A 57671-nucleotide genomic window follows, 5' to 3' on the forward strand; every position below is an offset into this window, starting at 1 on the left:
ATATTGGGATGGTTCCGTAAATGCAAACGAAGCAAATCTTATGTCTGCGCGAGCGATAGGTTTAAACGAACCGAAATATCCGTTTCTATCATTAACTTCGTAAAATCTTTGACCATCGCAAGTTAATATGCGAATATTGCCGGATGGGTCATATTTTACTCTGCTGCGGTACTCAAGTAAATTGCGAGTCTGGGTATAGGACTCAGGAACAGAGTGATATTGGATAATTTGAGAATAGAGAATAACTGGGATTAAAAAAAAGAATGAGTATGTAAGCATCCTTTTAATCATGATCGCATACCTCGTTTATTTTGGTTTTTAATCCGCTTTAAATTTAATCAATTTCAATAAATTTTCTTTGTGAGCTACATCACAAATGAAATTCGCTAAGTTCCCAATGCTAAATGTTAAACAAACCCTTTAATCGCTTTACATCTTTTGAAATTAAAATTTGAAAAATCTATGTCAGTTTTTTAAATTTGAAAAAAATAAACTTCTCAACACAGTGGACTATATTGAACAAAATGAATGGGAAGATCTAGGTAGGAAGTTTATTGAGATAGCTGAAAAGAAAATAAATGACATGAAAAAAGCACTTAGCGAGAAAAACTTTTCTTTGATTCAAATTTACTCGCATCAGCTTAAGGGTAGTGGTTCTTCCTTTGGGTTTGATGAAATAACTGAGATTTCAGCGCAAATAGAGCAAAAATGCGTTAATAACTCGCCTGATGAGATAGAAAAATTGATTGATCAACTTTGTGTGATTGTTGAATTTTATAAATCAAAAATTCGTAGAGAATGATAATATTCGCTTTGCTTTCTGTTTTTTTCTCTCTTTTTTCTCAACCCCAAATTGAAAATGTCAAAAATTACGCTGTTTGTTATTCAAAAATTTCATTTGATGAGGCAAAAAACTTTGAACTTTTAATCCTTGATCCCGACCATTATACGATGGATGAAGTGGCGGAGTTGAGAAAATCTGGAGCAATTTTAATAGCATATCTTAACATAGCTGAGTTTGAAACTTACCGAAACTATTCTATCCCTGATTCTTTAATAATTGGTAGGAACCCAATTTGGGAAGATCATTTCTATGTGAACATTTCATCTGAGATATGGCAAAATTTAATTTTTAATGAAATCATTCCGAAAATTATATCAAAAGGATTTGATGGATTTTTTCTTGATATGATAGATATTGTCCAAATTTTCCCGCACTTTAAAGATGATGTAATAAGTATTGCTAAATTCATAAGAGCCCAGAATGAAGGGAAAATTATAATAGCAAATAATGGATGGGATTTGCTTGATACATTGAAAAGTTATGTAAATGGATTTTTGATAGAAGGACTTTTTACGAGATACGATTTCCAAAAGAAAAGATATTTCGTTCGGTTTGAAAAGGAATACAAGGACAAGGTTAAAATTTTGAAATCCTTAGGGAGAAAGGTTTTCACGCTTGATTTCTTGCCAGAAAAAGATAGTAGAAGAAAGTTCGTTAAGAACCTTTCACGACATTATGGATTTACACCATATGTGTCAACAATAGAACTAAATAAAATCTACAAATGAATCTGCAGATAAGGGAGAAATTAGGGGCCGAGAAAATTTCCGAGTTAAGAACGAGGTTAAAAAATTTTTTAATATCAAATGGGGTTGAATCTGAAATCGCTGATGATGTTGAGCTCGTGATAAGTGAAATGCTGACAAATGTTTATAAACATTCGTACAAAGAAAACGATGGTGATGTTATAATAAAGGTTTACCTTGATAGTGAAAAACTTGAAATTTCAATAAGGGATTTCGGTATAAAATTTTCACCAGAGAGCGTGAAAGAACCTGATCCAGATGCTCTTGCGGATCACGGTTATGGACTGTATATCGCAAGTTACATCATGGATAAAATTGAATATATTCTTTCTCATGAGGTTGGAACTGAGGTAATTTTAACAAAGTATCTAAAAAGAAATGCCTGATGTGTGTTTAATACTTGAAGGAACTTATCCATATGTTTCTGGTGGTGTCTCTAAATGGACGCATGCACTTATCAGTAATTTAAAACACATTGATTTTGCAATCGTTCATCTTTTCGCTGATGAGAGAAAAGAGGCGAAATTTAAAATACCAGACAATGTAAGTAGTATAGTTGAAATAGATATAAGAAATGGAGTTGGATATAAATTTAATTTTTACGATTTACTTGATATTGTGCCTGAAGCCAAGGTTTATCATAGCTTATCAACTGGGTTTGCTGGACTTTTAGGGTTACAGCTTAAGTCCGCGAGGAAAAAACCTCTGATCCTAACCGAACATGGTTTGTATTGGAAAGAGCTTGAATTTGGAGTTGATGAGGTTGAATGTGGTTTTAAAATTTTCAAAAATTCAACAGATAAGGAAAGAGCCTGCGTTGAAAGAAGAAGATATCTACAAATTTTCAAAAGCATAGCTAAAATGTGCTATCTTGAATCGGATGTAGTGACCACAGTTTGTAAATATAACCTTGAACAGCAAATAGAACTGCTCGGTGATAAATTGTCCGAAGATCTGCTTAAAAAATTTTTCATAATTGAAAACTTCGTTGAAGATGATTTTTTTGATGTTTCTGTTAAACCGGAAAAAAGAGATAGGGTCGTCAGCTTTATTGGTAGGGTTGTGTCAATTAAAGATGTGAAGACATTTATAAAAGCAATGCCATTGATCCTTGAAAATGTGTGTGATGTTAAGTTTTTAATCATTGGAGATTTAACGCAAGATGTTGAATATGTTAATGAATGTTTAGAACTTGTTGAAAAGCTTGATCTCGGTGGTAAGGTTTCTTTCATCGGTGAAGCACAAGTTATTGACTATCTTAAGATAAGCGATGTTCTCGTTTTGCCAAGCGTGAGTGAAGGACAACCATTTGTCGTTCTTGAAGCAATGGCTTCGGGAATCCCTGTAGTTGCAACTCCCGTTGGCGGAGTTCCTGAACTTATTTATGAAAGTGGTTTTGAATGTGGTCTTTTATTTAAAGTTGGTGACTATTATGATCTCGCACGAAGTGTAATTAGAATTTTAAACGACAAAATGTTATGGGGAAAACTATCCGAAAATGGGGTGAGAAAAGCTAAAAGATTTACATTGCAAAAATTTATTGAAAGATATGAAGAAATTTATACCATATTTTTGAAGCCCGAAAGCATTGGGATGAGCTAAAAAATATATTTTGTCAAAACATAAATTTTGTGAGCGAGGACGAATGAAACGACTCTCAATTCTCTTTGAAACCGAAGGAACTTATCCTTTTGTCGGCGGGGGGGTAAGCACCTGGGCTGATATATTGGTGAATAATTTGAGAGATTTTGATTTCTATATCTATGCTGTAACTGGAATGCCATATGTTGAGTATAAATATAAACTTCCGCAGAATGTGAAGCTTGTTCGTCAAATTCCGTTGTGGGGTTCTGAAGAGCCTTTTGAAGATATATTTTTTGAAATCCCATTCTCAAGTATTTATATAAGAAAAACCAAAGTCAACGAAAGGGTTGTTCTGCGCAAGTTTATCCCGATATTTGTTGAATTTCTTTCTTCGCTTATGAATCCTTTTTCCGATCCGGAAGAATGTGCGGGTTATATATGGTTAATGCACAGGTATTTTAGCGAATATGATTATAAGCAAACTTTTAGAAGTTTTGTCGTATGGCAGGAGTTTAAGAGGTTCGTTGTTTTAAGTTATTTTAAAGATAATCCATTTCTTCGGGAGGATGAAATACCAACAGTTTATGACTTAACTCTTACAATGAGGTGGCTTTATCATTATTTGATGCCTTTATATGTTGATGTTCCAGAGGTTGATTTAAGCCATGCGACAGCTGCTGGTTTCTGCGGGCTGCCGAGCATCGTTGCGAAGATGCGAGATGGAACTCCACTTGTTGTAACTGATCACGGTGTTTTCGCAAGGGAAAGATATATAGGGATCGGGAGCGAAAAAAATCTAAGTTTCTTTGCGAAAAAATTTTTGATAAACCTTTCTATACTCGTTTCAAAAATGCTCTATAAACTTGCCGATAAAGTTCTGCCTGTATCTAGGTTCAATATAACTTGGGAAAAAATTTTCGGAGTTGATGTTGAGAAGATAAATGTAATTTATAACGGTGTTGATCCTGAAGTTTTTAAACCGAAACCGAAACCAGAAAAAACAAAAAGGTTTCCAACCGTGGTTGCTGCTGCAAGAATTATGCCTCTTAAGGATATTGAGACAATGATAAAAGCCAGCGCTATCGTAAGAGAAAAAATTCCAGATGTTAAGTTTATTGTTTATGGTTCTACTGATGTTGATCCTGTTTATACGAGAAAATGTCAACTTTTGATAAGGGATCTAAAGCTTGAAAATACATTTATACTTGCAGGGCATCATCCTAAACCAAGTGAGGTTTATAACGAAGGTGATATTTCAGTCCTATCAAGCATATCTGAGGGATTTCCATACGCTGTGATTGAGTCAATGGCTTGTGCAAGGCCAGTGGTTGCAACTGATGTTGGTGGTGTAAGAGAAGCACTTGAAGGATTTGGCATAGTAGTAAAACCTCGCGATCCAAGAGCTTTAGCTGAAGGGATAATTAAACTTTTAACTGACCATGAGCTTCGGGAAACTCTCGGGAGAAGAGCAAGAGAAGAAGTGCTCGCAAAGTATAGAATTGATTTAAACATTGATTCATATAGAAGAGTTTATAATGAACTTGCGCAATCAAAAAGCCTACAGTATGAGAGAAAATCTGTTGCAGCATACTGAAAGAAAAGTTGGAGATATTAATTTTACGAAAAAAATTGAAAAGGTTGCAGATGAAGTTATTGAAAAAATCGGCAATCCTGTAGATGTCCTTCAAGTCGCAGCAGTGATTGAAAGTTTGGGTTATAGGCATGCGGATTGCATGGCTGAGTTTGGAAAGGAAAATATATTTGAGTTGAGCAAAGATGTTTATAAGATCTGTAAGTTGAAGCTAAGAACCGATAAAAAAGCGAAACTAAAAAGAGAATCTTTTTTATTTGTTAGGAAAATTTGGAGATTTGTAAAGTATTACTTTTCGGGACTTGCGTTGGGTTTCCCGATAGCAACACAAATTGGATTCATTGTTTTTACTGGTTATTCTCTTTGGGCTTGGGTAAGGTTTACAGAACTGCAAGCTACAATCGTTGCTTTCGGAACTATTTTAAGTTTTCTTACAACTGGTGGATTCACGCAAGTTATGGGTAGGGAGGTAACATATTATCTAAGTATGGAAAATAAAAGAACAGCGCGTGAAATAGCACTTCAACTTTTTAACTATGGATTTGTCTTTACCATCGCGGTTGCTTTTGTTGTATTTGTAGTAAATCTTATTTTTGAACTCTTCCCAAGTAAGTATATTTATCTAATTCTCGCGTATTATTTTTTGCTTTCTATTTTATGGCTTTCAACGAGCATGATTTATGCTGCAAAGCGAAAGGTTTCAATCACTGTTATTCTATCAATCGGGACAATTCTCGTTATTTGGCTTCATAAATTTAATGGTTTTTCAATACATTTTTCTCATCTTGTTGGTTTGATCGTCGCCGATGTTTTGATGTATCTATGGGCGAGATATATTTTCAGATTAAAAAAGGAAGAAAAAACGATTGAATATATTCCTTTGAAGGTGAAGCGTCCGTCTGTGCTAACATATGTCAATAGCCCATTTTTTAAGTTCGGATTTTTTTATTTCCTGTTGCTCTTTCTTGATAGAATTATCTCATGGACTGCCTATTCAAAAGGAAAATTTTACTTTTTCTGGTTCAGGACTCCTTATGAACTTGGTATGGATTGGGCTTTGCTTTCTTTTGGATTAACTCTTGCTGTACTTGAATATGCTGTAAATGATTTTTCTGAATCCTTGATCCCAGTTCAAAAGAAATTTCCGTCGTATAAAATTAGATCTCACAATTTATGGTATCTTGATTTTTACTTTATCAAACTTGCCTTTCTTATTTTGTTTGGAGTGGTAAGTATAATTGTTGTTTATCTTGTCGTAATGCGATTTGGTGAAATTTTTCAACATATAAAAGAGGTTCGTGAATTCTTTGCAAGTCCCGTAACATTCAAAGTTTACTACTTCGCTTCAGTTTCATATCTTCTTCTTGCCATTGGTTTAATGAATAATTTATTTTTCTTTACTTTATGGAAGCCAAATTTTGGACTTGATTCAATAAGAGTTGCAATCGTTATTGACCTTATCGTTGGCGTTTTAGCAAGTAGATTGATAAGCTGGGAATATGGAGTTCTTGGTTTTCTGGCTGGTTCTTTTACATTTGCAATGCTATCAACTTATAAGATGTTTAAATTTATTCGCACATTTGATTATCAATACTATTCAGCATTTTAGAAATGTTTGACGCTATAACCTACATACTTAAGCTTTACATCGGACTTGCTATTATCTCATATCTCACATTTAGATTAAGGTTTTGGAGCGAATGCGAAGGTCTAATGTGCTTAGGTAAATCTTTGTATCAATTTCTATCTATCTTGCTTGTAATTTTATTTGTTTCAGTTAATTTGAGAGCGTTTGATGTTTTTTTGGTGATCACGGTTTTCCTTTTAATTGTAGGTGTTGATTATTTGGTTGCGAGAAGAAAAAAAGAGGCAAGATTTAACTTTGCCAAGATCAAGATCAATCAAAAAATATATGATTTTGTTGATGGGGTTGTAAAACTTGAACTAAAGAGCAAAAGTTTGAGAATAAGTATATGGCATTTCGTCTATATTTTGGTTTTTCTCCTTGGTTTGTTCTTATGGGTGAGACCATCCGTTTATAATCAATCACTTTTCTCAATCGTTCAACATTCTCATCTAGTTAAAATCACATCAATTCTTACGAATGACTATAGGGCAGGATTAAGTGATTTTGGGATGAATTCTCTTTGTGCTTTTTTTTCTTCCATCTTCGGTGTGAATCAATATATGGTTTTACATTTGTTTGGGGCGTTTAATTTCGGCTTGTTGTTCTTGGGAATCTCTTTGTTGGCATACAAGTTAAGCAAAGATTTTATCTCCGTTGTCTTAAGTGTTTCTTTATTTGTTTTTCTTTTTCCAATTGTGAACTTTGTATCAAATCCTGTTGAGGGAAGTTCTTTTTTATTTGGTCTTGCTTGGTCGCTTATCGTGGTTGTTTTTTGGAGCGAAGTTAGCTTAGTTCAAAAATTTATAGGTTTGGGGGTTTCATTTCTAATTGATGTTTTTGTAGGTTTTGCGAGCGTGGTTTTAATTACTATGGCTGAGATCGTGAAGAAATCTTACGAAAATTTTAAAGCGAATAGAAAAAAGGGAATACAATTTGCTCTAATCGCAATTTTAATTCTCCTATCCTTCTTTTTGCTTGAAAATTATTTCAGTGTGAATCCGGAACTTGGCTTAAAAGTTTACTCTTTCCTTTCAAATTCAGAAGTAGTTGCATATCCATCGGGTTTTATAAACATTTTAATTTTTTTAGTTTTTCTTGCTTTGATCGTTGAATTTATTTCTAAAACAGGGGAAGGTCGCAGCACATTCAGTGTCTTTTATGGAATTTTTATCGGTCTTTTGTTAATTTTTACATTGATGATTGAGAAAGGTTTTTTGAATTTTGCTCCGTTTGAACTTTTTTATCCATTTGTTCTTGTAAACTCATTTATATGGATATCTTACATTATCAGTAGGTTTTTAGGGCGCCGAAGGATTTATTATAGCGTTGTTGTTTTATGTATAGTTGCACTTTTAATTTTAAATGGATTTCTTCACGGTGGATTTAAATTTAATGGTTCAATTGAACCAGAGGAGATCGTTGAGGTCGTTCGGGAGATTCAGAGCGAATCTGTTCCTTTTTCCTTTGCTGTGGTTTCGCATTATGGAACAAGGGCAATGATTGAAAATTATGCGTGGTTTATGGATTGGGATTATTTTTTGAAAAGTTATATTTTAATTAATGAACCGAAGAAAATTTATGATGTTGTCTATGTCATTGTGCCAAAGCAGGATTCAATCGGAAAAATTTCTCCGTTTTTCTTGCCAAGCGTTGAAAATTTAAGTGCGGTTCTTGATTCCGTTTGTTTAAATTACAGATACGCAACTGCGCAACTTTATTTTGACGGGCGTGATATTAAGGTTTATAAATTAACGAAATTAAAAGAGTGATAGAGCGAATAATAAAAACATATACCGAAAAATTCTCGCAATTTTCAAATTCGGAATTTGCTGTTGTTGACAGAAATGGAAAATTGATAGCAAAGACGAAAAATTATGAGCATTCTGAAAAAAGCATTTGCGTTGAGCTTAATTCAAACTATGGAACAATGTATCTTTACATAAAACCAAGTCCTGGGGTTGAAAATCAGATTGGACTTTTAAAATTTTTATATACTGAGCTTTTAAACTACGAGAGTTATATAGAGAATCTTGTTGAGGAGCTTGCGCAAAGGCAAGAGGAACTTGGTATTGTATATGATATAATAGCGAAGGCAAGTTTAGTTTTTGATGAAGCTGAGATCGCAAAAATAATCATGAATAGGATAAATTCATTGATCTCTCCGAGGACCTGTATTATTGGGATTTTTGAAGAAGATGTTTTAAATCAAAAGTATGTTAGCGGTGAAATTTCTAATGAGATAAAACATGAATCTGCCAGGATGATTGAAAGGGCGATTAAAAGTAGAAATTTTGTGATTTCAACGGTTCAGACCGAGGGAGCGATGCGTGGTTTGCTTTCCGTGCCGATATTTTCTGGAGATAATGCAATTGGCGGTATATTTGTGTGTGATAAAGGTAGAAATTTTGATACGACCGAGGCGAAACTTCTTCTCACGCTTGGAAATTATGCTGGTATAATTTTTTACAGAAATAGGCTCATTGAAGAAATAAAGCGAGCTGAAGCTTTAAAACAGGAAATTGAAATTGCAAAGAGAATACAGGAAAACTTGCTTCCAAAGCAAATTCCACATTTTGAAGGTCTTGAGGTTTCTACATTCATAAAGCCGAGCTCAAGCGTTGGTGGCGATTATTATGACTTTATTTTTAACAAAGATAGAAAAGCGTTTTTAATTGCGGATGTCTCAGGGCATGGAATTGGAGCTGCGCTTCTTCTCGCTAGTTTGAGAAGTGTGGTAAAGCTAATGTATGAGATAACACCTGATATATCTGAACTTTTGAAAGCAATAAACCGGGTAATTTATAGGGATACTTTTGAAATCGGTATGTATTCAACTCTTTTTATTTGTGAGTACAACGAAGATGCTTTCATATATGCAAATGCTGGACATATACCGCCGATCTTTTTCAAGCAGAGCACTGGCGAAATTTTTGAACTAAAAATACATGGCTCGCCTGTTGGGCTATTTGAGGATGAAGATTACAAATTTGATGAGATAAATCTTTCAAAAGGAGATATTCTTATTGTTTTTACCGATGGTGTGACGGATATGCGCGATTCAAATGGTGAATTTTTCGGGCTCGACAGGTTGAAGATGATTATTTTTGAAAATCGTAGTAAAAGTGCCCTTGAAATATGTAACTCAATAATTGATGAGTTAATGAAATTTAAGGGTGATGCCGAACAAAGAGATGATATAACTTTGCTTGTTGCAAAGAAAATTTAAAATTAAATATGGCGAAAAAAATTTTAATAGTTGATGATGATATAACAATTCAGCGTCTTATTGAGTTTGTTTTGAGAAAGTTTAATGTTGATGTTTTAATAGCCAGTGGCGGTGATGAGGCGATTGATATCGCAAGGAGTGAAAAACCAGATTTGATTTTTCTTGATGTCATGATGCCTGGGAAGAGTGGGATTGAGGTTTGTCGCGAAATAAGAAAAGATCCCGAACTAAAAAATTCTTACATTGTCATGCTTACCGCCAAAGGCGAGGAAGCTGAGATAAAAGATATGTTTGATTCTGGAGCTAATGAATATGTTCCAAAACCATTTAGTCCATCAGGTATAGCTGAAATAGTTAGAAAAGTAATTAACAAAGAGTGATGATCGAAAAAATAACTGGGAGAGTAAAAGGTCCGCAGCAGAAAATTTATCGCCTTGTTGTTGATACGAAAAATCTAATGGATGTATGGAGAGAATTTGGTGGATTTGAATTTTTTGAAAAGACATCTGAAGAAGGGTTTAAATTTATCTTTGATATTTTTGAGAGCGTGGTCAAGAGCCCAGCATATTATATTTATACCTTTTCCGAAGCAAGCAAGAGTTTAATCCTTGAAAACATGCGATTGAGGAAGGAAAGAATGGAACAGCTTGGTGAAGAGGTCATTGAATCCTTAGAAGAGCCGGAACTGAAAATGGTTTTCAGAGATGATTATAAAAACTTCGGTTTTGTGCTGATATGGGCTGGGAGATTTCTTAACATTCCACTTTGTCTTTCAGGAAAATACATAGGGAATCTGTTTAGTGGTCCACATGAACCAGAGCCAATAAGCAAGGAGGTTTCAATTTGGTTTAAAAACTTTTCGTCTGCATGTGCCGTTGCGCTTAAACAGATGAAATTCGGTGAAGAAACACGCTCAAGGATTCGCTTGCTTGAATCACAGGTTCAAGTAAGCAAGAGAATGCTCGGATCAACGCTTGAGATAAATAAATTCATTGAGCTTTTACTTGAGTTAGCTATAACTGCAACCGGAAGTGACGCTGGATTTATCGCTATGTGGGATGACAAAGTCAAAGAAATGAGGATAAGAGCAAGCAAAAATCTCTCTACCGAGTTTATTAATTCGCTTGATCTTACGCCAGGTGCAGGTCTTTTTGAATGGATTGGAAGCGGAGAGGAGATGATAGTTCGGGATTTTGAGTTTCTGTTGAAATTCAAAGTGAATTCAATTATTGGTGTTCCGCTCGTTGAAGATAATAAACTTCTGGGGATCTTTGCCCTCGTTAATTTCAAAAAAATGAAACAGTTTGAAGAATTTAGCATAAAAATTCTTTCAACTTTTGTTGAGCAGATAAAAGTTGTAATCCATAATGTTGATTTGTTTAATCAATTTACAGAGCGTTATCTCAAAACGCTCATTGCCCTTGCAGAAGCTTATGATATGAGGAGTGAATATACAGCTGGTCATTCAAATAGAGTCGCAAACCTTGCGGTAGAGATAGGTAAAAAACTTGGGCTTGATGCTGAAAAACTTCGTGATCTTAAAATTGCAGGTTTAATTCATGATGTCGGAATGTGTGGAGTTGTTGAAATAAGTGAAGGTTATCAAGCAGATTACAACCATCCGATAATCGGCGCAAGCATGGTTGAAGTTCTGCCGATTTCTTTGGACATAATTGAGGGGATAAGGACGCATCAGGAGTGGTATGATGGGTGGGGATTTCCCCAAGGTTTAAAAGGTGAAGAGATCCCACTTTTTGGCAGAATTTTAGGATTATGTGAATTTTTTGTTGAGATGTCTTCAAATTCAAAACTTCGCAGAGCGATGTCTTATAATCAAATTGAAAACGAAATTAAACAAAGATCGGGATCGCAGTTTGATCCGAAAATAGTTTTTGCTTTTCTTGATGTTATGAAGGAAAAAAGAGATAAAGCAGGCACAGGATGGATTGAGGAGTGTTGGAGGTTTAAAGGTGAACCTAAAGATGTATGTTCAAGATGCCCAGTTTATGAAAGCAATTTTAAACGATGCTGGCAATCACCTGAAATTATGTGTAGGTTCCATGGCGATTATTCGTGTGAAAACTGCTTTATTTTTCTTGAATGGATTGAAAGAATCAAAACAAAAAAAATGGATAGAAAAATGGAATACACAGTCAGCGATAAAAACAATTATGTTATTGTTAAGCTCAAAGGTGAACTTGATGTCGCAAGCTCAATTTATGTAAGAGAAGTTTTCAAAAATTTGCTTGATAAAGGAAAGGTGAACATAATCATTGATTTTTCTGATGTCACTTTTATTGATAGCTCTGGGCTTGGAATAATTGTGGTTGCGTATCGGAGCGTTAAGGAAAAAGGAGGAACGATAAAGTTTGCTAATGTAAGTCAGCGAATAAAGAAGTTGTTTGAAATCACAAAAACAGAAAAACATTTTGAATTTTATAACACGGTTGAAGATGCGGAAAGGTCTTTTTAAAGTGGCTTGCTTATTTCTTTTTTTTCTGTTTGCTTCATGTGGAAGTAAAAGGGAAAACTTTGTCTTTTCAATAGGTGAGCCTGAGAAAATTCTTCTTATTTATGATTCTTCTGACTCATATGCATATGATTGCACTGAAAATGCCAGATGGGCTTTTAGATATGCGAAGATAGCTTATGATGAATTTGATCTTTCAGATTATCCAAATACTAAAATTGAAAACTTACAGAATTACTATGCCATAGTTTCTGCAACTGAATTTATAAACAAGCTTTCAAAGGAAGATTGCGATAAAATAAAAAATTTTGTTGCTTTGGGTGGAGGACTTGCTGTTATATATCGTGGGTATAATGATTATTTATCAGATCTCTTTAGGGTTGAGCCACGCGATAGAAAAAGCTTATTCTTGAAATCCGGTAATTCGGGGTTTATCTTTAATGTGAATTTGTTGCCAATGCTTGAAAATACCATTATTCCTGATTCTATCATTATGAATCTTTCAATGTTTGACTTTGTTCATTATGGTTCAAAAAACATCATTGCCACAACTTCAGCGAAAATACCTGCGGTTTGGTTAGTAAGATATGGCCGAGGAAAGGTGATTTACTGGAATACCTCGCTTTTATCAAATAGATTGTTTCGTGGTTTTATAACTCAATCAATTGCTTCTGTTTCTGATAAATTTGTTCAACCATTTCCAAACTTTGCAATCATCTTCATTGATAATTTTCCGGCCGCTGTGCCAAATTCAAGAAAGAAGATTATATGGGAAGAGTTTAAAATGACAATGGCAGAATATCATTTTTTCGTTTTTTATCCAGATATGTTGAAACTTCAAGATGAGTTCGGTTTAAAATATACAGCAGGTCTCGTTTTCAATTATGGGGCTGATACTAAACCTCCATTTCATTTAACAGAGTGGAAAATTGGAAAAGTAGAGGTTTTAGGGAAAGAAATTGAAGTTTCAAAATCAATCGCGAGACAATTTAAATTGAAAAATGAACTTGGATTCCTTGGATATAATCATTTTTCGCTTTTGATAGAGGAGTGGAAAAGTATTGAAAATATGAAAAAGGCGCTGGAATTTGCTCAAAATAAATGGATTGAGGAAGGGTTAGGAGAGCTACCTGTGACATATATCCCTCCGACGAATTGGATTGACTCAATCGGTGTCCAAGCAATTGCACAGAGTTTTCCGTCAATAAAAGTTATAGCAGGACTATATTCTGGGTATTTTGATGTTGGACAATCCAGGGAATTTGGACCTGAACCTTGGAATGAGAAACTTTACTGTATTCCAAGGGTATCGGCTGGATTTTTCATTGATGATTATGTAAAGGCGCTTATTTTAAGCGAGATCGGGATGCTTGGCGTCTGGACTCATTTCGTTCATCCTGATGATATCATTTATACTCCTGATGAAGTTGAAAACCCAGAGCTTGTGAGAAATTGGTTTTATCTTCCGTGGCGTGGTAAGAATAACGAAGGGCTTTATTATAAGTTTAGAGATTGGCTGAAAAGTTTCACTAAAAATTATCCATACATTAGATTTATGACAAGCAAAGAAGCGTACTATGAAATGCGAAGATTTGACGATTTGAAGATTGAATATGAGTTTAATCCCAATGAAATAAAAATAAAGACAAATCAAAAAAACATTTTCATCAATGTCCAAATTAACAACTTTTACCAAAAGATTGAGGCAATAAACGCAGAGATCATTCATTCAACCAAAACTGCATTTACAAATTTGATAATTTTGAAAACATTAAGCGAAACGGTATCTTTGAAAATGCAGTGATAAATCTTTAACAAAAAATAAATGAAACAAAAAGATTCTGAAAATGAGGACCTTTTTTGAAGATTTGAAAAATCTACTTTTCCATCTTCGTTTCAAGGTTTCTTTTGCATTGTTACCTGTTTTTCTTTGGGGCTATGCACTGGCGGAAATGGAAATAACTAAAAGTTTTATCATCGGAGCCATTATATTACATTTGCTAATTTATCCGGCAAGCAATGGTATTTACGCATATTTTGACGAAAGAAAAGGTGTGATCTACGGATTGAGAAATATTAGTCCTGCATCAATTCTTACCCTTGTCGTTTCAATTATTTTACTTATCGTTGGGGTTTATTTTAGTTTAAAAGTCAATATCACATTTTTCTCAATCGTCGTTGCTTTTATAGCCCTTTTCCTACTCTTTTCGTTACCATTAACCGGGATAAAAAAGCGACCGTTATATGCTGTTCTTTTTCTTGGTTTAACATACGGTTTACTTGGATTTTTAGCTGGGTGGGTTTCTGCTAAAGATTTAAGCGAGTTATTAGAACCATTTTATCTAATCGGAGCAATTTCTTCAGCTGGGTTTGTCGCTGGATTTTATACACTTTCACTTGTATACAGAATTTCGGAGGATTCAAACCCAACGGGTAGATTTTTTATAGAAAAACTTGGATCAGCTGGTGTTTTCAAGTATGTTAAAGTAATTCTTCCAATTTCAGCGATTGCTGGGACAGTCGTAGTAGCTGGAAAATTTACGCTGTATGAGTTAATCGGAGCTATAGTTTACTTCCTCATTCTTTTTCTAGTGATAGACAGATTTGAGAAGAATTTCTATCTTCAAAAGGAAGCACAGAATTATAAGACGATAATAGGAATTAACTTAACAAATTCAACTATTCTTTCAGTTTATCTTCTCTTTAGAATACTTGCAACGCATTATTTTCTAATTGATTGAATTGCGGTGTTGACGACGAGCAAGAGTTCGTCAAGGTCAAATGGTTTAGTGATAATGTAGTCAGCTCCTCGTTTTTTAGCTTCATCTTCCGGAACATCAATTCCCCATCCAGTTAGTATAATCACAGGGATTTTGCTATTTTTTTGCTTTGTTGCCTTTGAGATTTCCCATCCGTTTACATCTGGAAGAGCAAGGTCAGTTATTACTAAATCAAAATTTTCCATACGAACATATTCCATAGCTTTTTTTCCGTTCTCAGCTGATAAAGTTTTATAGCCGAGGTTTGAGAAGACATCTTTTAGAAGGTAGAGCACGGATTCATCATCGTCAACTATAAGGACAGTTAATTTAAGAGAGTTCTCTTTTAGTTCGCTTTTTTGAATAATTTCGGATACTTTTTGCTTGCTTGCTGGAAGGACAATTGTAAATTTAGAGCCTTTCCCAAGCTCACTTTCAACAAAAATTTCTCCATTGTGACTTCTTATAATTTCATATGCGATTGAGAGGCCAAGCCCTGTTCCGTGTTCACCTTTTGTCGTATAAAATGGCTCAAAAATTTTCGTTACAGTTTCAGCATCCATTCCGATACCGGTGTCAGAAATATATATCGCTACTTTTTCTTCATTTATATTGTAAATTCCAAGGGTTAACTTTCCGCCGGAAGGCATTGCTTCAATTGCGTTTATAATTATGTTAACGAGGGCTTCTCTCAATTCCGAACCGTTGGTAATCGCCATTAATCTATCTTCTTGAAAATCTTTAATAATTTCATATTTTACTCCCTTTAGTTCCGCTTCATCTTTCCATTTGGATTTTGTTATTTCAAGGGCATCTTCAATTACATTTGCGACATCAAGAGGGACGAGCGTTACATGAGTTCTCGGTTTTGAAAACTCACGAAGTCGCGATATGATTTTACCAGCATCTTGTCCTGCTTTTTCAATAAACTCAATATCTCTCAAAAGTTCTTTATTTGTAACTTTAGTTTTGAGAAGTTGAGCTCTACCAAGAATCGCGCTTAAGAGATTGCTTAAATTATGAGCGATTCCCCCAGCAAGTTGTCCCAATGTTCTCATTTTTTCTGTTAAAATTAGCTGTTGGTGGACTTTCTTTAGCTCTTCATATGCTTGGCGCAATGATTTTTCTGACTCTTGAAGTTCTAAAAAATATCTCACTCTTTCAATTGCAACGGCAGATTGGTTTGCTATATGCTCAAGGAGTGGTATGTAGTTCTCAATTTCGCTTTGTTCCTTTATCTGAACGGTCATAACCCCGAAAATTTTGCCTCTGGAAAGCATCGGAGCGCTGAGTAGATATCCTTCCTGTTCGGATTCCCCAATGAAAAGATTAAAAGGTGGTGGGATATCTTTGCCAGAGTATTTTAAATATGTCGTCTTTTTTTCATAAATCAGGGTCTCCCAAATTGGGTGAGATCGGACATTAAATCTATAATTCGGATAAGAGATCATTACCTTTCGCCCGTGAATTGAATAAACATGAGCTAACCCTTTCAATTGTTCTGTCATTTCGTCATAGATATCAATAAAAAATCCTTCAACTGGGATCAATTGTATGATATGATCATATATTGCTTTGGCGATCTCATCAATTGTTAAGGCAGAAGAAAGTTCGGAACTAAAGCTATGAAGAATTTTAAATTCATTTAAACTCCTTTGAAGTTTTTCTTCGGTTAATTTTTTATCCGTTATATCGTGCATCACTCCTTGAATATACTTCACTTCCCCCTTCTCATCTTTTACAGCCGTCCAATAAATGCTTACCCATCTTATAGTTCCATCTTTTTTAATTATTCTGAACTCTGAAACTCTTGGTGGTTCGCCTGTTTTGAAGGCCTGATAATTTGTTTTAAGAAGACGCCAATAATCAGATGGGTAAACGAGGTTTTTTGCTCTAACTTGACCATTTAGAAATTCTTCAACTGTGTAGCCAGTGATGTGATAGCAAGAGGGAGTTATGTAAATGAAGTTATAATCAGAATCAACCGCGAAAACAACATCACTCAAAGCTTCAAGAATTGATTGCCCGAAGGATGTTAACTTTTCATTGCTCATAGTGTTGCGGGTTTTAATTTTACAGCTTCAATTTACAAAATTATCGCTGAGTTATCAAGTTTTGTTTGTAATAATGCATTTTTGCGCTCACTGGGATATCTTTCAAATTTTCGGTTGTTAAAAGCTTAATGGAATCAATATATTTGAAAAACTGCTTAATTTTTCGTATTTTTTAATACAAAAATTGAACCTCAAAGTCAATTCTGGTTGCTTGGAGGTGAGATCATATGGCAGGTAGAGAACTGACACCTCGTGAGAAAACTATTTTGAATTATGTGGTTCGTGAGTTCATAATGACCGCAAATCCAGTTGGCTCAAGGTATCTTGTAAAAAAATATAATCTTGATATTAGTCCTGCAACCGTTAGAAATGTCATGGCTGACCTTGAAGAGCTTGGATATCTGTGGCATCCACATGCGTCTGCTGGAAGAATACCGACCGATAAAGGATATAGGTTTTATGTTGACAATCTTCTTGAGGTAAAGGATTTAAATCCTGATGAAAAGGAAGCAATAAAGAGTGTGGTAAAGGATAAAAGTGAACTTGAAGAAATCTTGAGAGATATTTCAAAGCTGATAGGGAAAATCTCAAAACAATTAAGCATCGCATCAACACCTCAGATAAATGATGCGATTTTAACAAAACTTGACATTATCAGTGTATCTGAAATGAAATTGCTCGTAGTTATAACAATACAATCTGGACTTGTGCGAACTATAATCCTTGAAGTTTCAAGCGAGGTATCAAGAGATAAACTTGATTTCGTTAAAGCTGTTTTGAATGAACGTCTTTCTGGTCTGACATTAAAACAAGTAAGAGAAACATTTGCAGAGAGAGTTCAAGATATTGAGGAATCCTATAAGGGTATCATAAATGTCTTCATTCGTTCAGCCGAGAAGTTGTTTTATGATTTTTATGATGTTGATAAAATTCACATTGGTGGTGTTCCAGATATACTTGAGCATCCGGAGTTCAGCGATCCTGAAAAAGTTCGTAACATAATGGAGCTTGTTGAAAACGAGGATGAGATAATTCAAATTTTCCAGGTTTTAAAAGCACAGGCGGGTGAGAAGCTTGAAACGGATAAAGTTGTTATTTCAATCGGTGAAGAGAATCCAGAAAGTAGGTTGAAAGATTACACTTTAATTGCATCGGAATATAAAACCGCTGGAGTTTCTGGTGTAATTGGTTTGATTGGTCCAAAACGAATGAATTATGGTAGAATGATCTCAATTGTCAACTATACTCGTGAGGTTTTATCAGAAGTTTTGCATTAATTAAAAACAAAATTTTCTATTTAGAAATGACTGAGAACGAAAAAGTTAGGAATACAAGTGCTGACGAAGAGATGAAATCTGTTGAACAATCTGCTTCGGAAGCAAAGACGGACGAAAGTTCAAACTCCACTGTTGGAACTGAAACTTTAGATGAATTAACCTTGCTTAAAATTGAAAACGAAAACCTGAGAAAAGAGATTGATGAATATAAAGATAGGCTTTTAAGAAGAGTAGCCGAGTTTGAGAACTATAAAAAACGGCTTGAGGCTGATTTTGCAAATTCTGTAAAGTATGCAAACGAAAAACTCCTGCTTGAGATTTTACCTATCGTTGATGATCTTGAGCGATCACTTTCAAGCGGAAAAGAGAAACCAGATTTTGACTCATTTTATCAAGGTGTTAAGATGATTTATACAAAATTGTTGAAAGTGCTTGAGCTTCATGGGGTTAAACCATTTGAATCCATTGGAAAACCTTTTGATGTTTATTATCACGAGGCATTGTTAAGAATCCCGAGAAATGATGTGCCCCCAAATACAGTGATTGATGAAGTTGAACGTGGTTATATGTATTACGATAAAGTGTTGCGCCATGCGAAAGTTATTGTTTCAAGCCCTGTAGAAGATTCGGAGAAGAAAGAAGGAAACGAAAAAGATAGTGGACTTAAAACCGATTTCAGCGACGATCACAGAGAAATTTAAAATTTGTAATTTATCATAGATGCCAAAGAAAGATTATTATGAAATACTTGGGGTTTCCAGGAACGCAACTCAAGAGGAGATAAAGCGAGCTTATAGAAAGCTCGCAATGGAATATCATCCAGACCGAAATCCAGGAAATAAAGAAGCCGAAGAGAAGTTTAAGGAAATAACAGAAGCTTATCAAATTTTGAGCGATCCTGAGAAACGCAAAAGATATGATATGTATGGTCATTCTGGAATAAGTGAAAGCGATTATATACATTTTACAGATGTTCACGATATATTTGATGTTTTTAGAGATATTTTTGATTCGTTTAGTGGTGGATTTTTTGATGATTTTTGGGGAACGAGGACTCGCACGCAAAGAACTCAAAGGGGAATCCCTGGGTCTGATAGGAAATTGAAGTTAAAGTTAACACTTGATGAAATTGCTACAGGCACTAAGAAGAAGATAAAAATTAAACATTTCAAAACATGTGAAGCTTGCGGTGGAACTGGCGCAAAATCAAGGAGTGGATATACTACATGTCCCGTTTGTAACGGTTCTGGTGAGGTGAAACAAGTTCGCCGTTCATTTTTCGGACAGATGGTTACGATTACGACATGTTCAAATTGTGGAGGAGAGGGGAAAGTAATAAAAGAGCCTTGCAATGTTTGCGGCGGTGAAGGAAGAGTTTACGGTGAAAGTGTGATTGATATTGATATACCAGCTGGGGTAAGAGAAAAAAATTATTTAACACTTCGTGGTTATGGAGATGCTGGAATAAGAGGTGGAACACCAGGCGATTTGATAATTATAATTGAAGAAGAACCACATCCGCTTTTCACAAGGAAAGGTAATGATATTTATTACACGCTTTTGATAAGTTTCCCAGAGGCAGTGCTTGGAACCGAGGTTGATATACCATATATAAATGGAAGTTTGAAAGTTAAAATTGAACCTGGAACACCTTCAGGGAAAGAGATAAGACTGAAGGGCAAAGGGTTGCCATCTGTTGATGGAAATTCAAGAGGCGACTTTGTTGTTAGAATTGAAATATGGGTGCCTAATAAGGTCACCGCATCTGAAAAAGAACTTTTGCAAAAACTTTTGAAAGAAGGACAAAATATAAAACCGAATGTTGAAAAGAAAGTAAGTTGATCGCTGGATTTAAATCGTATTAGGGGGTATTATTTTAATTCGCTGAGTAGAGAAATAAATTTGTGGGAATTTTTAAAATCACCTTGAAATTTTAAAAAAACGCTTGACAAACAATTTTGGATTTATTATATTTTGGTTGAGGCTTAATCATCCCCCGTTTCCTTTCCCGCCGGGATCGCTGGCGTGTGTCCCCGAGCGCCAGCGGTCTTTTTTATTTTAAGCTAAAATTTGTGAAGTTTAGAATTTTCCTACCTTTGATAGCAAGTTGAAAAGAATGGGGAATTTTGCTATTTTTAAATTGCAAAAAAATTCACCTCGGAGACCGGAATGACTGAAAAGTTTGAAATTTGGGACGCTCATGTGCATTTTTTTTCGTTTAATTTTTTTAAAACCTTGATAAAAATTAAAGGTGGGGAAGCAAGATTAAATGATGAATTTGCTATTCTCAAAGAAAGATACGGCATTGAAACGCCACCTGTAAGCCCAGTTCAACTTGCAAGAAGATGGATTGAAGAGATGGGAAAGTATGGTATCTCAAAAATTGTTCTCTTTGCAAGCATCCCAGAAGATGCACTTTCGGTATCTACTGCCTTAGCTGCTTTTCCAGATAAGTTTATCGGTTTTTTTACTTTAAATCCGCTATCAGAGAATGTTGATTTAGAGATAAAACGCGCCGTTGAAAACATGGGTATGAAAGGAATTCTACTATTTCCCGCACTTTACCATATCCATGTTAATGATGAATTACTTGAAAGAGTTTACATCATCGCGGAGGAATATCGTTTGGTTATTTTCACACATTTTGGAATTTTAAAAATGCCAGTTCGTGAAGCTATAGGTTTACGAGATCAAATAGATATATCTTATGCTAATCCAACGGATCTTCACAGAGTGGCGGTAAGACATCCAGATATTAGCTTTATAATTCCTCACTTTGGTGCTGGCTATTTTCAGGAACTTCTAATGCTTGGTGTGCAATGTAAAAATGTTTATGTTGATACATCAGGTTCAAATTCATGGATAAGAATTCTACCATATAAAATTGATCTCAAAACTGTATTCGCAAAGACCATTGATATCTTTGGAGTTGATAGAATTATATTCGGGACGGATAGTGGAGTTTTCCCACGAGGTTATAGGGTTGACATATTGAATCAGCAGTTGGAGATACTCAATGATCTTGGTTTATCAGATTCAGAAACTCAAAAAATTTTATCTGGAAATCTCAAGCGTTTACTTGGCTTCGTTGAAGAAAAGTTTGATTCGGTGAAAACGGAACAAAATTTTTAATCTCATTGTTACTTAATTGTGAAAAATAAGCAATTGATTTAAAGATTGAGGCAACGGAAGTTATACATACTGTTAACTTTGTTGATTTATCTTGTTGGAATTGTATACGCTGGTTTTAATTTTCATCTGCATTTTAATCCAGAAGCAAAGCAGATAAACGAGCACAACTGCTCAAACCATGAATATCACCATGATTTAAGTGCTGAGTTTGCTTGTTTCGTTTCACATTCAAATTCATTTTATATTTTCGTAAGCGAGCATAAATTAACTTTATTAACTTCGCTATCGCAATCATTTATTCTTGAGGATTTAGTTCTACTCAAGTCGTTGTCGTTTCTTACCATATCAAAACGTGCCCCGCCCATTTTCTAATTTCCTGCGCTAATTTTTGAGTTTTTTACCTTATCTTTGTTTTTAAAATTTTTTTAAAACTAAAGCATAATAGTGCCATGAGAACGATTTTCGTCTTTCTGTTAATTTTTGGGTTTTATACCGATCTATTTACACAAGGAAAAATAAGCGGAAAAGTTGTGGATAAATCAAGTGGCGAACCATTGCCAGCAGCGGACATTCATTTAGTAGAATTGAAAAGAGGAACAATTACGAAAAGCGATGGAACCTTTATCATTGATAATGTCCCCGAGGGTAGATATACAATTGAGGTAAGCTACATTGGCTATAAAAAGTTTCGTCAAATTATTGACATTAAAAATGGAAAAGATGTTGAATTTAAAATTGAGCTTGAGCAAACAGTTATATCGCTTCCAAGTGTTGTTGTGACGGGGACTATGTATGAAAAAAGTGTCTTTGAGATACATCAACCTGTTGCAGTGCTTGATGAAGATAAGATTGGTTTGAGATTAAGTGATAACATAGCGAAAACGCTTTCATATGAGCCTGGGGTAAATCTTGAATATAATGGTTTCGTCGGTAGACCAGTGATCCGTGGATTAACTGGAACGAGAATTCTCATACTTGACAATGGAATTAGAATTGGTGATGCTTCTGATTTAACACCTGATCATGCGATTTCCTTTGAGCCAAGTGGAATAGAAAGAATAGAAATAATTCGCGGTCCGGTGAGTTTGTTTTACGGTGTTAATTCTGTTGGTGGGGTAATAAATATAATCTCTGAGGATATCCCAAGGACGGTGCATGATAAGTTAAGAGGTTCATTGAGATTATTTGGTTCAAGTGTGAATACAGCTTTAGCTGGATCAGGGGCATTTGATTATGGGATTAAAAATTTTTCGTTAAGAGGTGAATTTGGATATAGAAAAAGTGGAGAGATAAAAACTCCGAAAATGAAACTTGAAAATACGAATGCAAACAATCTAACATCTTCGCTCGGATTGGCATATCACACAAAAGATATTAGCGTTGGCTTTGGATTCAGAAACTTCAGCGGTGAATATGGTATACCAATAGTTCACGATGAACATCACGAAGACGAGGAACATCATCACCATCATCCAAAATTTGAAATTGTTAGAAACAAATTCACATTTAAAACTGATCTCGCACCGAAAATAGAAAAAATTCAAGGGATTGAATTAATTGCGAATTATACCAGCTACGATCACAAGGAAATTGAAGAGCATCACGATGAGATTGCGACTCGCATAAAAATAGGGACGACAAATGTTGATTTGAAAGTAAGGCATGATAAAGTTGGTATTTTTTCGGGAATGATTGGCGCAAGTTTTATGCACCAAAATTATAATACTGTTGGGGAAGAAAAATTTTTCGCTGACGCAACGCTTTATCTTGGTTCATTGATTATGTATGAGGAATTTGAGATTAACAAATTCGCTTTACGAGCTGGTTTAAGATATGATTTTGCACAGGTTAAGTCAAAGAAGTTTGAGAACTTGCCAGCTTATGATAAAAGGTTTAACGCTTTTTCAAGCTCGGCTGGGCTTGTTTATAAACTTTCGGAGCCATTGGCTTTGTCATTTAATTTCTCACGCGGTTTTAGGATACCTGCTCTTCAGGAGCTTTTCGCATATGGCCCTCATCTCGGGACTATGAGCTTTGAAGTTGGAAATCCGAATTTGAAAATAGAGACATCAAACGAATTTAATCTCTCACTTAGATTGCTTACGGAAAAGGCAAACTTTGAGGTTTCAAGTTTTGTAAACTACATTGATAACTACATTTATCCGAAAGCAACAGGTGAAGTTGATACAGTTTCTGATTTACCTATTTACAAGTATTCATCAACGAATTCTATTTTGCGCGGATTTGAGATGAAATTTGAATACGAGATGTTCAAAAACCTTAACACTTCGTTACTTGTTGATTATGTTGAAGGTAGAAAGAGAGATGTAAAAGAATATCTGCCTTTGATCCCTCCGTTGAGAGCAATTGCCAATGTTGAATATAGAACTGGAAAGTATAATTTTGGATTTGAGATCAAAGCTGTTTCATCTCAAAATAAACTTGCACCGGGAGAAACTAAAACTCCTGGCTACGCGATTTTGAATTTACATTTTGGATTGAGGTTAGCTTCTATGGGTCTTGCGCATGAGATAAATCTAAATGTTGAAAATGTAACGAATAAAACTTACTACGATCACCTATCAAGAATTAAAAACCGCGTTCCAATGCCTGGTAGAAATATAGTCTTGGTTTATCATCTTTTGTTTTAATCATTTTTAACTTTTCGGGGAAGCGGGCTCTTGCCCGCTTTCTGTTTTTTAGTTAAATTTAATCAAAAAAGCTCCGGAAAATATGGCTCAAAAATTCGCAACCGCTATTAATTGCATGGACGGAAGAACTCAAATTCCAGTAACTGAATGGCTCAAGGAAAATTACAAAGTTGATTATGTTGATATGATAACAGAACCAGGACCAGATGGTGTGTTATCAAAAAACATTGATAATCAGATTATAGAATCGTTAAGAAGAAAAGCAGAGATCTCGGCTTATAAGCACAATTCAAAAATCATTGTGATAGCAGGACATCACGATTGCGCAGGAAATCCAGTTGATAAAGATACTCACATAAATCAAATCAAACTCTCCGTCCAAACAATCAAATCCTGGGGCTTACCTTTTGAAAAAGTTATAGGATTGTGGGTTAATGAAAACTGGGAGATTGAAAAGGTAATAGAGATATAAAAATTTTGTAACTTTCCGCCTGTTCCCGCCGTATTAATCTATTGATCTTTAATTAAAAAAATTACGGTGCGACAGTGAGCAGAATACTACTCGCTTTTTTGCTTACCCTTGCCCAACTTGTGAATTCACAAAACGAATTCATATTAAGGGCTATTAAAATTGATGGCGAGATCAAAATTGATGGGAAACTTGACGAGAAGTTTTGGGAGCAGGCGGAAAGAGTTGATTTAAAATATGAAATCCAGATCACAGATAATGAACCATCTGCTCAAAAGACAATTGCAATGGCTCTTTACGATAGCGAAAATCTTTATTTCGGTTTTATTTGTTATGATTCAAATCCAAGCGAAATAAGAGCACATATAACCGACAGGGATAGAATATGGGAAGATGATTTTGTTATTTTGATAATTGATACATACGGAGATAATCAAAATGCGTATGAATTTGCTGTTAACCCTTATGGGATTCAAGGTGATGCAATGCGCGTTGGAAATTCAGAAAACATAACTTTTGATTTTGTGTGGCACTCTGCCGGAACAATTGTTGATTCTGGATGGACGGTTGAAATCGCAATTCCATTTAAAAGTTTAAGGTTTCCGAGGGAGAAACAGGAATGGAATATATTAATTGGAAGAAATTATCCACGCAAGAGTAGATTTATTTTCTCTTGGACCCCGGTTGATAAAAACAATCCTTGTCTCCTTTGTCAAGGTGGCAGGTTAGTAGGCATTGAGGGAATAACTTCATCAAAGTTCGTTGAGTTTTTACCTTATGTGATGGGTTATCAATCTGGCTTTATCAGAGATTACAATGATCCATCGCTTGGGTTTAAAAATGAAAAGGTAAAGGCAAGAGCTGGAGCAGGACTTAAACTTTCACCAAATCCAGAACTAACGATTGAGGGTGTTTTAAATCCTGACTTCAGTCAAGTTGAATCCGATGCTTATCAAATAAGCGTGAATACCACCTTTGCTCTTTACTACCCTGAGAAAAGACCATTTTTCCTTGAAGGAGCAGAGATTTTTCAAACTCCTTTAAGAGTGTTTTATTCAAGAATGATAAATAAACCCATCTTTGCGTTTAAACTAAAGCAAAAGTCAAACGGTGTAACAATTGCTTATTTGTCTTCGCTTGATGAGAAAACACCTTTTATAATTCCTGGTGAAGAGAGAAGTTCAACTGTTCCAACTGGATTAAAATCGTTCGTAAATGTCGGAAGATTAAGATATGATTTTGGGGAGCAATCTTATGCGGGTTTGCTTTTTACGGCAAGAAATTTGACGGGTTCTTATAATTATGTCGGCGGAGTTGATTGGAATTATTTTTTCTGGAAAAATTATTATTTCAAAGGTCAAATTCTTTACAATATCACAAGGGAAGTAAATAATCCCAACCTTTTCTCAAGCGGAAGAAAATTTGGAAACACGAATTATGATGCCGGATTCAACGGCGAGAGATATTTTGGAAATCTCGTATATTTAGAATTTTTGAGGAGCACAAAACATCATTCGCTTGAAATTTCATATCGTGATATTTCGCCAACTTTTCAACCTCATCTTGGGTTTATCACAGCAAATAATATAAGGCAAGTGGAAATAGAAAATCAGTTCACATTTTATCCGAAAAACTCAATTATTGATATTGCTTTCGTGTTCATTGAAGGCGGACTTAAATTTAATTACTTTGGAACAAGAAAGGAAAATTGGATATTATTTGGGTTCGGTGGTCAACTTAAAAGTCAAACGAATGTGTTTGTGGGATTTCTTCCCGTAAATGACGAAATTTTTGGGGGTCGCAAATTTGAAAGGATTCACAGGGTTTTTGTGAATGTTTATTCTGTTCCGTATAAGTTTTTAACGATATCGTTGAATGGTGAATATGGTCGTAAAATTTATCGCACCATTGATCCGAAACTTGGGTTCGGTTGGGACTTAAATGTTTCTCTTAAACTTAAACCAACCGAAAAAATTGAAATTTCAGCGTGGTATGCACAAGCGAAATTGAGGGATGAGAAAACAAATGAATTGTTTTATTATGGATATGTCACAGGTCTTGTCGGAATTTATCAGTTTAATCCAAACTTGTTTTTAAGGTTGATAACTCAATATGATTCTTTCAGTGGTTCAATTCAAGCTTTCCCGCTGTTAAGCTTTAAATTGAATCCGTTTACGATTTTTTATATCGGTTCAACTGTTAATATGCTTGATTTCGGAGGGATTTATGGTGTTAAGCAGACGAGCAGGGAGTTTTTCTTGAAAATACAGTATCTATTTAGGAATTAATATCTTGAGCTAACTTCAACGCCGTTTTCGGGCGAGGTCACATAGATTTTCAATTTTCTCCCAAAAAGTTTTAAAAATTCTTCGGATATAATTCTTATCGCCTCGCCTGTTTTTTCTTTCAAACTTATCACAACTGCTCCCGAGCCGGTTCCGAAAAGCTTTGCTCCTACGACTCCATCAATTGTTGCAGATATATCAACTATTGCGTCAATCTCTGGGGTGCTGAAATCATAATCGTTTCTTAAACTCAAATGAGAGTCAAACATTAATTTCCCGACAAGCGATAGATTGTGTCGCCTTAACGCAATGACGAAGTTTAATGTGCGTTCATTTTCCCCAACAATGTATCGTATCCTGTTCATTGAATTTTTCTCAATGAAACCTGAGTATTTTTTCAATTCATCAAATGTGAGAGAGCGAATGGAGTTAATTTGTGGGTTTAAGCTTGATATTACATCAAGTGCATCCTTGCATTCTTTTGCTTTTTTCATAAATTCAGATATTGCGTTCTCATTTCTTTTCCCAGTGTCTATGATTAAAATTTTAAGTCCTTTTGATATAGGGGCATACTCGTGCTTGAAGGTTCTGCAATCAATTAAAATACCAGTATCGTTAAGTGCGAACGCGGATGCCATGAAGTCATAGATATTTTCGTAAGATTCAGTTAAAAATTTCCCAACTTTTTCGCACATATGAAGTAAATCAATATCATCAATTTGAATGTTCTGGATATGTCTAACTCCAAATGACAAAGCAACAATAGTTGAAGATATATCTCCGATATCTGAATTTTGTGGAATGTCGGTTGCTATGCATATGTTAAGTCCAGAAATATCATAACCACTATCAATGAAAGATTTTAAAACCACTTTTATTGGGGTTATCCATTCGTTTTTTTCAATTTTGTCAAGTGATTTTTTTGAGAAGATTTCAATTGCAAATCTCCGATCGGAATAGACAACGAACTTTTCATCGGTTCTTGAGGATAAACTTACATATGTCCTACGATTTACTGCTACGGAGAAGAGGAAACCGGCCCCGTGGTATGTATGCTCCCCCATAAGGTTTATTCTTCCAGGTGCGGAGCTAACAACTTCTGGCTTTTCGTAAAAGATTGAGTTATGGAGTGAATCAATCATTTTTAACTATGTAGGACTTATTTTTTGCTTTATATTTTGAAGTTGTGTCCACATTAAATTTATAAGTTCTTTTAATCCTTCGCCAGTTACAGCCGATATTTTAACAACAGGTATGTTGTCTTCAAATTTTATTTTGTCAAGTTTTTTTCTCAACTTTTCATCTGCTAAATCCATTTTGGTTATTGCCACGATCCTTGGCTTTTCAATCAAAACTTGCGAAAAAGATCTCATTTCATTCAAAAGCGTTTGGTAATCTTTTACGGGATTGGGGCTTATGCATTCAATCATAATCACGATGATTTTCGTTCTCTCAATATGTTTTAGGAATTGTATTCCAAGCCCTTTTCCTAAGTGTGCACCTTCTATAAGCCCTGGCATATCAGCAACGACGAAGCTTTTGAATTCATCATATTTAACGATCCCAAGGTTCGGCTGAAGCGTTGTAAACGGATAATCGGCGATTTTTGGTTTCGCAGCTGAAATTTTTGAGATAAGTGTTGATTTCCCAACATTGGGAAATCCGACGAGCCCTACATCTGCGATGAGTTTAAGTTCAAGTTCAATTTCTTTTTCTTCACCTTTCTCTCCTTTTTCCGCAAATCTCGGGGCTCTATTTGTTGGTGTTGCAAATCTTGCGTTTCCTCTTCCTCCTTTTCCACCGCGAGCAACTATAACTTCATCCCCATCATTTATAAGATCGGCTATTATCTGGCCAGTTTCGGCATTTTTAACAACAGTTCCGCAAGGTACAAGTAAAATTATATCTTCACCATCTTTACCATGTTGGTTTTTCCCTCGTCCGTGTTCTCCATTTTCCGCTTTGTAGAATGTTTTATATTTGTAATCAAGCAAAGTAGATAAATTTTTGCTTGCTCGGATGATAACATCTCCACCTTTTCCGCCATCTCCGCCGTCTGGACCACCTTTGGGGACATATTTTTCTCTCCTGAAACTTACACAACCGTTTCCACCGTCGCCAGCTTTTACATATATTTTTGCGTAATCTATCAGAAGCATACTATCTTATTCCCTGAAAATATCTTCTGTAAACAAAATCAGTAAACTCAACAGCTTCATCCGAGTATGGATCAATTTCATATGTTATGAAAATTGAATCAATAAAAGCTGAGGCCTCCTTCCAATTGTCAATTGAGTTTAATTTGCTTATCGCTTCTCTAAACTTTTCTTCATCCCGTTTAAAAATTTTTTTAACGAATTTCTCCTTGCTCCGTTGATCAAGCAATGTATTAAGATCAGGAAGTTTGGTTTCTACTTTTGAGTCAGGTTTTGATTCAATCGGTTCAAAATCTTCAACTTTTTCTTCTGGTTTAATTACTGGTATTTCGGTTTTTTGATCAAAATATGAAGTTGAAACTTGATCTTGGGTGGATTCTTCAATAATTGACGGTTTTAAAACTCTTTTCAAAATGATCTCAAGATCGGATTCGGCAAATTTCGTTCTGCCGTGCAAATCTTTTTCAAGTTCAATTTCTTTGACGACATTTTCAAGCCCTTTATCAGCGAAGAAGATCATTAAAGCCTCAGCTGGCACTAAATTTAGGTCATTGGCAAATTTAAAAAGTTTAAAAACTGGCTCCGTTATTGAAAGCATTTCGCTTAGTGGAACATTTTTGAACACTTCTTCATCTATTTTTCGCAACATCTTTTTAAAAAAGTCAACTTTTACCTCGTTTGAGTGGTATTTTTCAAGGATTTTAGTTATTAATTTTTTGTAGTATGGATATTCATTGATGTTTGATAGCGAATCAAAAATTTGCTCGGTAGTTTTGACCTCATCGTTTTTGAAAATTATCTTCGTGAGCGTCCATTCAGGTCTGATGACAAAGTTTAGCGAGAATCTTGATGCTTTATCAACAGCGTTTTCAAACTCTGAATATGTGAAAAGCAATGAGTTTTTAAGCGTGGTTGTTAACTTTTTTCTTGTAGAGATCAAATCTGGATTATTTTGATCAAATCGTTTGGAGTAGAGCGAATTCAAAACTTCTTCAATAATGATTCTCTCAGCGAATATGTTGAAGTAGTCCTTCACCGATTGAGGTATTTCCCATCTCATTATTTCGGTAAGTTGAATTTGATCTCTTCCAAGTGCGTTGGTGAGAATTTTTTGTTTTATGTTTTGAATTTCTTTTTCAAACATTTTTGCACCAGATTTTTTATTGTTTCAAAAGTGATCTTACGCGCTCAATTTCTTTTTGTGCGCCCGCCTTGAAAATCGGATCAATCCCCGGTCTATCAATAATTTGTTGATACATATTGATAGCTTGATCATATTTTCTCATTTTTTCATATGATTGACCAGCCATATAAAACGCATTTGCTGTCCAGTCAATTTTCGTTTTCTTCGTGACGAGATATGGGACTTTTAAAAATTCAAGTATCGCCTGCTCGTAATCCCCTTTGTAGTATAGTGCTTCGCCAATATAGTAGTGAAGTTCTGCTTCAAGGTTTTTGTCCGCTTCTTCAAGAAGCTTTTGAAAATACGACAAAGCAAGATCGTAATTACCAAGCATTTGATACATCACACCGATTTTTATTCTCTTGTCCATTACATCGTCCGCGTTTGGAAACTTTTCAATATATTTCCTTGCAAGTTCTATGGCAAGCTCATAATATCCAAGTTCTTCATAGCATGCAAGCAGGTTGCTCATGGCGGATTGCAAAACTTGGGGTTTTACGGCATTATCAACAACAAATCTATAGTAAATTGTTGCGGAATCGTATTTCTCAAGTTTGAAATATATGTTTCCAAGTGATAAATTGACTCTCAACCTTGTGTCTATATCCAACGGTTTCCTGTTAAGTTCAAGCATTATTTTAGTTGCAGATTCAATGTTTCCGTTATATTCTTCAATTTTTGCGAGCCAATACTGTGCAAGGTGTGCGAAGTTTGAGTTGGGGTAATTTTTTATGACCTCGTCAAAAGTTTTTTTCGCGTTTCCAAAATTTCTGTTTCTAAAGTAATAACCACCTAATTCAATCTGAAACTCCGCAAGATAATTTTTTATATCAAACTTTGAAAATGTTTGTTTAAACAAGTTAATGGACTTGTTTGCGTTATCAATATCGTTCATCCTAAAATAGCAAATTATAATCCTTGATTGAATTTTAATTTTATCGTTTTCGTTATCTGCGTTTTTAAGGGCGTCATTATATTTCTTGAGGGCATCTTCATATTTCTCCTCGTCAAAAAGCAAATCCGCTGATTCAAGTAAAGTTTTTCGTCCAAGAGAAGCATTAAATTTCCCAACCTTTTCAAGATAGTAAACTGCTTTCTCATTTAATCCTTCGGTTTTGTAGATATTTCCGAGAGCGTAGTAAGCTTCGCCAGCTAAAGGCAACATCGCTTGAAGCGTTATGCCTGGTGTTGGTTTTGGTGTTGAAATATAAAGTTTATAGTATTTCTTCGCATTTGTAAAGTCTCCAATCTTATGATATGCGGATGCGATTTTAAATAAAACTTCAGGTTTCCTTTCAAATTCGGGATATTCAGTGATAGAGATGTAGTTTTTGTATTCGCTTATTGATTTTAGATAATCGCTGGTCTCAAAGTAAACATCGGCGATTTTTAATTTAACATCTTTTGCGATGTCGGTATAAAAATAATTTTTTTCAATTTCGCGTAGGACATTTATTGCTTCGGCATAGTTCTTTAATTCCTTGTAAATTTGTGCGCGCAGGTCAAGAGCCCTTGCGTCGTAGGGAGATGGGGAATATCTTTGAATCAAAAGGTTTATATCTGACAGGGATTTTTGCTTTTCACCTGTTTTATAATATGCATAAGCTCTCTTGTAAAGAACTTCGGGGATTTGGTTCTGGTTGAATCTGTTGAAATTGTCAGAGGAAATTTTTATAATCTCATTCCAATTTTGATTTGCAAAGTGAAAGTTTAATATCTCAATGATGAAGAAAGTATAAAATCGTGAGTTTTGATATTTGTTTTTGAAGTCCTCCGCAATTTTCTTTTTTTCTTCTTGATTTGAGTTGTAAGTTAAAACTTTATACAAGTAAAGAATGGCGGTGTCAGCTTTTTCTGGTTCAATTTGGGGTTTAAAGTTCAAGAATTTTTGAATTATGCTTACGGCCGAGTCAGTTTTTATCTTGTTTTCCAAAAATAGATTATACGCACAATTTGCGACTTGATAGTTTATGTACCACATAACCTTGGGCTCAAAATTTCCTGCGGACAACGCAAGGTTGTAGTATTTGAGGGCATTTGAGTAATCTTTCAATTTGAAATTGTAAAGGTCAGCAAGTTTAAGCAGTGTTTCATTTTTAGGCTTATTATTCAAGATATCACCAATAATTTCTGCGATTGATGCTATGTGTTCCGATTGATCGGTTATTTGAAATCTTTTTAGCATTTCAATTTTGTTCAATGCATCGTCGTATAATTCAGATGAGCTATAGTTTTTGATCAAAGTTTCAAAGCTTGAAATTGCATCGGTTGCGTCGCCAAGCTTCATATAACAAAGCCCGATGTGATATATTGCTTCATCTGCATATCTATTTTGTGGGAAACGATTTAGAAGGTCTGTGTAATAGAAAATTGCTCTTTTGTAATCGTTAAGTTTCTCTTCATAGAGCAAAGCAAGTTGGAAAATGACATATGGTGTTGATGTGCTTGTGGGGAATAGCTCAATGTGTTTTTTATAGAATTCAACGGCTTTAGCGAATTCACCAATCCGAGCAAAATTGGTTGCAAGATTGAGCAATGCGGTTGATTTTCTGACTGATGTTGTGTCGGAATTTATAACCTTGATATAAAATTCGTTTGCTTTTTGATAATTCAAAATTTTGTCAAATGCAATTGCGATGTTGAAATAAAATTCGGGATTCGTCTCAGATTCGGATAAGTTATTAAGAAGTTCAGTGTAGTGTTTTATTGCGTTTTGATAATCAGCGATGTTGAAGTAGTAATTAGCAAGCTGGAGTGTGATTTTTTGTTTTAAGTTTCGTATTTCCTCGGTAATGTTTGCATTTGAAATTATAGATTGGGCTTTGAGCATGTAATTTATTGCGTTTTCATATTCACCAAATTCAGATTGAATTTTCCCAAGTTCAAAATGCGCTGAAGCTGTTATCTCAGGGTTAAGTCCGCTTTGCGATGTGATTTGAAGAAGCTGTCTTTCAGCTTCTTCGCTTTTTCCAAGTTCAGAGTTAATTTTAGCAATGTTTAAAAGTGCTTTAAATTTTAGGTTTTTATCCTCAACCTCGTTTGAAATTTTTCGGTATTCAATTAGTGCTTTTTCATAGTTTCCTTCTTTAGTTAGAATTTCCGCCAGTTTAAATCTTGCTAAGTGAAAATGCTCACTTTCGGGATATTCTTGTATAAGTGCAAGCAAAACTTTTTTTGTGTTTTGTAAATCATTTGCCAGTTCAAAGTATTTCGCCGATTCTACAAGTGCTTTTGATGCTAATTGACTTTTGGGATAGAAAAGTTTTATCCTCTCAAATGCCGAACCTGCTTCTTTGTATTTTTTCAATTCAATAAAACATTCAGCAGATTTCCAGAGTGCTTCGGGTGCTTTTGGATGAGATGGTTTTGATAAAGCAAAGTCCTGAAGAATAGTTTGGGCATCCTCAAATTTTCGTAATTTGAAATATGACATCCCAAGGTAAAACTGTGCTTCAGGCGTTTGAGGGCTATTTGGATATGTGTCAATGAATTTTTTCAATTGTGAAATAGCGAGATCATAAAAACCTTCATTATAAAGATTTATTGCGAGCTTAAATTCAGCGTTTTCTTTCGTATCTTGAGAAAGTACTAAAGAAAAAACGAAGATTGACACCAGGGCTAAAAATAGAATTTTCCGCATCACAGTTTGAGTTTATTTTGATTTTCTGAAAAAATTTAACATTTATTTGAGTTTTAAGCAAAACATATCCGAGGTTTTAGTTTTCTTTTCACCATTGAGTAGAGGGGAGATTGTGAGGAATGGGATATAATATCAAAAAATAGATATGGGCGTGTCATTTTTTTGTAATATTTTTCTTCCAAGTAGCAATTTTGCCACATTAGCCGAGAAAAAGCGGGCTTTTTTCTTACTAAAAATCAATAAATTTTTAAAAAAAGTTTGGCATAGTGATTGAGGAATTTTTTTGAAAACAATTAATAGAGAAAATTGCAAATGAAAAAGATTTTGGTTGTTGACGCAGACGAATCAATGAGGAACTTGCTTATTAAGTTTCTCGCTCGCGAAGGTTTTGATGTTTCCGTTGCTGTGTCTGGAAAAGAAATGACCGAGAGAATGTCCCAAGATAAATATGATATCGTCATAATTGACGAGAACATATACAAGCAGGATCAGCTTGATATAAAGATGTTGGTTAATAAGCTGATGCCGAAGGCGAAAATAATTTATATTGCGCCGTTTTATGCTTTGAGCGAATTTCTTGAAGTTGAAGATGAGCGAGTCATAAGATGTGGTCAGAAACTTTTCAGAATATCAGAACTGAAAAGCTTGATAAATGAGTTTAAAAGTTTATCAACTTGAAACTAACTCGGGAGTGTGCACTCCTTTTAATAATAAATCAGTTAAGCACTTATGATAAGAAAAATTTTAATATTTGTAATTTTAATTTCAACCTTTTCGTTCAGATTATCTGCGCAGACAAATGCCGATTGTTTCTCTTGCCATGATGATAAAACCTTAACCATGGAAAAGAATGGCAAAGTTATATCCCTCTATGTTGATCCCAAAAAGTTTGAGGCTTCGGTTCATGGTTCATTAAGTTGCGTTGATTGTCATGAGAATTTCAATCCTGAGGAGATTCCGCACAAGGAAAAGATAGAACCTGTAAATTGTTCTTCCTGTCATTTAGATGCTGTTAAGGGATTTGAGTTAAGCAAACATTCAAAGAAGATCAACTGCGCTTCTTGCCACGGAGATGCTCATGAGTTGGTCAAAACATCAAAAGTTAATTTTGTAAGCAGATGTTCGGCATGTCATACAAAGGAATTTCAAGATTACAAGGTGAGCGTACATTTTAGCTCTAAGGGAGGATCTGATTGCATCTCTTGTCATGGATATCACGCAATAAAAATTGCCTCATCAGATGTTTGTATTAAATGTCATAGTGATAAAAGAATTGTTCAGGAGCATCAGGAGTTTGTTTTGAAATATAGAGAGAGCATCCATGCAAAATATATAAATTGTTCTGATTGTCATACAGGGCATAAAATTTTGAAGGCAAGTGATCCAAATTCAACTGTTGCGAGGGCAAACATCGGAAAAACATGTGAGAAATGTCATGAACAGATAGCGAGAAATTATTTTGAATCAGACCACGGTAAAGCTTTTATAAGTGGCTTTGAAAGCGCTCCATCTTGTACAGATTGCCATGGTGAGCATGACATAATGAGGGTTACAAGTGCGGAGTCAAAGATAAGTAGAGCAAATGAGGTAGGGGTTTGCCTGAAGTGCCATCTTGATAATCCCGAGGTAAGGAAAAGAATGACGCATGTTCCATCTTTTATAGCCTCGTATGAGAATAGCATTCACGGAAGATTGTTCCACGCTGGTAATCATGAAGCAGCTGTTTGTAGTGATTGTCATGGTGCACACGAAATGATGAAGGTAAGCAATCCAAGCTCAAAAGTTTATAAGCTTAATATATCTTCAACTTGTGGTAAATGTCATCAGGAAATATCAAAAGATTTTAATGAAAGTATACATGGCGTTGCCCTTTCAAAGGGTAATTTTGATTCCCCGACTTGCACTGATTGTCATGGGGAACATTTGATCCTTGAGCCAAATGATCCACGCTCGCCAGTTGCTCCACGAAATGTCGCACTTCAGCTTTGTTCAAAATGTCACGCATCTGTAAAGCTATCTGAAAAGTATGGACTTCCTGCTGATAAGTTTAAAACATTTACGGATAGTTATCATGGTTTAAATGTTCGTCTCGGAAATGTTGAAGCGGCAAATTGTGCAAGCTGTCATGGGGTTCACGATATTTTACCTTCTTCTGATCCGCGGTCACGGGTTCATAAGGCAAATCTTGTAAATACATGTGGACAGTGTCATCCCGGAGCCAATGAAAACTTTGTGAAAGGGAAAGTTCATGTAACGGTTGCAAGCTCGGATGAAAAAATTATTTATTGGGTATCAACAATTTATATAGTTTTAATAGTATCAATCGTCGGCTCAATGTTCATTCATAACCTGCTTGATTGGATAAGGAAGACAATAGATAAGTATAAGCAAAAACATTCAGGATTATTTTATTCAACAGATGAATCTCGGAGAAAGACGAATCTTTATTTAAGGATGACGCTTGAGGAAAGAATACAGCATTTTGTTCTCCTCGTGAGTTTCTTCACTCTTGTGATAACTGGATTTATGCTTGCTTTCCCAGATGCTTGGTGGGTTATAGCTATAAGAAACATAGTAGGTGGCGAAGCGGTTTTCAAATATAGAGGATTAATTCATAGAATTGCAGCTGTTTTGCTCGTTCTTGATTCAATTTATCATCTTTATTACATTATCTTCACCAAGAGAGGACGTGAGTTTATCAAGGACATAATGTTCAAAACGCAAGACATAAAAGATATGATTCAAGTTTTAAAATACAATCTTGGGCTTTCAAAGGAAAAACCGAAGTTCGGGAGGTTTAACTATATTGAAAAGAGCGAATATTGGGCTTTAATTTGGGGAACCGTAGTAATGACTGTAACTGGTATTGTTCTATGGTTTGAAAATCATTTCATGGGATGGTTTTCAAAGACATTTGTTGATGTATGCAACACAATTCATTACTTTGAAGCGTGGCTTGCGTTTCTTGCGATAATTGTCTGGCATATTTACTATGTCGTCTTCAATCCCGATGTTTATCCTATGAACTTTGCTTGGATCACCGGTTATTTAACCGAGGAAGAAATGGAAAAAGAACATCCGCTTGAACTTGAAAAAATAAAACTCCAAGAAATTAAAAAAGGGGAACTTGTATGAGCTGTGAAGAAAAAGAAATTAAAAACATAATGATTGAGATTTTGAAAGTTGCAATTGAAAGGGAAAAAGATTCTTTTGATTATTACTATTCGGCTTCATTAAAAGCATGCGAGCCAAGAGTTCAAAAGTTTTTGCTTGAACTTGCAGAGATGGAAAAGGAACATCGCAGATTGCTTGAAGAAAAATTAAAGGAGCTTGAATCCGAGGTTTCAGTCCTTGATGGAATAAGGTCAAGTTTTGAATATTATGAATAAAATATGGAGTTGAAATGAGGCAGGAGAAAGGAATTTTGCGTTTCTCTCTGTCGTGGAGAATTCAGCATTTCCTTTTGATGGTAAGCGTAGTGCTTTTGATAATAACTGGTTTTGCCTTAAGGTATCATGATACCTGGTTTGGAAAATTTTTGATATTCATTGAGGGAGGTTTTGAAGCGAGGGGAACTTTGCATAGGGTTTCAGCAGTGCTTCTTTTTATTACAGCAATTTATCATTTGATTTATATCCTTTTTACGAGCGAAGGACGAAGGGAATTTAGAGAACTGTTGCCGAGGAAAAAGGATTTTGCTGATTTCCTTGAAAGTGTAAAATATGACATTGGGAAAAATGAGAATCCACCGATGTATGGTAGATATTCTTATAAAGAGAAAATTCAATACTGGGCTTTCTTTATCTTTGTTGTGCTGATGATACTAAGTGGGTTTGTTTTATGGTTTCATAATTATCTTTTTGGGGTTTTACCGAAGTGGTTTTTTGACCTTTCGCAGGCATTACATAGTGCGACTGCGACGCTTATAATAACTTTTCTTGTGCTGTGGCATCTTTATCTTGTTCACTTTTCACCTGGTAATTTTCCAATGAATGCTTCTTTCTGGCATGGCTATGTTTCAGAAGATTGGCTCAAGGAAAATCATTATCTTGAATATCTTGAGATAAAAAATAAGGAAAGTGGAAAGACATGAAAAAGTTTTGGTTGTTGACAGTTTTTGTTCTCTTCTTTGTTGAATTTTCAATTTCACAGATCAAGAATGAGCGATGTTTCATTTGCCACGGTGTGAAAAATTTTGGAATTGTTGAGCGTGGGGAATTTAAATCGCTTTATGTTTCAAAAGAAGATTATGAAACCTCGGTTCATGGTAAATTTGCCTGTGTTTCCTGTCATGTTGATGTCCGCGTTATACCGCATTTAACAAAGCCTCAGAAGATCCACTGCTTGCAATGTCACTTTGAAGGTAATGTCGTTGGAGCTCCAGTTACAGCGAAACCTGAAAAATATAAAGAAAGTATACACGGAAGAGCACTTGCAAAAGGTAAAAATGCTCCAGATTGTAAGGATTGTCATACAGTTCATTATGTCAAAAAGCCGGAAGATCCAAATTCAAGCGTTTTTAAAACAAATGTCCCAGAACTCTGCGGAAGATGTCATCAAATCGCAAAAGAGGAGTACTATAACTCAATTCATTGGGCTGGAATTCAAAAGGGTGAATTAGCTGCAGCAGTTTGCACAGATTGTCATCGTGAGCATGATATCTTGCCTCCGGAAGACCCGAGATCAAGCTTAAATCCTAAAAATGTCGTTGCGACATGTGATAAGTGTCATTCCGATGTAAAATTAATGAAAAGGGTTGGTGTTCCTGTTAAGAATCCAGAAGCATATAAAGAAAACTTTCACGGCATAGCGTTGAAGTTTGGAGTTGTAAGAGCTGCTAATTGTGCTTCATGTCATGAATATCATAATGTTTTACCATCGCGAGATCCGAGATCCCCAATTCATCCAGCAAATCTTGCAAAAACTTGTGGAAAGTGTCATCCGAGGGCGAATGAAAATGTTGCGAAAGGGAAATTTCATGTTTTGCCTGGGGAGAAGGATTCAGGAATTGTTTATTATGTTTATACATTCTTTAAGTGGTTCACAGTAATTGTGTTGGCGGGGCTTTTTACGCACATAATACTTGATTTGATCGGACATATAAGAAGGAAAAGAAAAAAGAGCGAATAAACCATGGATGTGAGAAAGGAAGCTGAAAAATTGATCAATGAAGTTGAAAAGGAAAAAGGCATCACGCTTGACGATGAATTCAAAGAAAAATTGAAAGATGAGATTGCGGAAAAGATAAAAGTTGAAATTGAACGAAAGAAGAGAGAAGAAGAGAAGAAAACTAAATCTGCTAAAGAAGAAGAGGAATACTTTATTCGTTTTAGCTTGAATATTCGGCTTCAGCATTTGACACTTGCTATCGGTGTCCTATTGCTGATAATAACAGGACTACCTGTTAAATTTCATGAGTCAAAATGGGCTGAGCTATTCTTTAATTTAATAGGCGGAATACAGGTATCAAGATTTCTCCATAGAGTTGGTGCGGTTTTACTTATATTTGTCTCAATTTGGCATACGATTTATATTGCGTTTACAAAAGAAGGAAGGAACGAGTTCAAAGAACTTCTACCTCGGAAAAAGGACTTTCTTGATTTCTGGCAAAATATAAAATACATGCTTGGAAAGACGAACGAGAGACCTAAGTATGGAAGATACTCATACATTGAAAAATTTGATTACTGGGCTGTTTATTGGGGAATGGTTATAATGGTTGTGTCTGGTTTGATTTTGTGGTTTCATAATTTCTTCCTTGCAATTTTTCCCAAATTTGTCTTTGATATAGCAAAGGAAGCTCATTCAGATGAAGCTATGTTAGCAACTCTTGCGATTGTAGTGTGGCACTGGTATAATGCTCATTTTAATCCGCACATTTTCCCGTTTAATCCAACGATATTCACGGGAAAAATTTCAAAAGAGAGAATGATACGAGAACATCCACTGGAATATGAGAAAATTATGCGAGAGAAACTTATGAAGGAGGAAAAGTCAGATGAAAAGCAAGCGTAAGATAATAATCTTAACTTTATCTATACTTTTCCTTGGTTATCTTTTCTTCCTGTTTTTAAGAACTTCGGATGATCCGGAATACTGCGGTTCATGTCATTTTATGAAACCTTATTATGAGAACTGGTTAACTTCAACGCATAATCAGGTAAATTGCATAACCTGCCATTATGGACCTGGTGTTGGAAATTATCTTAAAGGTAAAGTTAGATTGCTATCTGAAATAGCAAGATATTATCTTGGTGTTTACAATTATGAGATCACTTCAAAAGTGAGCAATGAATCTTGCATTGAATGCCATAAAGAGAAAGATTTTGCAGATAAAGAGATATTTTTTGTAAATGGAAAAGTTAAATTTTCACACGCAAAGCATTTAAATGAAGAAAAAGTCGGTTTTAAGCTGCAATGTCAAACATGCCATTCTGAACTTGTCCAGGGTCGTCACGAGGCGGTTTCTCCCAAAATTTGCGTTCTTTGCCATTTCCCAGGCGGTGAAGTTATGAAAGGGTTGCCTATCTCTAATTGTGCTAACTGTCATGGTCCACCAAAAGATGATATAATGATATGGGGAGTTCCGTTTAATCATTCTGAATATATAAAAAACAACATTGATTGTTCAACTTGTCATCTCCATGTTACGGTTGGACGCGGTGATGTAAGATTGGAGAGATGCGCATCTTGCCATGTTAATGTAACAGAAATAACGCTTAGATCAAAGGAGATGCATCAAATTCATGTAACTAATGAGAAAATTAACTGTTCTAAATGCCATGAAGAGGTAAAGCATGGCAAAGTTGAAGTTTTTGAGGTTTTTTCACCCACATGCCAGGAGTGCCATGGGAATAAGCATTCAGTCCAAGAGAGAATTTATTCAGGAAGTGGTGGTAAAGGTGTAGCGGTTTTGCCGGATCCGATGTTTCTTGCGGGGGTTTCTTGCAGAGGTTGCCATGAAGTTAAACTTGTTAAAGCCCATAATGAAGTAAGCTTTGAGCTGCCTGAGTTTAACCCAAGTTCGTGCAGTGATTGCCATGGGAAGGGATATGATAGACTTGTTCAACAATGGCAAGAAATTGTTAAAGGCAGAATTTCTAAACTTGAAAATGAAATTGAAATCGCTGGACTTTTGAAAAGAGCTGGACTTAAAAAGTTCAATGATGAAAATGTTAATGCTAATTTTGAGATCGTAAAAAAAGACGGAAGTTATGGCGCTCATAATATAAGGTATGTAAACTTGCTTCTTGATGTTATTGAGAAGGAGCTTAAAATATGGGATAAGAAACCAGATATTGAAGTTGTTTATAAAAATAACTCAAGATGTCTTGATTGTCACTTCGGGGTTGAGAATTTAAACAGTACATATAAAGGTAAAAATTTCCCACACGGAGCACATCTTTTTAAACTTAATTGCGTTAATTGTCATACTGGTAGTGAACCTTCACAGGCAGGGCATGGTAAGATATTGGACTTTGTGAATGATTGTAATAGTTGTCATCATAAAAATCTGGCGGTGTCTTCAAACAAGAGTGAATCTAATTGTGAAAGTTGCCATTCCAAGCAAGCTGATTTTTATCGCGGTAAGTTTTTAACTGATTCTGAAGATTTTATGTATCAGGCGGGAATATCATGTCAAGATTGTCATTCTGGAGACAAAAATTTACCTACGAGGCCAAGCGCTGAAATTTGCGGTGCTTGCCACGAACAAAGCTATGTGGATGATTTTGTTGGAAAGCAAAAGCAACTTAGAGAATTAATTGCGAAGTGGAATGGTTTAACCCCAGAAATGATTAGAACTTTGAAGGCGAGCAACAGCAAAGAAGACATAGCGAAATTTGATGAGATTAGAAAAATGATCCGAGAGTTTGAAAATGAGGGATCCTTTGGAGCTCATAATTTGCAATTTATTGATGAATTAAGTCAAAAAATTGAAAGGTTCATTGGAAAATTTGAATTTGTGGAAAGACGAAGTTTGAAATAAACAACCATGACTACAGCAAGGAAAAATAAGATATTCTTAAAGTTTGGCGTAGGAATCCTCATAGCTTTGTTTGTTTTGGCTTTTTCTGCCGAATTTACATCTCGTCCATCGTTTTGCCCAACTTGTCATTATATGGAGCCATTTTATGAAAGCTGGAAAACATCTACGCATAAAGATGTGACATGTGTGAAGTGCCATTTCCCGCCAGGATTTGCTGGCACAGTGAGAGGCAAAGTTGAAGGGCTTGTTCAACTTGTAAATTATTTCGCTCGTTCATATACAAAAAGGAAACCTTGGGCAGAAATTTCGGATGAATCATGTCTGCAAAGTGGATGTCATGACACACGATTATTGAAAGGAAAAGTGGTTTATAAGGGCGTCGTTTTTGATCATGTTCCTCATCTTGAGGAGATGAGGCGAGGAAAGAAGTTAAGATGCACAAGCTGTCATTCGCAGATTGTTCAAGGTGAGCACATAACAGTTACTGAAACAACCTGCTTTCTTTGTCATTTTAAGAGAGATGGAGATATTGAGCTAGTGCTTTATAAAAAGTTATCAAATTGTCAAACTTGTCATCACTGGGAGCTGATCTCAAAAAATGAAATGGCTAAATATAGATTTGATCATTCTGAAGTTGTCAAGAGAAAAATTGAATGTGTCCATTGCCATACTAACACAATAGTTGGAGATGGATTCGTTCCAAGGGAAAATTGTTATGCTTGTCATTTTGACCATGCACGTTTAAGCCAATATGAAAATACAACGCTTCTTCACAGAGTTCATATTACGGAACACAAAATTGAATGTATTCAATGTCATCTGACAATTCAGCATAAAGTCAATAAAACAATCTCCGATGAGAAATTGGATTGCGGTTCATGTCATATAAATGAACACACAACTCAAACGCTTCTTTTTGCTGGAAAAGATATCAATGGCCTAAATGGAGAACCAGATCCTATGTTTGAAGCTGGATTAAGTTGTGCAAGTTGTCATACTTTTCATAATGATGTGACAGATAAAGGGAAAACAAGGAGTTCTCATTTGAAATCTTGTGAAACATGTCACGAGAAAGGTTATACAAAGCTTTTTGCGTTATGGAAGGAATCTATCGCTGAAAAAATATATAAGTTGAAACAGCAAATTCATATCGTTGATTCGCTTGTGAAAAATGTATCAAGAGCAAGAGAATATGTTGAGAAAGCAAGAAACGCAGTTTTTATAGTTGAATCAGGCAAGGCGGTTCACAATATAAAATATTCAGATCAAATAATTATCAGCGGGTATAGATATCTCGTTGAGGCTTTGAAAATCGCGAAGATAAATTATGATGTCTCGGATTTCTTTGTTTCCTCAAAAGTTCCCAAAGAATGTGCAAATTGCCATGCAGGGATTGAGAGTATAACTAATCCTATTTATAGCACTTTATTTTCGCATTCAACTCATGTCCAGAAAAGAGACATCAAATGTGGTGTTTGTCATTCAAATGTGAGAAAGCATGGCGAGTTAATTTTGACAAAAGATAAATGTAATTCTTGCCATCACCAAAATTTAACAGCTGAAGGTTGTAAAACATGTCACCAAGTAGAAAACGAAATTTATATTGGAGCTTTTATGGGGAAGAATATACCTGATGTAATGCATCAAGCTGGCGTTGAATGTGCTGATTGTCATGTTTTGAATAACAAAGTTCTAAAACCTGATGAGAAAGCGTGTCTTAACTGTCATGAATCTGGTTATGATGATATGGCTGTTGATTGGAAAAACGATGTGAAAAAATTTGTTGAAGAGATTAAAGCCTTGAGCTTAAGGTATTTTGAAAAAGACAAGGATGAAATTTTAAAAATAGTCAATCAACTTGAGCGACACGGAGCCGGTGGATTGCACAACTATAGCTTGACTATTGAAGTGCTTAATGATTTGAAAAGAAAGATGAGTGTATCCATAGGAAAAAGGTAGAGTTGATATTTTGATTTGCCTTTGTTAAAATAAATACACAACAAAAATTAACATATGGAGGAGAAATGAAAAAATACTTAATCAGTCTGCTTATACTTCCATTCGTTTTTAACTATCTATTTTCTCAAGGGGCTCCAAAATTCAAATATGTTGGCGTTTCTGTTTGTGCTCCTTGCCACAGGGGTGAGAAGAAAGGTAAGATGTTTGAAATCTGGCAAGCAAGTAAACATGCCAAAGCTTATGAAACTTTAAAGACTGAACAATCAAAAAAGATCGCGCAACAAAAGGGGATTAAAGTTCCTCCACATGAAGCACCTGAGTGCTTGAAGTGTCATGTCACTGGTTATGGTGCACCGAAAGAGGCATTTTTGGAGAGGTTTAAAATTGAAGATGGTGTTCAATGTGAAGCTTGTCATGGACCTGGTTCAGAGTATAAAGCTTTGAAAATAATGCAAAGCAGAGAAGAATCAATAAAGAATGGACTTATTTTGGTGCTGGTTGCTGATGGAAGCGCTGAAAAGCAATGTAGAACATGTCACAATGAGGAAAGCCCAACATTCAAAGGATTTAATTTCAAAGAAGCATGGGCTCAAATAGCACATCCATTGCCAAAGCAATAAAAGTTCAATTTGTAAATAATTTACAAGGCATACCCTCATAAGGGTATGCTTGTTTTGATGATTAATTCAAAAACAGTAAAAAAAATTAAAGATTATGATAAGATCAAGACGCAAATTTTTAGAGGGTATCGTTAAACTTGGGATCATTGGTGCTTTCTATTCGTTCTTTAAAATCTTCGTCCCTGGAACATTGAAATCCCAGGAGAAACCCATAAAAATTGGAAAAGTGGATGAATTTAAACCAGATACTGGAAAAATAATTAGAATTGATAAGAAACCTGTGCTTCTCCTTCGTCTTGAAAATGGTGAGTTCAGGGCGTTTTCGGGCTTTTGCACGCATAAGAACTGTATAGTCCAATATCGTAGCGATATGAAAGCGATATGGTGTGCTTGTCATAAAGGTAAATTTGATCTTGAAGGTAAAAACATAGAAGGACCGCCACCAAGACCACTTGACAGGTTTAGAGTTATCATAGAAAAAGGCGAGGTTTATATAGCAATGTAAATTAAATTTCATCGTAGTTCTTTGCTTTAAAATTAAAAATCAATCAAAGATGAAAATACTAATTTTTCTTCTCATACCAGCGATCTTATTCTCGCAAAATCTGAATCTTCGCCTTACGACAACCGCTTACATGTGGCAAAGATATGAAACGCCAGAAGCTAAAACGAATCATCTCAGAGCATTCCAACTTGCACAGTTAACACTAAGCAAAGGCAACATTTCACTGCATTCTTTTGTGAATCTTTCCAATGATTTTAGAGAAAGGCAAACCGATGATCCTGCGTTGAGATTTTATAATTTTTATCTAAACTGGCGAAATATATTCAACCGATTCAACCTTAAACTTGGTAGATTTGCTGTTTATTCAGGGGTTGGAGTTGGAACAATTGATGGAGCTTATGTCAATGCAAAGATAACGAAATTTTTGAGCGCAAATGTTTACGGTGGGTTCCTGATGCCACAGAACCAGAAATTTTCACTTAACGATGATCCCCGAAATAATCATATGTTCGGAGGGCAACTAAAACTTTCCTTAGGTTCATTAAACGCATCTTTAAGTTACTTTAACCAGCATCGTAAACCTAAAACTTATGAAGCATTGCGCGCGGATAGCCTTGGTGATGTCTTCGTTCAGGAAATAAACTTGACCTCCTCACAATATCAGATAGTCAGCGGTGATCTAAATTATGAATTCTCAATTTTTGAGGTTTATTCACGAATTGATTACGACATTAATAATGTTAAAATTTCAAGGGGCGAAGTTTCAGCGGGCGTTAATTTGTTTAATAAATTAAAATTAAGCGCTAGCTATGATTACCGCGATCCGAGGATCCCAGTGAATTCAATTTTTGCTGTTTTTAATTATGGGGTAACAAAAGAGATTGAAGTGGGAATACACTATAGAATCTCACATCTTCTCAGAATTTACACTGGTTTCTCAAATGTTAATTATGTTGATGACAAATCTCAAAGAATTATTGCTGGATTTGATGCGGGATATGCTTCCATTAATTTTGCGAAACGGCTCGGCTATGCTGGTGAACTTGATGGTGTTTCTGCACAAGTTTATTATCCGATGTTTAATAACAAATTTATACCGAATGCAACTTTAAGTTACGCTTCTTACAAACTCTGGGAAGGTGGCGAGAAGAACAAGAATCTTGTTGTGGGACTTGGTGCAAATGTTAAGTTAAATAACGCAATTTCTTTTGACATTCAATCGCACTATATCCAGAACCGAATTTACAAATCTGATTTCAGAATTTTCTTCAAGTTCAATTACTGGTTGTTTACAAACATCGGTCTTATCAAATGAAAATTAACTTGGTTTAAGAAATGAAAATTTGGAAGCTTTTAACTTTTTATGTCTTATCAATTTTGCTGATCCCGCTTTCTTTCGTTTTTGTCGCTTTTTCGGATTCAAAGACATCCGAGCGGGAGGAATTTTATGGAGACAATGTGAAACAATGGATGAATGTTAAGTTTTCTCATAAATTTCACGCAGAAAATGTAGGTTCCGAATGTACTGATTGCCATGCTGACGCTTTAACAAGTGAGAAGGCATCCGATTTTCTCCTTCCTAAACAGGAAACTTGTTTCAATTGTCATGATCAGGAATCAACGCCTTGTGAATATTGTCACACTGATACTAAGAACATGGTCCCATATGAAGCGCCTGTGAGAAAAATTATATTCTCTCATAAGTTTCACATTGAAAATCAAAAGTTAAATTGTCTTGATTGTCACGCTGGGGCTGATAAAGTTGACTACGCAACACCTGAGCATCTACCAAGTATGGAAAACTGCTTCACTTGTCATAATAATCGCACAGCAACGAACGAATGCGAATCATGTCATATAGAAACGGTTACGCTCTTGCCAGCAAGCCATAAGGTTGTTGATTTTGCATCTGAGCATAAGAAATTTGTTCGTGCGGGTGGAGCTGAAAACAATTGTATTACTTGCCATACTGATGATTTCTGTCAACAGTGTCATGATGGTGTTAATCTTGTAAGAGTTCAACTCACGGGTGGAGATTCCAATATACCATTTACACCGCAAAGTTCAGGTAAACAATCGCTGGTTTTACAAAGAGTGCATGATTTGAATTATCGTTATACGCATGGAATTGATGCGAAAACTAAAGAAAAAGATTGTTATGTTTGTCATGATCGTCAAACATTTTGCGGTGGTTGCCATGCTCCAAATGGTAATATAGCTTTAAGTCAAGTTAAGCCTGAATGGCACAGCGGTAATGATTTTACAACAATTGGGGTTGGCACAGGTGGAGGAAGACACGCAAAGCTTGCAAAGCGAGATATTGAGATGTGTATGAGTTGCCATGATACAGAGGGTGCTGATCCAACTTGCATAATGTGTCATGTTGATAGAAATCCTGGGCTTGGTAACGACCCCAAAACCCATCCGAAAAATTATATGAGAGATGTGAATGGTGACTGGCATACCAACGATGGCTCGGTGTGTTATAGCTGTCATATTAATACAAGGAAATCTGGATTTGGTTTCTGTGGTTATTGTCACGGAGCAAAATAAAAATAAAATTTAGCGAAAAATGAAAGCAAGAGTTTTAATTCTGTTCGCGCTCATCTCAATAATCTTTTTATCGTGTAGCCAGCTAAAAGAGGATGTACTAACACCACCAGTTTCAGCAAAATTAACATACAAGGACGACATAAAAAAAATACTTGATGAAAGTTGTGTAAGATGTCATAATGTGAATTCTCAAGATTTTGATCTTTCAACATATTTTGGAATAGTTCAGAGCGGAATTGCTATTCCTGGAGATCCAACAAGTAAAATAATCCTTGTTACTCAGCCGGGCGGAAGCAAAAGACAATTTCTTGGGGACGATGCACCTGCAAAAGCGGAAAAAATTAGAAAATGGGTTGTTGAAGATAGCATCGCATATGGAACCATAAAAATACATCCGTCTGACTGGGTTCAAGTCACAAGCCCAAATTCACATGGAAAATTTTTAAGAAGCATTCGTTGGGACTTTGATAATTGTAAGCAATGCCATGGAAGCAATTACACAGGTGGGGTAAGTAAGTCATCTTGCTATACCTGTCATAACACTCCCGCTGGACCTGAGGCTTGCAATACATGCCATGGAAATCTTCAAAATTCTGCACCACCAAGGGATTTAAATAATAATTTCTCTGCTTCTGCGCGCGGTGTCGGCGCACATCAGGTTCATTTAAAAGGTGGGCAAATTTCTTCTGGATATGATTGTGTTGAGTGTCATATACAAGTAACCTCTCTAAGAACCCCAGGGCATCTTGATAATACACCTTATGCTGAAATAGTTTTCAATGATAGCGCTCTTGCAAAGAATAGAACACCAATTGGAATTGGTGAATACCTTGTTCCAAATCCAGTTTATTCTTTTGATAATTTAACTTGCTCAAATACATATTGTCACGGTTATTTTAGAAATGGAAATTTGAACAACGCTCCAAAATGGAATGTCGTTGATGGTACTCAAGCAAGATGTGGAACTTGTCATGGATTACCACCGGGTGGGACGCATCCAAGGGTTTCAGCAACATCGTGTGCTACCGCTTGTCATAATGATGTGGTGGAACTTCAAGCTGGTCAACTTCGCATAAAAGATAAGACAAAGCATGTAAACGGGAAGTTAAGCTTATATGGATATGAGTTGGAATTTACTGAAAAAGAAATAAGAAAAATTTCCGCTTTGAATTTGAAATAGGCAAGCGATGGAGTAATTTTTGCCCTCCGATTTGTTTTTATTATAAAAAAACGATATGCAAAGGCGGAGGGTATATAAGTACTATGACCTTGTGATGGCTTCTTTTGTCACCGTTTTATTATGTGCAAATATAATTGGGGCAGAGAAAGTAGTTAACATATATGGCTTTTCTTTTGGCGCTGGTGTGTTGTTCTTTCCGATAAGCTATATTTTTAACGATATTTTAACCGAGGTTTATGGATACTCACGCTCCAGAAAGGTTATATGGGCAGGATTTGGTGCTTTGATTTTCGCTTCAATTATGAGCTGGTTTGTTCGTAAACTTCCACCTGATCCAAGCTGGCCTTATCAGGAGGCATATGATATTGTGTTCGGGCAAACACCGAGAATCGCAATCGCATCAATAGTAGCATTTTGGGCTGGGGAATTTACAAATTCATTCGTGCTTGCCAAAATGAAACTCTTAACAAGGGGAAGGTTTCTATGGACGAGGACAATCGGTTCAACAATTGCTGGAGAAGCAGTTGATTCGCTTATTTTCTATCCAGTTGCGTTTTATGGGTTTTGGACAAATGAACTTCTAATTAAAGTCATGATAACAAACTACGCAATTAAAGTCGGATGGGAAGCTTTAATTACCCCAATCACTTATAAAATTGTCAATTTCTTGAAAAAAGCAGAAAATGAAGATTATTACGACTGGAACACAGATTTCAATCCGTTTAAGGTGGAAGTTTAAACTTCTATGGTCTGCTTGAAAAGTTATCCATTCAAAGTTGATAACAACGGCTATTTATCTGGGATAATTTAGAAACAAAGATATGAACGACAATGAGAAAGTTAAATATCGTCTTGGCATTTTTTATATTCTTGAAAATTCTATCGGCTCAAACACACACTGAAATAGATAGCTCCATTGCCCCTGCGGATACAGTTGGATTTTTATTAGATGATGATATAACGCAACCTGTGGAAGTTGATACAAATGCTAAAATAACGCTTGGAAAAATTTTGCTTGGAGCAAGCGCAACAATAGGGATTCCTTTAACAACGGGATTTGTCCTGTTAAGTTTGTTTCCTCCTTCATTTGTAATCGTTGAGAAGAATGGAAATTATCATAATGGAGTTGCTTTTGAGATTGCGCTTGGATACGGTGATTCAACAAGGTTCAGATTCTCAAAAAGAAGATTGATCTTTCATTATTCATATCTTGGCAAGTTAAAAAATAGGGTTATGATTTCATTAAATCAAGATGTTCTGCTCAAAAGATTTGGGCGTGCTGGAATTTTTGGTGCCGGATTTTCAATTGGGATTTTTGGATGGACAAACTTTATCGGCACAAATGCAACTGGGATTGAAGTTTCAGCTTGGGTTGGTAACGCGATGAATGTTAGGTATATCTTTTTATTTCCACAACATCATCTTTTTATCAAATATAGGAGAGGACTTGATTTAAAATCGGGAAACAAGATAAATGAAGTTAACATCGGCTTTTCAAGTTCAATTACGCTGAGGAGATAATGTTTTACTCGTATCTTAACGATTCAACAGGATCAACGCTCGCAGCTTTCCATGCTGGATAAACGCCGAAAACTATTCCAACAATTGAACAAATAACAAACCCAAGCACGACCCAATCATATGGTATTATCGGTGTAGTTTTCAAGATAAGAGCAAGGATATTGCCACCTATAACACCGAGTATTATACCAATTACTCCACCGAATTGACTTAAAGCTATGGCTTCAAGCAAAAATTGTGTAAGTATGTTTCTTTTCGTTGCACCAACTGCTTTCCTTATGCCTATTTCACGAGTTCTTTCGGTAACGGAAACAAGCATTATGTTCATTATTCCAACGCCAGCTGCGATAAGAGCTATCATGCTTACAACAAGAGCTCCAACTCTAATGGCGAAAGTTAAATCGTTAAATTGTTTTATTAATGTTTCATTTGAAAGAATTTCAAAATCGTTTTCAGCACCGGGTGGAACTTTCCGAATGGATCTTAAAAGCGCCGTCACTTGTTCAACTGTTTCATCATATAACTCTTGGCTTCTTGCTTTGACAAGTATATTTAAACTTCGCTCTTTCCCATAAAGATTTAAAAAAGTTGTTAGTGGAATTACAACAAAGTTATCAGCTTGACCTCCAAATAATCCGCCCATTTCTTTAATTACACCTATCACAGTAAATTCATAACCATCAATTTTAACTTTTTTTCCAATTGGATCAGTGTTTGGAAAAAGTTTTTTTGCGACATTTGCACCAAGGACGGTAACGAATCTTGAAAACTCCAAATCATCTTCAAACAAAGGTCTTCCTTCCTGAATCGTCCAATTATTTGTTATAAAACCTTCGGGCATCTGACCTTGGACATAGATGTTTGGATTTGTTCTGACATCGCCGTATTGAACTATTTTGGGACCAGTCCAGCTTTCAATTGCAACAGCTTCTGGGAGAGTTGCGTTTCTGGCAACATAAAGTGCTTGTTCGTAGGTTATATCTTTTCTATTTCTATACTTTATCCAATTTGAACGACCTATGGCAACCGCTGGAAATTTTTGAATTTGAAAAGTATTTGCACCAAGGAAACTTAATGAGCTTTCAACGCTTTTTTGTAAAACTCTTATACCCGTCATAACAACGATTATTGAGAAGACACCGACAATTATACCAAGCAAAGTTAAAAATGATCTCAATTTATTTGCTCTTATAGAGTCCCAAACCATATTTAAACTTTCAAGCATCTCAAACCAAAAAACTTTCCAAGCGCTTTTAGCCATTTTTCAATTTGTCTTTTGTTTATTCATATCTTAAAGATTCAACTGGATCAACCTTTGAAGCCCTGTATGCAGGTATAAATCCCGAAATAATTCCAACCATTATTGAAATAAAAATTGACAGCAAAGCAACCCACAAAGGTAATGTGGTCGGTAATATTTGATCAACAACGAAGCCAAGTATGACGGCGAAAATTAAGCCAATGATTCCACCGATTGAGCTTATCAAAGTTGCTTCAATTAAAAATTGCATCAAGATAGATTTTTGAGTTGCGCCAACTGCTTTTCTAATTCCAATCTCTTTTGTCCTTTCCTTAACAGAAACAAACATTATATTCATTATCCCGATGCCGCCTACAATAAGTGAAAGCACAGTTATACCAATTCCAACAGTTCCGATTACCCCAATCGTTTGATTATATGCGTTTAATAGAAGCTCTTGCCTGTTGATTGAAAAATCATCTTCCTGCCATGGCTTAAGTTTTCTTACAGCTCGCATTATTCCTCTTAATTCTTCAATTGCTTCTTCAATTTCATCCATACTTCTTACTTTCACTGTAATCGTTGCGCCTCTTCGCCAAGGAAACATCTTTATAAATTGACCAATGGGGATATAAACTCTATCATCAAGTGATTCAAGTCCTAAAAATTTACCTTGTTTTTCAAGAACTCCAACAACTCTGAAGGTTTTTCCAGCAATCTTCATTTCTCTTCCAATGGGATTGATATTACCAAACAATTTTTCGGCAATTTCAGCACCTATCACGCAAACAGGTCTTTCTGCTTTCACTTCAACCTCGCTCATAAATCTTCCATTTTCAACCGAGATGCCAGCGGTATAGATATACTCGTCCGTAGTTCCGATTATATATATGTTTTCCATTGAGTTGCTTCCATACCTAATAGTTGCATTTGCAAAGACAGTCGGAGCTACCGCAACTGCATAGGTTGAACGGTCTTTGATATCTTTTGCATAGCTTATTTGAATTTCGCGACGGTTTCTATATTTCCACCAATCTTCACCAGCAAACCAAGCCCATTTTTGAATATATAAAACATCTGCGCCTATGGAAGATATGCTTGAGCGAAATGCTTTCTCAAGCCCCTCAATTGTCATATTCATCAGCGTGACCGAAACAATTCCAATTACAACTCCAAGTGTCGTAAGCGCAGAGCGAAGTTTATGTGCTAAAATTGATTGAATTGCTATTTTAAAGCTTTCTTGTAGTTGAAGTATGAACTTCATTGTCGTTCAAATTTTAGTTAAAATCTCATCTTTTTTGAGCAATGATTCTGTCGGTAACTTTTTCATCGCTTTCAATCATTCCATCTCTGATTCTAATAATTCTGTGTGCGTGTCTTGCGACATCAGCTTCGTGTGTAACGATAATTATTGTGTTTCCTTTTGAATGAAGTTCATCAAATAATGCAAGAATTTCGGCACCTGTTTTTGTGTCAAGATTTCCAGTTGGCTCATCTGCGAGAATTATTGAAGGTTTGTTCACAAGCGCGCGAGCGATCGCAACTCTTTGCCTTTGACCACCAGATAATTCGTTTGGTTTATGATGTAGTCTATCACCAAGCCCAACTTGTTCAAGCGCCTCGCGCGCAAGTTTTTTTCTTAAATCTCCTGGGACACCAGCATAAATCAATGGTAATTCAACATTGTGCAGTGCGTCGGCTCTCGGTAAAAGATTGAATGTTTGGAAAACAAATCCGATCTCTTTATTCCTTATCCTTGCAAGCTCATTGTCATCAAGCTCGCTCACATTTACACCGTTCAAAAAATATCTTCCAGATGTTGGAGTATCAAGACAACCAATGATGTTCATAAGCGTTGATTTCCCAGAGCCAGACGGTCCCATTATTGCGACATATTCTCCTTTTTCTATTTCAAGATTTATCCCTCTTAAGGCATGGACTTTTTCTGCTCCCAGATCGTAAATTTTTACGACATTTTCAAGTTTGATTAATGGCATTTTCATCTCCGTTTATGATTTTGTTTTTGTCCTTTCCTTTTGAACTCTTACTTTAACTCCGTCTTCAAGCTCGCGATTTATAGCTCTAAAGCTTCCGACGACGATTTCCTCACCACCCTTTAATCCTTCAATGATTTCAACATACATTTCTCCGCTTATCCCTCTTTTGACTGGAACCATTTTTGCGGTGCCATTTTGAACGATAAACACAACTTCAACCATATCCTCCTTGTCAATTTTTTTCTCACCCGATTCAGGTGAAGGATTATTAGATGGATTATTTTTCTTCAATGATCTCACCGTGACTGCTTGAATTGGAACGGCAATGACATCATATTTTTTCTCCGTTTCAATATCTGCTGTGACCGACATCCCTGGACGAAGTTGGATATCTTTATCAAGTATTCTAATTTTAACTTCAAAGTTTACCACCTCTTCTTGTGTTCCCAAACCTCTTGTTTTCGCTGCGTTTGATATCTCATAAACAACCCCTTTAAGCTTCCTTTCGGGAAAAGCATCAACAGAAAGTATCGCCGTATCGCCAATTGAAACATGGACGACATCAACTTCGCTTATATCAACTCTCGCCTCCATTTTTGAAAGGTCAGCGACAACCATTATCACAGTTCCGGCCATTTGACTTGTGCCGACAACTCTTTCTCCAACTTCAGCGTTGATTTGAGTTATAATTCCATCAATTGGGGAATAAATCACAGTTTTTGCGAGGTCCTCTTCAGCTTGTCTTAAAGATGCCCTTGCTTGTTCAACTGTGGATAAAGCTGAAGTATATTGTGCTTTTGAGATATTATAACTTGTGCGTATGTTTTCGTATTCGGCATCTGAAATTAATTTTTTGCTATAGAGTTCTTCTGCTCTTTTGAATTCTGATTCCGTTTTTGAAAGATTTGCTTTTGCGATTTCAAGTTGCGCAAGTGCCGACTTTAAATTTGCTTCCATTGCTTCCTTGCGCGCGATGTAAAAGTCAGATTTAATTTTGACAAGCAATTGTCCTTTTCTTACATTTTGACCGACCTTGACGGGCATTTCAACGATTTCACCACTTACTTCTGCGCTTATTTTAACTTCAACCTCTGGATGTATCTTTCCTGTTCCAGTAACGATTTGCGTTATATTTCTTCTCTCAACTTTTTCGGTTTGAACAGCTACGACCTTTTCTCTGCCACCACTTAAAATAGCAACGATTACAGAAGCTGCAATTAGGAGCACAATTACGGCGAGAACGATAATTTTTCTTTTCTTTTGTTTATCGTTTTTGGCCATCTTTTAAAATAGGTTTTTTATTTTAAAATTACGCAAAACAGATATAATTTGTTGCAAATTTATTCAATGTCAAGTTCTCCAAGTGCGTATTGAAGCTGGACTTTCGCTATGATGTAGCTGTAGATTGCATTAACTCTTGCGCTGACAGCAGATGTGTAATTTGCCGTTGCTACCAAAAGATCAAGTAATGTTCCAGCTCCAATGTTATATTTCTCCTCCGCGGTCTTCAAATCAAGCTCTGCGGATCTAACTTGTCGCTCTGCTACTTCAATTTGCTTCATAGCTGATTCAAGATCAAGTGATGCTTTTTTTACATCTGCTGTGATTTGCCTTTTTGCTTGCTCTACTTGAACTTCAGCGTTTTTGACATTTATCTTTGCTTGTTGCACTTGCGTCTGAAGTTGCAACCTATCAAATATAGGAAAACTTATACTTATTCCCCAACCCATTGAACGATTCTTCATTAGCGTTGATAATTCATTACTGCTTAAGTTATAACTCGCCGAAGCGGAAATAGTTGGCATATATCCAGACATGGCAACCGTGACACCTGACTTTGCAGAATTTAAACTTGCAATTGCGCTTTTATAATCTGGTCTTGTATCAATTGCCTTTGAAATCATAAAATCAAGACTTTTAACTTGTTCTCTAATTGCGCTAAATTCGGTCGTGTCAATTTCCATTGATATTGAAGGATCATCAAATTCATACTCATCAGATGGAATTAATCCTAAATAAACAAGAAGATCCGCTTTGGCTTTGTCATAATCAGCTTGTGCTCTTATCAGAGCAAGTTCGTCGTTTCCAACTTGGACTTCTTGTCTATAAACATCAGCAAGCGAGACAGAACCGACGCGATTTGCCTCAAGTATTCGTTCAAGCTGTCTTTGGCTTCGTTTAAGATTATCTTGAGCAACTTTAAGAAGTTGCTTATTTCGCAAAACATTTAAATAAAGTTGATAAGTTTGGAATATAACAGATTGTCTTGCTCTTTTGTAATTATAATCAGCTGAAAGGTAATTTGATTTTGCTCTGTTTAGCGAGGCAAAGTTAGCAAAGCCGTTGAAAAGCAATATGCTTGTGCTTGCAGTTGTTGAAAAAGAGTTCAAAGTTTGTGAAGTTCTAAATGGGACAGTCCCAAGCCCCGGGATAAATGTTAAGTCAGATTCTCTTCTGGTTCTGTTCCAGTTTCCAGATAGGTTCAAGTTTGGCAGGAAAACCCCATATGCTTGCGTGACGCTTGCAGATTGAGATTGAGCTGTGTATTCTGCTTGTTTTATGGTTGTGTTGTTGTCAAGTGCAATTTTAATGCATTCGGAAAGGGTCAATACTTTCTTCGTCTGTCCAAAGGCAATACCAGAGATGATAACCAGCGTTAAAATTATATTTTTCATTTTTTCTTTCTGAAATTTTGTTTTGAAAATAGTAATTAAAAATTATCAACCCATCCCTTCGCCCTTTGAAGGGGGCAAAAGGGATGGGCTATCAATTTCATGGTCACCCACACCCATAAATTTGGTGGGGGCTAAAAATTAATTCACTCTGTTAGACGAAATTTATAAAATGCAGTTTCACTTTAAACTACAATCATTTTCTTCTATACCCACCTCCGCCTCCACCAACAGATACTCTAAAATAAAAACCATTTATTCCTTGCCTAACGCTTTCTTGGAGTTCTACCTCACCTCCTGTTTTCCAACTTCCGACAGCAGGTGAAAAGACATATCCTGTTCTTATGCCCACGATAAAATAACCAAATCTTCCAAATTTCAAATTCAATCCACCAGAAATGTCAATCATAAACATAGAATTGCTTGCGTCAAAGCTTTTTGGGTTTGCGATCGCTTCATTAAAAGATCGCTCTCTTTTATCAATAAGTTTTAAATTTAACCCGCCACCTCCAATTCCAATCATTGGATAAACTTGCAAATTTTTTCTTTCATAAACGATATACCCGACATTAAAAAATCCGCCTCCGCCCGAGAGAAACGAACGATAATTTCTCTTATCTTGTTTTTGTGCCATTAAAGCGAAACCTTCACCACCGATTAGGATTTTGTTGAAAGCAAATCCTCCTGCACCTCCTACAGTTAAGAAATTACTTTTAAACTGCGCGTAATCGTTAGTTTTAAGTGCTTGGTTTATTTCATCAAGATTTAAAAAGTTAACACCAACTGTGAAATATCCATATCCATCGAAGAAGCGAGCTTGTGAGTTTGCTATTGAGAGAACGAAAATAAAAGTTGCAACTACTGATGATATTCTGCTCATTTTTACCTCCTTTTTGTTTTTAAAATTATTTGGCTTCAAAAATCTTTTTCAACGCCCTGATGTAGTTTTCAAAGGCTTTTCTGCCTTTTGTTGTAAGTGATATATATGTCTTTGGTCTTTTGCCATCAAATGTTTTTCTAATCTTCACATATCTAACTTCCTCGAGCTTTGCGAGATGGGACGATAGGTTCCCATCAGAAAGATTAAGTAAATCTCTCAAATTTATAAATTCAATTTCTTCGTTTTCATTCAGAGCGTAAAGAGAAACCATTATTTTCGTTCTCGTTGGTTGATGGATTATTTCATCAAGTTCTGCTTTCATTTTTCACGGACCATTTCTTATTGATGTAAATTCCTCCGCCAACAAATGAAAATAAGCTTAACAAAGCCATTGCGATGTTGAAAAATTCTTTTAAAAATAGAACACAAAACAATGATGCGATTGAAGTTCCAATCCCGATTATCGCCAATTCTTTCCCGAGAAAAATTCCCATCAGAACATATCCTAACATCGCGAAGTTAAGTAAGAAAAGTGAAACTTGAATGCCTTGTAGTGAAATTCCGGTGATCTTGAAGATGCCCAATAGGATAAGTGCATAAATGAGAAGTGAAGACCAAGATAACACGATGTATGCCCCTTCAGGAAAATATCCACTTGTCCCTTGTTTAATTCGTTTAATTGTTATAATCACAGTTCCAGTTATTCCAATTACTATAAGAGTAAGCCAAATTAGAACGACATTTTCATACATAGACATATTGTTAAAAATTTCGGTAGCAGTATATCCAAGAAACATCACAAGACCCCACAAAATTGAATAATCCCCCGTTCTTTGTTTTGCCAAGGCTATTTTCACTTTTCT

Annotated in this window: 47 protein-coding genes (1 of these 47 running past the window's edge); 34 read left to right on the top strand and 13 right to left on the bottom strand. The window is 35.6% G+C overall.

Features of this window, described 5'->3' with window-relative positions; all coding sequences use genetic code 11:
• The first annotated feature begins 505 nt into the window (after positions 1-505).
• The 12 genes from NZ923_06575 to NZ923_06630 are packed head-to-tail and all read left to right on the top strand — an operon-like array spanning position 506 to position 14829.
• Positions 506-802 (top strand): Hpt domain-containing protein, encoded by a 297-nt coding sequence (locus NZ923_06575; protein MCS7229682.1) that lies wholly within the window; start codon positions 506-508, stop codon positions 800-802.
• Entirely contained in the window at positions 799-1572 is a 774-nt protein-coding gene (locus tag NZ923_06580; GenBank protein ID MCS7229683.1) for an endo alpha-1,4 polygalactosaminidase, read from the top strand. Before NZ923_06575 ends, NZ923_06580 begins: the two co-directional genes overlap by 4 nt.
• Positions 1569-1976, top strand: a complete 408-nt coding sequence (locus tag NZ923_06585; GenBank protein MCS7229684.1) for an ATP-binding protein — start codon at positions 1569-1571, stop codon at positions 1974-1976. The genes NZ923_06580 and NZ923_06585 overlap by 4 nt, the downstream gene beginning before the upstream one ends.
• Complete coding sequence (gene pelF, locus NZ923_06590; protein MCS7229685.1) at positions 1969-3192, top strand: GT4 family glycosyltransferase PelF; 1224 nt, start codon at positions 1969-1971, stop codon at positions 3190-3192. Before NZ923_06585 ends, pelF (NZ923_06590) begins: the two co-directional genes overlap by 8 nt.
• A gap of 43 nt (positions 3193-3235) precedes the next feature.
• Positions 3236-4768 (top strand): GT4 family glycosyltransferase PelF, encoded by a 1533-nt coding sequence (pelF, locus tag NZ923_06595; protein MCS7229686.1) that lies wholly within the window; start codon positions 3236-3238, stop codon positions 4766-4768.
• Entirely contained in the window at positions 4755-6374 is a 1620-nt protein-coding gene (locus NZ923_06600; protein ID MCS7229687.1) for a hypothetical protein, read from the top strand. Before pelF (NZ923_06595) ends, NZ923_06600 begins: the two co-directional genes overlap by 14 nt.
• 2 nt (positions 6375-6376) lie before the next feature.
• On the top strand, positions 6377-8161 hold the full coding sequence (locus NZ923_06605) for a hypothetical protein (protein MCS7229688.1): 1785 nt from the start codon (positions 6377-6379) through the stop codon (positions 8159-8161).
• Entirely contained in the window at positions 8158-9618 is a 1461-nt protein-coding gene (locus NZ923_06610) for a SpoIIE family protein phosphatase (GenBank protein MCS7229689.1), read from the top strand. Before NZ923_06605 ends, NZ923_06610 begins: the two co-directional genes overlap by 4 nt.
• A gap of 8 nt (positions 9619-9626) precedes the next feature.
• Positions 9627-9998: a response regulator gene (locus NZ923_06615; GenBank protein ID MCS7229690.1), complete on the top strand. Its 372-nt coding sequence runs from the start codon at positions 9627-9629 to the stop codon at positions 9996-9998.
• Positions 9998-12091, top strand: coding sequence for an anti-sigma factor antagonist (locus NZ923_06620; GenBank protein ID MCS7229691.1), 2094 nt, complete (start codon positions 9998-10000; stop codon positions 12089-12091). The genes NZ923_06615 and NZ923_06620 overlap by 1 nt, the downstream gene beginning before the upstream one ends.
• Before the next feature lies 1 nt (position 12092).
• Positions 12093-13892, top strand: coding sequence for a DUF2194 domain-containing protein (locus tag NZ923_06625; protein MCS7229692.1), 1800 nt, complete (start codon positions 12093-12095; stop codon positions 13890-13892).
• Positions 13893-13935: 43 nt separating this feature from the next.
• Positions 13936-14829: a hypothetical protein gene (locus NZ923_06630; GenBank protein MCS7229693.1), complete on the top strand. Its 894-nt coding sequence runs from the start codon at positions 13936-13938 to the stop codon at positions 14827-14829.
• On the opposite strand, the gene NZ923_06635 is transcribed toward NZ923_06630, so the two are convergent.
• A complete protein-coding gene (locus NZ923_06635) occupies positions 14811-16901 on the bottom strand; it encodes a response regulator (protein MCS7229694.1) in 2091 nt (696 codons plus the stop codon). The two genes, NZ923_06630 and NZ923_06635, sit on opposite strands and share 19 nt — an antisense overlap.
• A gap of 227 nt (positions 16902-17128) precedes the next feature.
• Between NZ923_06635 and hrcA the strand changes: the two genes are divergently transcribed.
• From hrcA to NZ923_06670, 7 genes are all read left to right on the top strand, one after another.
• Positions 17129-18178, top strand: coding sequence for a heat-inducible transcriptional repressor HrcA (hrcA, locus tag NZ923_06640; protein MCS7229695.1), 1050 nt, complete (start codon positions 17129-17131; stop codon positions 18176-18178).
• Positions 18179-18204: 26 nt separating this feature from the next.
• Positions 18205-18879, top strand: a complete 675-nt coding sequence (gene grpE / locus NZ923_06645) for a nucleotide exchange factor GrpE (protein MCS7229696.1) — start codon at positions 18205-18207, stop codon at positions 18877-18879.
• 19 nt (positions 18880-18898) lie between these two features.
• On the top strand, positions 18899-20020 hold the full coding sequence (gene dnaJ, locus NZ923_06650) for a molecular chaperone DnaJ (GenBank protein ID MCS7229697.1): 1122 nt from the start codon (positions 18899-18901) through the stop codon (positions 20018-20020).
• 327 nt (positions 20021-20347) lie between these two features.
• Entirely contained in the window at positions 20348-21310 is a 963-nt protein-coding gene (locus NZ923_06655; GenBank protein ID MCS7229698.1) for an amidohydrolase, read from the top strand.
• Between the two features lie 449 nt (positions 21311-21759).
• Positions 21760-23961 (top strand): TonB-dependent receptor, encoded by a 2202-nt coding sequence (locus NZ923_06660; GenBank protein ID MCS7229699.1) that lies wholly within the window; start codon positions 21760-21762, stop codon positions 23959-23961.
• A gap of 82 nt (positions 23962-24043) precedes the next feature.
• Positions 24044-24433, top strand: coding sequence for a hypothetical protein (locus NZ923_06665; GenBank protein ID MCS7229700.1), 390 nt, complete (start codon positions 24044-24046; stop codon positions 24431-24433).
• Positions 24434-24507: 74 nt separating this feature from the next.
• Positions 24508-26718 (top strand): carbohydrate binding family 9 domain-containing protein, encoded by a 2211-nt coding sequence (locus tag NZ923_06670; protein ID MCS7229701.1) that lies wholly within the window; start codon positions 24508-24510, stop codon positions 26716-26718.
• On the opposite strand, the gene NZ923_06675 is transcribed toward NZ923_06670, so the two are convergent.
• Genes NZ923_06675 through NZ923_06690 form a run of 4 tightly spaced genes read right to left on the bottom strand, consistent with a single transcriptional unit; the run spans position 26715 to position 33667 of the window.
• Positions 26715-27857 carry a hypothetical protein gene (locus tag NZ923_06675; protein ID MCS7229702.1) on the bottom strand — a complete coding sequence of 381 codons (1143 nt, stop codon included), beginning with the start codon at positions 27855-27857 and terminating at the stop codon, positions 26715-26717. The genes NZ923_06670 and NZ923_06675 overlap by 4 nt on opposite strands.
• A gap of 6 nt (positions 27858-27863) precedes the next feature.
• On the bottom strand, positions 27864-28874 hold the full coding sequence (gene obgE, locus NZ923_06680) for a GTPase ObgE (protein MCS7229703.1): 1011 nt from the start codon (positions 28872-28874) through the stop codon (positions 27864-27866).
• A 1-nt stretch (position 28875) separates the two neighbouring features.
• Positions 28876-30015, bottom strand: coding sequence for a hypothetical protein (locus NZ923_06685; GenBank protein MCS7229704.1), 1140 nt, complete (start codon positions 30013-30015; stop codon positions 28876-28878).
• A gap of 16 nt (positions 30016-30031) precedes the next feature.
• Complete coding sequence (locus NZ923_06690; protein ID MCS7229705.1) at positions 30032-33667, bottom strand: tetratricopeptide repeat protein; 3636 nt, start codon at positions 33665-33667, stop codon at positions 30032-30034.
• 339 nt (positions 33668-34006) lie between these two features.
• Here NZ923_06690 and NZ923_06695 point away from each other — a divergent pair, with 339 nt between their 5' ends.
• The 15 genes from NZ923_06695 (at position 34007) to NZ923_06765 (ending at position 50019) form a co-directional block, all read left to right on the top strand.
• On the top strand, positions 34007-34372 hold the full coding sequence (locus tag NZ923_06695) for a response regulator (GenBank protein ID MCS7229706.1): 366 nt from the start codon (positions 34007-34009) through the stop codon (positions 34370-34372).
• A gap of 51 nt (positions 34373-34423) precedes the next feature.
• A complete protein-coding gene (locus NZ923_06700; GenBank protein MCS7229707.1) occupies positions 34424-36829 on the top strand; it encodes a cytochrome b/b6 domain-containing protein in 2406 nt (801 codons plus the stop codon).
• Complete coding sequence (locus tag NZ923_06705; GenBank protein ID MCS7229708.1) at positions 36826-37083, top strand: hypothetical protein; 258 nt, start codon at positions 36826-36828, stop codon at positions 37081-37083. Before NZ923_06700 ends, NZ923_06705 begins: the two co-directional genes overlap by 4 nt.
• 14 nt (positions 37084-37097) lie before the next feature.
• The gene (locus NZ923_06710) at positions 37098-37787 is read left to right on the top strand and encodes a cytochrome b/b6 domain-containing protein (protein MCS7229709.1); all 690 of its coding nucleotides are present in this window, start codon (positions 37098-37100) and stop codon (positions 37785-37787) included.
• Entirely contained in the window at positions 37784-38824 is a 1041-nt protein-coding gene (locus tag NZ923_06715; protein MCS7229710.1) for a NapC/NirT family cytochrome c, read from the top strand. The genes NZ923_06710 and NZ923_06715 overlap by 4 nt, the downstream gene beginning before the upstream one ends.
• A gap of 3 nt (positions 38825-38827) precedes the next feature.
• Entirely contained in the window at positions 38828-39709 is an 882-nt protein-coding gene (locus NZ923_06720) for a cytochrome b/b6 domain-containing protein (protein ID MCS7229711.1), read from the top strand.
• On the top strand, positions 39693-41681 hold the full coding sequence (locus NZ923_06725) for a cytochrome c3 family protein (GenBank protein ID MCS7229712.1): 1989 nt from the start codon (positions 39693-39695) through the stop codon (positions 41679-41681). Before NZ923_06720 ends, NZ923_06725 begins: the two co-directional genes overlap by 17 nt.
• Before the next feature lie 6 nt (positions 41682-41687).
• Positions 41688-43640 carry a NapC/NirT family cytochrome c gene (locus tag NZ923_06730; GenBank protein ID MCS7229713.1) on the top strand — a complete coding sequence of 651 codons (1953 nt, stop codon included), beginning with the start codon at positions 41688-41690 and terminating at the stop codon, positions 43638-43640.
• A gap of 65 nt (positions 43641-43705) precedes the next feature.
• Positions 43706-44260, top strand: coding sequence for a cytochrome c family protein (locus NZ923_06735; GenBank protein ID MCS7229714.1), 555 nt, complete (start codon positions 43706-43708; stop codon positions 44258-44260).
• 94 nt (positions 44261-44354) lie between these two features.
• Entirely contained in the window at positions 44355-44765 is a 411-nt protein-coding gene (locus NZ923_06740) for a Rieske (2Fe-2S) protein (protein ID MCS7229715.1), read from the top strand.
• A gap of 49 nt (positions 44766-44814) precedes the next feature.
• A complete protein-coding gene (locus NZ923_06745; protein MCS7229716.1) occupies positions 44815-46080 on the top strand; it encodes a hypothetical protein in 1266 nt (421 codons plus the stop codon).
• A gap of 20 nt (positions 46081-46100) precedes the next feature.
• Entirely contained in the window at positions 46101-47318 is a 1218-nt protein-coding gene (locus NZ923_06750; GenBank protein MCS7229717.1) for a cytochrome c family protein, read from the top strand.
• A 19-nt stretch (positions 47319-47337) separates the two neighbouring features.
• On the top strand, positions 47338-48498 hold the full coding sequence (locus NZ923_06755; GenBank protein MCS7229718.1) for a CxxxxCH/CxxCH domain-containing protein: 1161 nt from the start codon (positions 47338-47340) through the stop codon (positions 48496-48498).
• 55 nt (positions 48499-48553) lie between these two features.
• Positions 48554-49237 carry a queuosine precursor transporter gene (locus tag NZ923_06760; protein ID MCS7229719.1) on the top strand — a complete coding sequence of 228 codons (684 nt, stop codon included), beginning with the start codon at positions 48554-48556 and terminating at the stop codon, positions 49235-49237.
• A 92-nt stretch (positions 49238-49329) separates the two neighbouring features.
• Positions 49330-50019, top strand: coding sequence for a hypothetical protein (locus NZ923_06765; protein MCS7229720.1), 690 nt, complete (start codon positions 49330-49332; stop codon positions 50017-50019).
• A 4-nt stretch (positions 50020-50023) separates the two neighbouring features.
• Here NZ923_06765 and NZ923_06770 read toward each other — a convergent pair whose 3' ends face one another.
• From NZ923_06770 to NZ923_06805, 8 genes are all read right to left on the bottom strand, one after another.
• Positions 50024-51280, bottom strand: coding sequence for an ABC transporter permease (locus NZ923_06770; protein MCS7229721.1), 1257 nt, complete (start codon positions 51278-51280; stop codon positions 50024-50026).
• 19 nt (positions 51281-51299) lie between these two features.
• Positions 51300-52523 carry an ABC transporter permease gene (locus tag NZ923_06775; protein MCS7229722.1) on the bottom strand — a complete coding sequence of 408 codons (1224 nt, stop codon included), beginning with the start codon at positions 52521-52523 and terminating at the stop codon, positions 51300-51302.
• Positions 52524-52548: 25 nt separating this feature from the next.
• Positions 52549-53256, bottom strand: a complete 708-nt coding sequence (locus NZ923_06780; protein MCS7229723.1) for an ABC transporter ATP-binding protein — start codon at positions 53254-53256, stop codon at positions 52549-52551.
• A 12-nt stretch (positions 53257-53268) separates the two neighbouring features.
• Positions 53269-54537, bottom strand: coding sequence for an efflux RND transporter periplasmic adaptor subunit (locus NZ923_06785; GenBank protein ID MCS7229724.1), 1269 nt, complete (start codon positions 54535-54537; stop codon positions 53269-53271).
• Between the two features lie 59 nt (positions 54538-54596).
• A complete protein-coding gene (locus NZ923_06790; GenBank protein MCS7229725.1) occupies positions 54597-55931 on the bottom strand; it encodes a TolC family protein in 1335 nt (444 codons plus the stop codon).
• A gap of 193 nt (positions 55932-56124) precedes the next feature.
• Positions 56125-56808, bottom strand: coding sequence for a hypothetical protein (locus tag NZ923_06795; GenBank protein ID MCS7229726.1), 684 nt, complete (start codon positions 56806-56808; stop codon positions 56125-56127).
• 25 nt (positions 56809-56833) lie between these two features.
• Positions 56834-57130, bottom strand: a complete 297-nt coding sequence (locus tag NZ923_06800; protein MCS7229727.1) for a transcriptional regulator — start codon at positions 57128-57130, stop codon at positions 56834-56836.
• On the bottom strand, positions 57114-57671 hold the 3' portion of the coding sequence (locus NZ923_06805) for a hypothetical protein (GenBank protein ID MCS7229728.1). The gene runs 60 nt beyond the window's last position; the window shows 558 of its 618 coding nt (coding positions 61-618); its start codon lies off the right edge, out of view; the stop codon is at positions 57114-57116. Before NZ923_06805 ends, NZ923_06800 begins: the two co-directional genes overlap by 17 nt.

The sequence above is a fragment of the Candidatus Kryptonium sp. genome (assembly GCA_025060635.1).
Lineage (GTDB): Bacteria > Bacteroidota > Ignavibacteria > Kryptoniales > Kryptoniaceae > Kryptonium.

Coding starts and splice junctions, on each gene's coding strand:
- NZ923_06580 (MCS7229683.1), top strand. CDS start 799: ATGATAATATTCGCTTTGCTTTCTGTTTTTTTCTCTCTTTTTTCTCAA.
- NZ923_06585 (MCS7229684.1), top strand. CDS start 1,569: ATGAATCTGCAGATAAGGGAGAAATTAGGGGCCGAGAAAATTTCCGAG.
- pelF (MCS7229685.1), top strand. CDS start 1,969: ATGCCTGATGTGTGTTTAATACTTGAAGGAACTTATCCATATGTTTCT.
- pelF (MCS7229686.1), top strand. CDS start 3,236: ATGAAACGACTCTCAATTCTCTTTGAAACCGAAGGAACTTATCCTTTT.
- NZ923_06605 (MCS7229688.1), top strand. CDS start 6,377: ATGTTTGACGCTATAACCTACATACTTAAGCTTTACATCGGACTTGCT.
- NZ923_06615 (MCS7229690.1), top strand. CDS start 9,627: ATGGCGAAAAAAATTTTAATAGTTGATGATGATATAACAATTCAGCGT.
- NZ923_06620 (MCS7229691.1), top strand. CDS start 9,998: ATGATCGAAAAAATAACTGGGAGAGTAAAAGGTCCGCAGCAGAAAATT.
- NZ923_06630 (MCS7229693.1), top strand. CDS start 13,936: ATGAGGACCTTTTTTGAAGATTTGAAAAATCTACTTTTCCATCTTCGT.
- NZ923_06635 (MCS7229694.1), bottom strand. CDS start 16,901: ATGAGCAATGAAAAGTTAACATCCTTCGGGCAATCAATTCTTGAAGCT.
- hrcA (MCS7229695.1), top strand. CDS start 17,129: ATGGCAGGTAGAGAACTGACACCTCGTGAGAAAACTATTTTGAATTAT.
- grpE (MCS7229696.1), top strand. CDS start 18,205: ATGACTGAGAACGAAAAAGTTAGGAATACAAGTGCTGACGAAGAGATG.
- dnaJ (MCS7229697.1), top strand. CDS start 18,899: ATGCCAAAGAAAGATTATTATGAAATACTTGGGGTTTCCAGGAACGCA.
- NZ923_06655 (MCS7229698.1), top strand. CDS start 20,348: ATGACTGAAAAGTTTGAAATTTGGGACGCTCATGTGCATTTTTTTTCG.
- NZ923_06660 (MCS7229699.1), top strand. CDS start 21,760: ATGAGAACGATTTTCGTCTTTCTGTTAATTTTTGGGTTTTATACCGAT.
- NZ923_06665 (MCS7229700.1), top strand. CDS start 24,044: ATGGCTCAAAAATTCGCAACCGCTATTAATTGCATGGACGGAAGAACT.
- NZ923_06675 (MCS7229702.1), bottom strand. CDS start 27,857: ATGATTGATTCACTCCATAACTCAATCTTTTACGAAAAGCCAGAAGTT.
- obgE (MCS7229703.1), bottom strand. CDS start 28,874: ATGCTTCTGATAGATTACGCAAAAATATATGTAAAAGCTGGCGACGGT.
- NZ923_06685 (MCS7229704.1), bottom strand. CDS start 30,015: ATGTTTGAAAAAGAAATTCAAAACATAAAACAAAAAATTCTCACCAAC.
- NZ923_06695 (MCS7229706.1), top strand. CDS start 34,007: ATGAAAAAGATTTTGGTTGTTGACGCAGACGAATCAATGAGGAACTTG.
- NZ923_06700 (MCS7229707.1), top strand. CDS start 34,424: ATGATAAGAAAAATTTTAATATTTGTAATTTTAATTTCAACCTTTTCG.
- NZ923_06705 (MCS7229708.1), top strand. CDS start 36,826: ATGAGCTGTGAAGAAAAAGAAATTAAAAACATAATGATTGAGATTTTG.
- NZ923_06710 (MCS7229709.1), top strand. CDS start 37,098: ATGAGGCAGGAGAAAGGAATTTTGCGTTTCTCTCTGTCGTGGAGAATT.
- NZ923_06715 (MCS7229710.1), top strand. CDS start 37,784: ATGAAAAAGTTTTGGTTGTTGACAGTTTTTGTTCTCTTCTTTGTTGAA.
- NZ923_06720 (MCS7229711.1), top strand. CDS start 38,828: ATGGATGTGAGAAAGGAAGCTGAAAAATTGATCAATGAAGTTGAAAAG.
- NZ923_06725 (MCS7229712.1), top strand. CDS start 39,693: ATGAAAAGCAAGCGTAAGATAATAATCTTAACTTTATCTATACTTTTC.
- NZ923_06730 (MCS7229713.1), top strand. CDS start 41,688: ATGACTACAGCAAGGAAAAATAAGATATTCTTAAAGTTTGGCGTAGGA.
- NZ923_06735 (MCS7229714.1), top strand. CDS start 43,706: ATGAAAAAATACTTAATCAGTCTGCTTATACTTCCATTCGTTTTTAAC.
- NZ923_06740 (MCS7229715.1), top strand. CDS start 44,355: ATGATAAGATCAAGACGCAAATTTTTAGAGGGTATCGTTAAACTTGGG.
- NZ923_06745 (MCS7229716.1), top strand. CDS start 44,815: ATGAAAATACTAATTTTTCTTCTCATACCAGCGATCTTATTCTCGCAA.
- NZ923_06750 (MCS7229717.1), top strand. CDS start 46,101: ATGAAAATTTGGAAGCTTTTAACTTTTTATGTCTTATCAATTTTGCTG.
- NZ923_06755 (MCS7229718.1), top strand. CDS start 47,338: ATGAAAGCAAGAGTTTTAATTCTGTTCGCGCTCATCTCAATAATCTTT.
- NZ923_06760 (MCS7229719.1), top strand. CDS start 48,554: ATGCAAAGGCGGAGGGTATATAAGTACTATGACCTTGTGATGGCTTCT.
- NZ923_06765 (MCS7229720.1), top strand. CDS start 49,330: ATGAGAAAGTTAAATATCGTCTTGGCATTTTTTATATTCTTGAAAATT.
- NZ923_06770 (MCS7229721.1), bottom strand. CDS start 51,280: ATGGCTAAAAGCGCTTGGAAAGTTTTTTGGTTTGAGATGCTTGAAAGT.
- NZ923_06775 (MCS7229722.1), bottom strand. CDS start 52,523: ATGAAGTTCATACTTCAACTACAAGAAAGCTTTAAAATAGCAATTCAA.
- NZ923_06780 (MCS7229723.1), bottom strand. CDS start 53,256: ATGCCATTAATCAAACTTGAAAATGTCGTAAAAATTTACGATCTGGGA.
- NZ923_06785 (MCS7229724.1), bottom strand. CDS start 54,537: ATGGCCAAAAACGATAAACAAAAGAAAAGAAAAATTATCGTTCTCGCC.
- NZ923_06790 (MCS7229725.1), bottom strand. CDS start 55,931: ATGAAAAATATAATTTTAACGCTGGTTATCATCTCTGGTATTGCCTTT.
- NZ923_06795 (MCS7229726.1), bottom strand. CDS start 56,808: ATGAGCAGAATATCATCAGTAGTTGCAACTTTTATTTTCGTTCTCTCA.
- NZ923_06800 (MCS7229727.1), bottom strand. CDS start 57,130: ATGAAAGCAGAACTTGATGAAATAATCCATCAACCAACGAGAACGAAA.